This window comes from Furfurilactobacillus curtus, assembly GCF_054657915.1.
In genome coordinates this window covers 1,323,185-1,380,855 of the sequence record NZ_BAAHXU010000001.1, presented here as the reverse complement: position 1 = coordinate 1,380,855, position 57,671 = coordinate 1,323,185, and the positions used below count along the sequence as shown (strand labels likewise).

The 57,671-nt window shown below is 44.3% G+C and carries 40 protein-coding genes and 1 riboswitch (2 of these 41 running past the window's edge); of the genes, 24 read left to right on the top strand and 16 right to left on the bottom strand.

The genetic code is table 11. From position 1 onward, the window contains the following. The 4 genes from ACYQ0Y_RS06505 to ACYQ0Y_RS06490 all read right to left on the bottom strand — a co-directional run. Positions 1–760, bottom strand: partial view of an ABC transporter permease subunit gene (locus ACYQ0Y_RS06505; RefSeq protein WP_407882632.1) — the 5' end (the start) only. It extends 983 nt beyond the left edge of the window; only the first 760 of its 1,743 coding nucleotides appear in the window; the start codon lies at positions 758–760; its stop codon lies beyond the left edge, outside the window. 225 nt (positions 761–985) lie between these two features. Further along, positions 986–1,148: riboswitch (M-box (ykoK) riboswitch) on the bottom strand. Between the two features lie 148 nt (positions 1,149–1,296). Next, a complete protein-coding gene (locus ACYQ0Y_RS06500) occupies positions 1,297–2,448 on the bottom strand; it encodes an FtsW/RodA/SpoVE family cell cycle protein (RefSeq protein WP_407882631.1) in 1,152 nt (383 codons plus the stop codon). Positions 2,449–2,468: 20 nt separating this feature from the next. Continuing rightward, on the bottom strand, positions 2,469–3,677 hold the full coding sequence (locus ACYQ0Y_RS06495; protein WP_407882630.1) for an FtsW/RodA/SpoVE family cell cycle protein: 1,209 nt from the start codon (positions 3,675–3,677) through the stop codon (positions 2,469–2,471). 279 nt (positions 3,678–3,956) lie between these two features. Further along, on the bottom strand, positions 3,957–6,653 hold the full coding sequence (locus ACYQ0Y_RS06490; protein ID WP_459935466.1) for a YhgE/Pip family protein: 2,697 nt from the start codon (positions 6,651–6,653) through the stop codon (positions 3,957–3,959). Between the two features lie 169 nt (positions 6,654–6,822). Between ACYQ0Y_RS06490 and ACYQ0Y_RS06485 the strand changes: the two genes are divergently transcribed. Beyond that, on the top strand, positions 6,823–7,284 hold the full coding sequence (locus tag ACYQ0Y_RS06485; RefSeq protein WP_407882628.1) for a MarR family winged helix-turn-helix transcriptional regulator: 462 nt from the start codon (positions 6,823–6,825) through the stop codon (positions 7,282–7,284). A 148-nt stretch (positions 7,285–7,432) separates the two neighbouring features. On the opposite strand, the gene ACYQ0Y_RS06480 is transcribed toward ACYQ0Y_RS06485, so the two are convergent. The 6 genes from ACYQ0Y_RS06480 to coaBC form a co-directional block, all read right to left on the bottom strand. Then, a complete protein-coding gene (locus ACYQ0Y_RS06480) occupies positions 7,433–9,073 on the bottom strand; it encodes a peptide ABC transporter substrate-binding protein (RefSeq protein WP_407882627.1) in 1,641 nt (546 codons plus the stop codon). Between the two features lie 569 nt (positions 9,074–9,642). Continuing rightward, positions 9,643–10,791 carry a serine hydrolase domain-containing protein gene (locus ACYQ0Y_RS06475; protein ID WP_407882626.1) on the bottom strand — a complete coding sequence of 383 codons (1,149 nt, stop codon included), beginning with the start codon at positions 10,789–10,791 and terminating at the stop codon, positions 9,643–9,645. A gap of 261 nt (positions 10,792–11,052) precedes the next feature. Then, positions 11,053–12,969 carry a tRNA uridine-5-carboxymethylaminomethyl(34) synthesis enzyme MnmG gene (mnmG, locus tag ACYQ0Y_RS06470; protein ID WP_407882625.1) on the bottom strand — a complete coding sequence of 639 codons (1,917 nt, stop codon included), beginning with the start codon at positions 12,967–12,969 and terminating at the stop codon, positions 11,053–11,055. 59 nt (positions 12,970–13,028) lie between these two features. Continuing rightward, complete coding sequence (mnmE, locus tag ACYQ0Y_RS06465) at positions 13,029–14,420, bottom strand: tRNA uridine-5-carboxymethylaminomethyl(34) synthesis GTPase MnmE (protein ID WP_407882624.1); 1,392 nt, start codon at positions 14,418–14,420, stop codon at positions 13,029–13,031. A 448-nt stretch (positions 14,421–14,868) separates the two neighbouring features. Then, the gene (gene jag, locus ACYQ0Y_RS06460; RefSeq protein ID WP_407882623.1) at positions 14,869–15,765 is read right to left on the bottom strand and encodes an RNA-binding cell elongation regulator Jag/EloR; all 897 of its coding nucleotides are present in this window, start codon (positions 15,763–15,765) and stop codon (positions 14,869–14,871) included. An 80-nt stretch (positions 15,766–15,845) separates the two neighbouring features. After that, a complete protein-coding gene (coaBC, locus tag ACYQ0Y_RS06455; RefSeq protein ID WP_407882622.1) occupies positions 15,846–17,048 on the bottom strand; it encodes a bifunctional phosphopantothenoylcysteine decarboxylase/phosphopantothenate--cysteine ligase CoaBC in 1,203 nt (400 codons plus the stop codon). 662 nt (positions 17,049–17,710) lie between these two features. Here coaBC and ACYQ0Y_RS06450 point away from each other — a divergent pair. Then, positions 17,711–18,184: a MarR family winged helix-turn-helix transcriptional regulator gene (locus ACYQ0Y_RS06450; protein ID WP_407882621.1), complete on the top strand. Its 474-nt coding sequence runs from the start codon at positions 17,711–17,713 to the stop codon at positions 18,182–18,184. A 100-nt stretch (positions 18,185–18,284) separates the two neighbouring features. Here the strand turns inward: ACYQ0Y_RS06450 and ACYQ0Y_RS06445 are convergent, their stop codons facing one another. The 3 genes from ACYQ0Y_RS06445 to rpmH all read right to left on the bottom strand — a co-directional run bounded on the left by ACYQ0Y_RS06445 (position 18,285) and on the right by rpmH (position 19,736). Next, positions 18,285–19,136, bottom strand: a complete 852-nt coding sequence (locus ACYQ0Y_RS06445) for a YidC/Oxa1 family membrane protein insertase (RefSeq protein WP_407882620.1) — start codon at positions 19,134–19,136, stop codon at positions 18,285–18,287. A 42-nt stretch (positions 19,137–19,178) separates the two neighbouring features. Further along, positions 19,179–19,523 (bottom strand): ribonuclease P protein component, encoded by a 345-nt coding sequence (gene rnpA / locus ACYQ0Y_RS06440; RefSeq protein ID WP_407882619.1) that lies wholly within the window; start codon positions 19,521–19,523, stop codon positions 19,179–19,181. A gap of 78 nt (positions 19,524–19,601) precedes the next feature. After that, positions 19,602–19,736, bottom strand: coding sequence for a 50S ribosomal protein L34 (gene rpmH, locus ACYQ0Y_RS06435; protein ID WP_002828338.1), 135 nt, complete (start codon positions 19,734–19,736; stop codon positions 19,602–19,604). A gap of 629 nt (positions 19,737–20,365) precedes the next feature. Between rpmH and dnaA the strand changes: the two genes are divergently transcribed. The 14 genes from dnaA to ACYQ0Y_RS06365 all read left to right on the top strand — a co-directional run bounded on the left by dnaA (position 20,366) and on the right by ACYQ0Y_RS06365 (position 36,846). Further along, positions 20,366–21,706: a chromosomal replication initiator protein DnaA gene (dnaA, locus tag ACYQ0Y_RS06430; protein WP_407882618.1), complete on the top strand. Its 1,341-nt coding sequence runs from the start codon at positions 20,366–20,368 to the stop codon at positions 21,704–21,706. A gap of 223 nt (positions 21,707–21,929) precedes the next feature. Then, the gene (gene dnaN / locus ACYQ0Y_RS06425; RefSeq protein ID WP_407882617.1) at positions 21,930–23,069 is read left to right on the top strand and encodes a DNA polymerase III subunit beta; all 1,140 of its coding nucleotides are present in this window, start codon (positions 21,930–21,932) and stop codon (positions 23,067–23,069) included. A gap of 262 nt (positions 23,070–23,331) precedes the next feature. Next, positions 23,332–23,580 carry a S4 domain-containing protein YaaA gene (yaaA, locus tag ACYQ0Y_RS06420; RefSeq protein WP_407882616.1) on the top strand — a complete coding sequence of 83 codons (249 nt, stop codon included), beginning with the start codon at positions 23,332–23,334 and terminating at the stop codon, positions 23,578–23,580. Beyond that, positions 23,580–24,707: a DNA replication/repair protein RecF gene (recF, locus tag ACYQ0Y_RS06415; protein WP_407882615.1), complete on the top strand. Its 1,128-nt coding sequence runs from the start codon at positions 23,580–23,582 to the stop codon at positions 24,705–24,707. Before yaaA ends, recF begins: the two co-directional genes overlap by 1 nt. 34 nt (positions 24,708–24,741) lie before the next feature. Continuing rightward, positions 24,742–26,769, top strand: coding sequence for a DNA topoisomerase (ATP-hydrolyzing) subunit B (gyrB, locus tag ACYQ0Y_RS06410; protein WP_407882614.1), 2,028 nt, complete (start codon positions 24,742–24,744; stop codon positions 26,767–26,769). 183 nt (positions 26,770–26,952) lie between these two features. Next, complete coding sequence (gene gyrA, locus ACYQ0Y_RS06405; RefSeq protein ID WP_407882613.1) at positions 26,953–29,538, top strand: DNA gyrase subunit A; 2,586 nt, start codon at positions 26,953–26,955, stop codon at positions 29,536–29,538. Positions 29,539–29,693: 155 nt separating this feature from the next. Further along, positions 29,694–30,023: a heavy metal-binding domain-containing protein gene (locus tag ACYQ0Y_RS06400; RefSeq protein ID WP_407882612.1), complete on the top strand. Its 330-nt coding sequence runs from the start codon at positions 29,694–29,696 to the stop codon at positions 30,021–30,023. Positions 30,024–30,258: 235 nt separating this feature from the next. Then, positions 30,259–30,558 (top strand): 30S ribosomal protein S6, encoded by a 300-nt coding sequence (rpsF, locus tag ACYQ0Y_RS06395; protein WP_407882611.1) that lies wholly within the window; start codon positions 30,259–30,261, stop codon positions 30,556–30,558. A gap of 39 nt (positions 30,559–30,597) precedes the next feature. Beyond that, positions 30,598–31,134 carry a single-stranded DNA-binding protein gene (gene ssb / locus ACYQ0Y_RS06390; RefSeq protein WP_407882610.1) on the top strand — a complete coding sequence of 179 codons (537 nt, stop codon included), beginning with the start codon at positions 30,598–30,600 and terminating at the stop codon, positions 31,132–31,134. A gap of 25 nt (positions 31,135–31,159) precedes the next feature. Continuing rightward, positions 31,160–31,402: a 30S ribosomal protein S18 gene (gene rpsR / locus ACYQ0Y_RS06385; RefSeq protein ID WP_017262420.1), complete on the top strand. Its 243-nt coding sequence runs from the start codon at positions 31,160–31,162 to the stop codon at positions 31,400–31,402. Between the two features lie 225 nt (positions 31,403–31,627). Then, entirely contained in the window at positions 31,628–33,655 is a 2,028-nt protein-coding gene (locus tag ACYQ0Y_RS06380) for a DHH family phosphoesterase (protein WP_407882609.1), read from the top strand. Between the two features lie 4 nt (positions 33,656–33,659). Next, positions 33,660–34,112, top strand: coding sequence for a 50S ribosomal protein L9 (rplI, locus tag ACYQ0Y_RS06375; protein WP_407882608.1), 453 nt, complete (start codon positions 33,660–33,662; stop codon positions 34,110–34,112). Between the two features lie 80 nt (positions 34,113–34,192). Continuing rightward, positions 34,193–35,575: a replicative DNA helicase gene (dnaB, locus tag ACYQ0Y_RS06370; RefSeq protein ID WP_407882607.1), complete on the top strand. Its 1,383-nt coding sequence runs from the start codon at positions 34,193–34,195 to the stop codon at positions 35,573–35,575. Positions 35,576–35,652: 77 nt separating this feature from the next. Then, on the top strand, positions 35,653–36,846 hold the full coding sequence (locus ACYQ0Y_RS06365) for an MDR family MFS transporter (protein WP_407882606.1): 1,194 nt from the start codon (positions 35,653–35,655) through the stop codon (positions 36,844–36,846). A 132-nt stretch (positions 36,847–36,978) separates the two neighbouring features. Here the strand turns inward: ACYQ0Y_RS06365 and ACYQ0Y_RS06360 are convergent, their stop codons facing one another. Continuing rightward, a complete protein-coding gene (locus ACYQ0Y_RS06360) occupies positions 36,979–37,356 on the bottom strand; it encodes a hypothetical protein (protein ID WP_459935465.1) in 378 nt (125 codons plus the stop codon). Positions 37,357–37,664: 308 nt separating this feature from the next. Here ACYQ0Y_RS06360 and ACYQ0Y_RS06355 point away from each other — a divergent pair, with 308 nt between their 5' ends. From ACYQ0Y_RS06355 to ACYQ0Y_RS06325, 7 genes are all read left to right on the top strand, one after another. Next, the gene (locus tag ACYQ0Y_RS06355) at positions 37,665–37,883 is read left to right on the top strand and encodes a hypothetical protein (protein WP_407882605.1); all 219 of its coding nucleotides are present in this window, start codon (positions 37,665–37,667) and stop codon (positions 37,881–37,883) included. Between the two features lie 73 nt (positions 37,884–37,956). Next, the gene (locus ACYQ0Y_RS06350) at positions 37,957–38,292 is read left to right on the top strand and encodes a hypothetical protein (protein WP_407882604.1); all 336 of its coding nucleotides are present in this window, start codon (positions 37,957–37,959) and stop codon (positions 38,290–38,292) included. 167 nt (positions 38,293–38,459) lie between these two features. Next, positions 38,460–39,113, top strand: a complete 654-nt coding sequence (locus tag ACYQ0Y_RS06345) for an MIP/aquaporin family protein (protein WP_407882603.1) — start codon at positions 38,460–38,462, stop codon at positions 39,111–39,113. 405 nt (positions 39,114–39,518) lie between these two features. Then, entirely contained in the window at positions 39,519–43,298 is a 3,780-nt protein-coding gene (locus ACYQ0Y_RS06340; protein WP_407882602.1) for a lectin-like domain-containing protein, read from the top strand. Positions 43,299–43,385: 87 nt separating this feature from the next. Further along, positions 43,386–51,263: a hypothetical protein gene (locus ACYQ0Y_RS06335; protein ID WP_407882601.1), complete on the top strand. Its 7,878-nt coding sequence runs from the start codon at positions 43,386–43,388 to the stop codon at positions 51,261–51,263. 102 nt (positions 51,264–51,365) lie between these two features. After that, positions 51,366–52,925, top strand: a complete 1,560-nt coding sequence (locus ACYQ0Y_RS06330) for a glycosyltransferase (RefSeq protein WP_407882600.1) — start codon at positions 51,366–51,368, stop codon at positions 52,923–52,925. Next, positions 52,922–54,454 carry a glycosyltransferase gene (locus ACYQ0Y_RS06325; RefSeq protein WP_407882599.1) on the top strand — a complete coding sequence of 511 codons (1,533 nt, stop codon included), beginning with the start codon at positions 52,922–52,924 and terminating at the stop codon, positions 54,452–54,454. Before ACYQ0Y_RS06330 ends, ACYQ0Y_RS06325 begins: the two co-directional genes overlap by 4 nt. Before the next feature lie 50 nt (positions 54,455–54,504). Here ACYQ0Y_RS06325 and ACYQ0Y_RS06320 read toward each other — a convergent pair whose 3' ends face one another. Then, positions 54,505–55,449, bottom strand: coding sequence for a linear amide C-N hydrolase (locus ACYQ0Y_RS06320; protein WP_407882598.1), 945 nt, complete (start codon positions 55,447–55,449; stop codon positions 54,505–54,507). Between the two features lie 229 nt (positions 55,450–55,678). Here ACYQ0Y_RS06320 and ACYQ0Y_RS06315 point away from each other — a divergent pair, with 229 nt between their 5' ends. After that, positions 55,679–55,861 (top strand): hypothetical protein, encoded by a 183-nt coding sequence (locus ACYQ0Y_RS06315; protein WP_407882597.1) that lies wholly within the window; start codon positions 55,679–55,681, stop codon positions 55,859–55,861. A gap of 126 nt (positions 55,862–55,987) precedes the next feature. Here ACYQ0Y_RS06315 and ACYQ0Y_RS06310 read toward each other — a convergent pair whose 3' ends face one another. After that, a protein-coding gene (locus tag ACYQ0Y_RS06310) for a YfhO family protein (RefSeq protein ID WP_407882596.1) crosses the window boundary here: on the bottom strand, positions 55,988–57,671 show its 3' portion. 908 nt of this gene lie beyond the right edge of the window; the window shows 1,684 of its 2,592 coding nt (coding positions 909–2,592); the start codon falls outside the window, past its right edge; it ends in the stop codon at positions 55,988–55,990.

Sequence of the window (57,671 nt, the reverse complement as noted above, 5' to 3'; positions counted from 1 at the left end):
TCGCTGCAACTGCACTTAGAACCGCGCCAAAATTAGATCGATCTAAAGCAATCTGTAAATAAGAACCAATCCCCGGTAAAATGAATGTTTCTGTTCGCGGCACCGCAACCGATGCTTGTTCGCAGGCAACAAGAGCAAACCAAGCGGCCGATTGAGAAATGACGACATTCCATAAAATTCCCGGTGTCGCATAAGGTAACTCCAATCGCCAAAAACGTTGCCACTGATTACAACCAAATTGATCAGTTACCTCCAGAAGCTCATGTGGAGTCACCCGTAGCGATTGATAAAGCGATAGCATGATGTTCCATGCCTGAGCGGTAAAAACACCAAAGGTCGCGACAGCTTCCACACCGAGGACATTATTGGGAAACAATCCCATGAACCACGCTGTGGTGAATGTTAAAAAACCTAACAGCGGAACGGATTCCAATAAATTAACTAATGGCAAAATGACGTGCCGAGCCGGCTTGCATCGCGCTGCCAGAACACCAAAGATAATTGAGAATAATAGTGACCAAATTAGGCCGATAAACAATCGTGTCGTCGTTCTCAACGAGGCTTCTGCTAAATTGGCTAAGGTAAAGTAGCTGCCCTGCCGCACCGTATCTAAATAATGTTGTGTAGGTAACTGACCTAATGGAACGTCCATTCGAGCCACACACCAGCCCACCATGACTAGCAGCCCCATACTAATCCCAAGCAAAACAAATGTACCCGCAGCGGAGTGCCTTTTTTTGGTTTCTTGTAATCTCATCATGATAATTCCCTTCTTTCGCTAAGCTCCGCTTGGGTGAGACAAAAACTCACGGAAAAACAGGCCAGGTGTTGTTCAAGTACTAGTAGAGACTCAGCCATTCATGGACTGTGACACTGGCCAAGTCTCAGCTAGGCACAAGCAACCGACCCGTCTAGCCAAACAAAAACGACCCATCAGCAACAACTAGCTGATGAGTCGTAAAACAAAAATGGACCGCGATATCTAAACCAGCGCATTCATTGAGTTTTAGCACTTTAAGACGTAAGACATGTCTAGTTATCTTGAAAAAGCCTTAATTCGGCAATTTCTGCTTTACTCATTACTGTCTCTCGACATTTCTGGGCGATAACCTATGTTCTTAAAGTAACCTCACCTAATTGCAACCTAATAATTATTGATTCCGGAATCAACAGCCCCATCCTAATGCCGTAAAAATTGACCGTCAACGGCAAACGCCAAAATCGTGCCCAAATTTACCAATTATTTACTTTTTCTTTATAATTACTATAATTAAATAATTATGAAAATTTAGCTGCTCACCATTTAGTATTGCCCGATTTAAGCCGATAATGCCGGGATATATTGAGGGCAATGCCAATGCCACCAGCTAACGCAAGTGTTGAAGAGCCGCCGTAACTAATGAATGGCAATGTAACACCGGTTATTGGCAGGGCACCGATAACCCCGCCGGCATTAAATAACGTTTGGACTGTGATCCAAGTGCCAAAACCAAAACAAAAGCATCGTTCAAATATCGTCGATGATCGATTCCCCAACCGAATCAGATGACCGACAAGTACCCCCAAAATAATTAATATGATCAAGACTGTAACGGCGCCCAACTCCTCGCTAATCACAGCAAGAATAAAATCTGTATTAGGCTCAGGTAAATAGCCTTGCTTTTGAATACCTGCACCTAATCCGCAGCCAAACAAGCCGCCATTACTAACTGCCAAGTAGGAATTAACTAACTGATTACCGATCGTGCGTCGCGTACCAAATGGATCAACAAAGGCGGCAAACCGTTGTAATTGGTAATGATGTAACCAAAAAGCACTGTGTACGTTCACATGATCTAAAACCACGATCATGACGATATACATCGCGAATAAACCACTGATAATCACGGTTGGTGCATGTCGCCATTGTCCACTCGCCAGAACCATAATTAAAATACAACTCATGTTAATGGCAAAACCGCCTGTTTCCGGTTGAGCCAATACAAGCAATCCTTGAATAAAAAGTAGTATCAAGGCTGGTTTTACATGATGCCAATAATGTTGTTGATTTGAAGCAAGATGGCTACTCAAATAATTCGCAAAAAAAATAATAATAAAGAGTTTTAAAAACTCCTCAGGTTGTACATTGATGGGACCAATCATCAGCCAACTTTTAGCCCCGTTGACAGTCCCACCGACAAGCAACACTAAAATAAGCGTCCCCGTCACCACCGCCGCAAAACCTAACAGTACGTGCCAAGATCGAAGTACTTGTAATTTAATCGCGTAACCACCACTTGCCACGCCAAATCCTAACAACACATAAAAGACTTGTTTATGTAGGGCCGCCGTTGCTAGATTTAAGCCACCAATATTGACGCTGGCCGAATAAACCATCACAATACCAATCAGGCTCAATACCACGTAAGGGATCGCAATCCATAAATCAAGCTGTGCCTTTTTACCCATTTTCCAACCTCCTCAACCGTTTAACGAAACTTCCCTGGCGTGGCGAAAATGGAGCGAACATCTGGGTATTGAGTAGATAAAACAAGGCCAATCCCAATGAAGTTCCCAATCAATGCTGATCCTCCTTGACTGATAAAGGGGAGCGGAATCCCAGTTAAGGGCAACAAACCAATGGTCATGCCGATGTTTTCAAAAGTATGAAATAACAGCATTGACACCACTCCAGTAGCAACATAGACATAAAAGAGGCGCTTACTAACTAGTGCGGAGCGAATAATCAGATAAAACAAATACATAAAAATCATTAACAAACCGAGCCCGCCAATAAAGCCTGTTACTTCACCAACAACCGAAAAAATCATGTCAGATTCTCTAACAGGCACATAGACGAGATGGTGAACACCGCTACCCCATACACCACCAGAACCGATCGCTTTAATACTTTGCCATAACTGATAGCTCTGATTAGCCTGATCACCACTGGGGTTTAGCCAAGCATTTATTCGGGCAAATTGATATGGCTGAAAACCCACATAACTTAACAGTTGTTGCCCACGATTAGACGTGGCCGCCCATAGCAACAATGCTCCGATAGTGCCGCCAATTAGTCCCAGTCGCCATAAAAATTTAGGTCGACATTGAGATATGATGAGAAAACCAACGAACATCGCCATAAAGACCATCGTAGTGCCAAAGTCGTTAATCAGCTTTAGCATTACAATAACCGGTAATGTATATAAAACCATGACACCTAGGAGGTGCCAGTCATCTGCTGAACTAAGATGAGGCCCGTTATGATGATCCTTAACTAATAGGCGTGCCATCATCAAAATGAAGACTGGTTTCATGACTTCTGCTGGTTGAAAGGTCACCGGACCAAAGGCAAACCAACTTTTAGCGCCGGTTTGCACAAAATAGGCGCGACTATAAAAAAATAAAACCAATACTAGTAAGGCCAAACCACAAAAATAACCAAGCGGCGCCCACCGAGTTAATTGTGTCTCACTCAACCGCATGACAATCGCTGCAACGCTGGCTCCTAAGACGTACCACACTCCTTGCATAAGCAATGTTTTGCTGACGCTAATTGGTCTAAGGTCGTGCAGACAAGCAACATAAAGCGTCGCCATACTTACCACAAAAAGCAGTAACAAACACAAGACAATTCCCCATCCATAGTTACCTACCTGTTCATTACTGACCGAGTGAATCATATACTTCGGCTTCATCTCATCACTCCTTATAAAGATTTATCTAATAATTAAAATAACGTAATTATTATGTATAAGAAAGCAAACAAATTCAGCACTTGTGGCAATTTATTTAACGTTTATTAAACCGCGTAACCAGATCATAACTTCTGTTCCAGATTTGTTTTTTCATTCATTACTTAAAACTAATCAAATAACACCTTGAATCAGAAAAAAAACTGGCTGCTTCCCGAAGTGGGAAACAGCCAGTTTTCAGCAAATTTCACTGATAAAAACTCATATTATATTTATCCGTCACTAGTCTTGCACTGCTTCAGGTTCAGTCACTCGATCGTGATTAAACGTTAATAGGAGACCTAAACCAAAGATGATGATAAAGCCAACTAACATCAAAATACTGGATGAAATATTAACTGCCAAACCATTGATGCTGTATGCTAGGCCTTGCAACAAGTATGTCCCCGGTAAACCTTTAGCCAAGAGCTGATACATCGTCGACAACATTGCGTTAGGCAGTAAACCACCAGAAATAATCAGTTGCAGGAATAACAGTAACCCAGTTAGTAACAATCCCCAAACATGTAACCAGCGGAATAATAACTCATTAATTACGGTAAAAGCTAAGCCACTAAGGATTAGTAGGACAATGGTTACCATGATATTAGCTAAAGTAGCCCCCATCAATTTTAAAACCAAGACCGTACCTACCGCTTGTAAAACAATTAAACCAGTAATTTTCAACCAGCGCATGCCCAAAGCTTGATCGGACGTTGCTGATCGTCGACGATCAACAACGACGATAATCAACGCCCCGATAAATGAAATAAACAACGCCAGCATTGGTGCGAACACGGAAACTAACGGACCATTCAATGCATCGTGCTGCATTTGATTACTGATTGGCGTCACCATTTGTTTGACATTACCAGAACCACCATTAATCGTTTGTAGTTGGCGACTACCATCTGCCAATTTAAGATTTAATTGTCCTAAGCCACCATTTAGTTGACCCAAGCCATTGCCAAGCTGACCAGCACCATCATTCAATTGATTTGTACCTTGTCCTAACTGACCAGCGCCTGAGGTCAGTTTTGCTGCCCCATCATTTAGCTTGTCACTATTGGCCGTTAACTGCTGACCACCAGCAGCTGCTTGCTGAGCACCCACGGCTAGTTGATTTACCCCAGCAGTCAAAGTTGGCACCTGGTCATTCAATTGGGCCAAACCACCACTAACTGCTTGTGCACCATTCGTGAGCTTGCCATTCTGGGTAGCTAATTGATTAGACCCATCCGCTACCTGCTTGAGCCCATCACGTAGTTGACTCATCGCTTGGACAGCACCCATCGTATCTAATGAATTACCTTGGCGTGTAAGCGCGGTTTCAACCGTCACTAATCCATTTTGCAAGGTTGTAATCGCGGTCTGTGCGCCATTTAACACTGCAGGGGCACCTTGTTGCTCATCAGCAAGTTGGTTAATCCCTTGTTTAAGTCGGGCAATTTGTGGCGCGAGTCCACTGAGACCCTCCAATTGATTTTGAACGTCTTTCATTGGTTCCGAAATGCCTGACAGCGAGTTACCCGCTGCACCTAAACTCGCTTTCATTTGGAGTGCCGCGTTACCTCCCTCACTTAAACTTTGACCACTATTAGCCACAGAGGTCCCCACAGCCGTCAATTTACTGGATAGACTCAACAACTGGCCCATCAGCTGCGGGTCTTGCTTCATTGCAGCGAGTAAAGCCGGATTCTTCATGAGGGCTGGTATCATCGCTTTAATATCCGTTAAATTACGGCCAGCTACCGTCAATTGACTGGCAACAGAGGCCGAATTTCCGGTCGAAAACACCTTATCGTTAAGAACGCCTAAATTGGTACCAGCAGTTTGTAATTGCATACCAGCACCAGTTGCCGCGTCACGGACACTAAGTAAGTCTTGTTTCAACGCGCCTTCATCAAGATTAACTGTCGACCCATTGACACCTTGATTAAGCTCAGTAATTCCCTGTTTGACTTGAATAATACCATCGTTTATCCGGTTAAGATTCGGTTGTCCAGCGGCCAATTCTTGATTAATTTCACCGGCAGCACCTGCCAATGCGTCGCGAAGTTTAGCCGATCCGGCTAGCAACTGACCGTTTCCATTGTTGATCGCACTTACTCCATTGGTGTACGCGTTAATACCATTGGCCAGTTGTCCGCTACCTGCTGCTAATTGACTTACGCCAACACCTAAGGGTCCTGTCGCCTGATTAAGCGCACCTAGACCAGCCGCTAATTGATTATTACCTACTGCTAATTGACTCACACCAGCCGTATAAGTACCGATACCGCTAGCTAATTGTTCACTCCCTGCTTTAAATGTCACCATGTTATCCGCCAGCAAACGTAATCCTTGACTAAGCTTTTGGCCGCCGGCGTCTAACTGATTGGCGCCATCACTGAGCTGTTGTGTGCCATGGTGAGCTTGTTTAATGCCCGATCCCATTTGTTTAACAACCCCTAGCAATGCTTGATCATAAGAAACTTGCACATTTTGAATCACATTGCCGCGAATGGTATCGGCGACTTGTTTGGTAATCATGTGTGAAGCGAAGTTATTATGATCTGACAACGCCACTTGAATTTCACTTTGGCGTGGATGACGGTTTAAAACCGACGTCACATTTTTGGAAAAATTTTTAGGTAACGTCAATTTCATTAAATAGTGTCCTTGACGCAATTCCCGATTCGCCTTGGCTTCAGTAACAAAATGCCAATGCACCGTATGATTTTTTACCAATTGTTTTTGGACGGCACTCCCAATCGCAACTTGTTTTCCTTTAAAGTCGGCCGCCTTATCGTGGTCAACTAAGGCCACGTCGATATGTTGTAACTCATGGACTTGTTCATACTTTACTAAGCTAAGTGATACAGCTAGCAGGCCTAATGGCAAGCCAATTGTTAGAAGGCCTAATTTGACCCAATGTGACATTGATTTCATTTTTGACATCTCAAACGCCCCTTGTTAATGTATGGTGTATACGGTATATGGCATATACTATTTGAATGAGTATCACTATCTACTTTTCCAATAGCTATGTCAAGTACCGTTTGCTGATGTTAGAATGGCAATATCATAAACGACAATAAATTAAAAAATAACGAGGCTTGTTAACGACATGGATAAACAGGCAATGTTAGAGCAATATATCTCGCTCTACATGACGACTTTTAAATATATTGGTGATCTCGTTTCCGAACCGATGAAAGAATATGGCATCTCTTTTGAGCAATTTTTAATGATGCGTGATCTTGCCAACGGTCAACAATTGGCTGTTTCAGAATTGGCCAAAAAACGTGGGGTAACCAAGGGGGCCATTTCCAGACAACTCAAAATATTAATGAATCAAAATTATGTTCTTCAAGCCAGAAGCGAAGTGGATCGTCGCATTTTTTATTTACATCTCACATCGACTGGTGAAGCACTCACCGTGAAAATTAACGCCGTTATTTTACAACGTTTCTCCAACTGGTTAGACATTATCGGTGAACACGATGCCAATGAATTACGCCGGATTATGGACCGGGTCGGTCATGACATCATTGAGCAAGAGCAAGACGATCCAACACCAAAAAACTAAGCCAAATTAACTCAGAGTGCAGTCAGCCGCTTCGATTCCGAGCACTAGCAAGGATCAGGCTGACGCAGCTCACCAAAAATGACGTCATTTCCTGAATTTCTTTGGAAATGGCGTCATCTTTAATTATACTTCGATACAATTTTGCTCGCTATTTTTTAAAGTAAGCGTTCGTAAAATCTAGTATTTGTCCGAATGAATGGGTCTGAATGCCTTTCACCTGTGGATTTATGAGATAACTATTGGCAGAATGATACAGCGGAATTACAACAGCATCATTGAGCAAAATTTGTTGCGCCTGCTTAAGGTCTTGATAACGTTTGGACGCGTTCGCCGCGTCCTTGCCTTCAGCATCTTTGATGAGCCGATCATATGTTGGATTGCTGTAGCCACCATGATCGTGCGCGTAGCCAGTTGTAAATTGTTCCAACACGACTGCTGGATCGGCCTCTGCTTCCCAACCGCCTGTCGTAAGTTGGAAGTTATAAGACATCAACGAAGCAAACAAATTCTTAGCTGGAATGTTTTGCGTCTCGATTTTGACGCCAGGAAGATTTTTCGACAATGTTGATTGCAAATACTCAGTCACCCGTTTGCCAGTATCAGTATCTGCACTCTGCAGCTTTAACGTAAATGTCTTTTGGTGCAACTGATCTTGCGCTAATTTCAAATAGTGACGGGCCTTGGTCCGATTGTAATAGGTTTCCTTACCTAACTCATCATTAATATCCTTCCCTGTTTTCGGATTAACCGTGTTTCCTCGGGCTAGGTAGCCTGTATTAGGTGTTGAACCATCTTGTAAAATGTCTTGAGTAAACTGTTGACGATTAACCGCATAGAAGAGTGCTTTTCGGAAATTACGATTAGCCAATTCAGGATGTTGCTCATTAGTTAAATCAATTTCGATATTCGACACCCCATACGTCGAAACCTTTTTATAACCAGGTTTATTTTGATACTGTTTAACAAAATCACCAGATAATGGGATCACATCGGCCGCTTTGCTGTTGTATAAATCGGTCGCGCTTGAGGTGCTCTTAACCACGGACTCATTAATCCGCGCCAAGTGGACCTTTTTTGCACCATAGTAATCTGGATTTTTTACATAATGCCATTTTAGACTCGTACTCGTCCAATCTTTCAATTCAAACGGTCCATTAGCAAGCATATACTTAGCCGAACTGCCGTATTTCTTACCTGCCTTTTCAACGAAGGCCTTATTCTGTGGGAAGAAATTTGTTTCCGTCAAACTATTGAGGAAGTATGGGTTCGCTGTCGCCAATTTAACCGTTAACTCATACTTGCCATGCGCCGCCACCCCTAACTCACGAACTGGTTTCTTTCCCAGCGAAATGTCTTTGGCATTCGCAATATCAAAAAATTTGGAGGCACTCTGCGAAGCCGTCTTAGGATTAACCACCCGCTGCCATGCGTAGACAAAATCGGCCGCAGTTACTGGCGTTCCATTACTCCATTTAGCATTATGGCGCAGGTGAATCGTGTAGGTGAGCCCGTCATGGCTGATTGTAGGTAACTTAGTCGCAATCGCTGGGATAATCTTATTCTTGTTACCAAGTTGATAAAGTCCTTGTTGGAAATTATAAATTTGATCATCACTAACCACATCGTAACTCTTGGCCGAGTCAATGGTCGGAACTTCAGCCGCCACGACTACTTTCAATATTTGATGCTTAGTAGCTTGCGCTGCTGGCTGTTTATTTCCACAAGCTGCTGTCACCGTTAATAAGACAGCCGAAGCGGAAATTAAAGCCAATAATTTTGTTTGTTTCATCTTAAAAATTCCCCCGTTTTGATTAACTCATGTGCCAATTACCTCGCCTGACACATATAAGTCACCCCACCGGCCGTTGTTCGCAAATCATGTGATTGTTGCATGAATCTGACCTCCCTCTAATTAACAGTCATCACCAAGCAAAAAATCAGGGCGAAACACGTTTGCACCTTATCAAGCTCGACATAAAAACAGAACAGCGCAGAACAAAAAAAGCACTTCTCCAATCAGAGAAGTGCTTTCACACGGTACCATTCTACAATTCGCTCCTATTTTCACAGAAACGCTCGCCAACCATCAACAATTAAGTAATGGTGTGCATTGATAATGGTTGCCGCCCCATGTAGTTACTCATGCAACTACAAACGATCATAAAGCCATTGGTACTAGCGCGCTTCTGGCATCACTTTCACCAAGTGTGATGCTCGCTGCACGGAAGACTTGCACGTTCCCGCCCTAATCATTTCGCCTGCTGATAAACTTGTTGACATTATTTCTACGCTAATTGTTTTATCATGTCAAGCTCATTTTAAATTAATGTTTTTTCTTCAGTCGCAATCAAGCGTTTCTTACCACTGGTGAAAAGCCTCCATCTGACTCAAATGATAGAAAAACATTTGGTCCTGCCCTTTAGGACGCCAAAGATTGCTAAGCAGCACAAGTCCATTTTGACCATCATTTGAGATGACAAACATGTCGGAAAATCCGTAACCAATGCCATTAGCAATGGTATAACCTGTTGGCCTATTGTAAACACCACCGCCATAACTACTAGTGCTACCAGGCGTTCTTAATTGGTTAACATCTGCCGTTGATACAATTCGTCCTGTGCAAATAGCCGCTTCTGCGCGAAATAAATCTAAAGGAGACATGTACAAATTTCCAGAACCTAATTCACGTGTCTGTTTTCCTGCCGTAAAGTCTGTCGCTTTCGTCCGTCGATATTCAATGGCATTGGTTTTAGGATTCCCTGCATACCCAACTGCTAGTCTCGGTGACTTAGTGAGGCTCTGCTGGTAACTAAATGAAGTTTGCCTTAAAGCTAGTGGTTTAACAAATTCATGTTCATACCACCATTGATAATCATGTCCCGTTTTTTTTTGAATAATACCACAAAGTAAATTGTAATTAATTGACTGGTAGTCCCACTTGCCAGATTTAGCCGCATTAAATATTAAGTGTTGCGATAGATAAGTCGCCTCTTTAGCGGCAGGCAAAGCCTTTTTAGTTGTAGCAGTAGGCCCTTCTAGTCCAGTCGTCATATCCAGCATTTGTCGAATTGTGATATTTTTAGCGTTTGGCACTTTGGGATACCATTGGCTTAGCCGATCTGTCATATTTAGCTGACCATTAGCGATCACCTTCATTACAATCGCTGCCGTCATCGATTTTTGTGTCGAATTAATCAAATATTGTGTTCTAGTGGTATTTTTAATTTTTTTAGCCACATTGGCATACCCTGAAGCTTGATAGTAGACCACCTGGCCATGACGAACCATTAAAGCAGTTCCTACCCAGTTATTTTGCTGCAATAATTGTTTAAACTTAGCTACTTGCTGCGGCACCGTTAATTGTGGATTTGTTGGTTGTGGTGCCGTTGCTTGTGCTTGTTGTGTTTGGGTTGGACGATCAGCATGCACGACAACCACTCCAGCCTTGCCACTTGACAACATCCCTATACCTATCAGTCCGATGGCTAAGCTTTTTTTGATCGACATATGTAATCCCCGTTGTTTCACGTGAAACCAAAATGCTGGTTGCACTTAATTTTAACTAAATTATCCATGCTATAAACTTAAGCATCAAGTAATGCTTTGATTAATGTACAACAAAAAGTATATCATTTTTATTTTAACGATCATAATAAACTGATAGTGATTATGGCTAGCTAGGCCAAGGAAGCAAACACAAAAAGGCATCTCAATTTCCAAACGGAAACGAGACACCACTATAACAATGTTATTAATCTATGAATCTTGCTACTTCGCAACTTTAGCAATCCGTCCCTGTTCAATATAAACAGAGAGAATCGCAATGTCTGCGGGGTTGACCCCTGAAATCCGACTCGCTTGAGCCAGTGTTTCTGGCTGAATTTTCAGTAACTTCTGCCGACCTTCAGTGGCTAATCCCTCAATTGCTTCATAATCGATATTAGCAGGAATGGCTTTAGCTTCCATGCGCTTTAACTTGGCGATTTTTTCCTCGGCCTTTTTGATGTAACCAGCATACTTTAATTCGATCTCAACTTGCTCGATCACCCGATGATCCAATGGCTGATCTGGTTCAGGAATAAATTGTAACAAGTCTTGATAAGTGACTTCTGGTCGCCGTAAAAAGTCGGCCGCCAACACGCCATCTTTTAATGGTGCGTCATCATGTTCAGCCAACCAAGCATTCACCTGAGGCGTAGGCTTTACACGGACCTGTTGCAGGCGTGTCAGTTCCGCATCAATCGCCGCCTGTTTCGCTTCAAATTGAGCAAAACGATCTTCACTAATTAAACCCAATTCGTGCCCCATCGCCGTTAAACGTAAGTCTGCATTATCATGCCGCAAAATCAATCGATATTCGGCCCGACTCGTTAATAGTCGATAAGGTTCTTTCGTACCCTTAGTCACCAAGTCGTCAATCATGACACCAATATAAGCATCAGACCGCTTTAACGTAAAGTCAGCTTGACCTAAGGCACGGCGACCCGCATTAATGCCGGCAATCAATCCTTGTCCGGCAGCCTCTTCATAGCCTGAGGTGCCATTCATCTGACCCGCGGTGTATAAATTCTTAATGAGCTTTGTTTCTAACGTATTCCGCAGTTGATACGGCGCGACCACGTCGTATTCGATCGCATAACCTGGACGCATCATTTCTGCATCTTCAAGCCCCTTAATCGAGTGAACAATCTGTTGCTGGATTTCCTCTGGCATCGAGGTTGACAACCCTTGAACATACCATTCATCTGTACGACGGCCTTCGGGTTCCAAAAATAATTGATGACGACTTTTGTCCGCAAAACGAACAATTTTGTCTTCAATCGATGGGCAATAACGTGGTCCAACCCCTTCGATGACACCAGAGAACATCGGAGCCCGCGATAAATTCTCACGAATAATGTCATGCGTATGTTCGTTGGTATAAGTCAACCAACAGCTTAACTGGTTCGCAACGGTTAAATAATTTGCATCTGGTGTCTCAAAACTAAAATGATTTGGCTGTTCATCACCAGGTTGCTCTTCGGTTTCATCATAGTGGATCGTCCCACCATCTACCCGCGGTGGCGTTCCCGTCTTAAATCGTTCCAAATCAAACCCTAACGCTTCGAGATTCTCCGATAATTCAATAGATGGTTGAGAATTATTCGGGCCTGATGAGTACATCAACTCGCCAATAATGATCTTACCGCGTGAGGCAGTCCCAGCAGTCAAAACAACGGATTTGGCACGATATTGAGCACCCGTTGCCGTTTGGACACCTTGACAGATACCATCTTCGACTAACAGTGAAGTAACGACACCTTGCCGCAAGGTTAAATTAGGTTCCTTTTCCATTGTTAGCTTCATTTCTTCATGATAAGCATGTTTATCAGCTTGCGCACGTAAAGCACGTACTGCCGGGCCTTTACCCGTGTTTAACATCCGCATCTGGACATACGTTTTGTCAATGTTATGTGCCATTTCGCCGCCTAGCGCATCAATTTCACGAACGACGATTCCCTTAGCCGGGCCACCTACTGATGGATTACATGGCATAAAAGCAACCATTTCCAATGAAATTGTCATTAATAATGTTTTATTACCCATTCGGGCAGCAGCTAGTGCTGCTTCAGAACCAGCATGACCAGCGCCGACAACAATCACATCGTAGGCGCCCGCCTGATATGGCTTTCCTTTTGAAATCATCTAGTTTACCCTTTCGCTTCCACGCCAATATTTAATCGAATTGTTTCATGTGAAACAGACTATTTTCCTAAACAAAATTGGGAAAACAATTGCGTTAACAATTCATCCTGAACTGAATCTCCTGTAATCTCGCCGAGCAAATCCCAGGCCCGTGTCATGTCAATTTGGACTAAATCAACTGGCATCCCTGCCGCAATGCCACTCATCACATCGTCTAATGCAGCTGATGCCTGCTTCAACAACCCAATGTGCCGCGCGTTAGTTACCATCACCGTCGTTTGACTATTTTCAATACCACCAAAAAATAGCGTGGCAATTTGATCTTCAAGTTGTGACAAGCCGTCATTCGTCAAAACAGAGGTTCCGATTACACTATCATCGCCGACGAGCATTTGTAAATTAGCTAAATCGACCTGTTGAGGAAGGTCCGTTTTATTTAAAATGACGATTCGTTTTTGACCAGTCGTTTCCTCAATCAGCTCGCGATCTTCACTCGTTAACGATTCACTACCATTGATGACTAGTAACGTTAAATCTGCAGTGGCAAGCGCTTGTTTAGATCGTTCAACACCAATTTTTTCGACTTTGTCATCTGTCTCATGAATTCCCGCGGTATCTACCAGCTTCAAGGGCACGCCCTTCACGTTGACATATTCTTCAATGACATCTCGCGTCGTTCCGGCCACGTCAGTCACGATTGCTTTGTCTTCATGAAGTAGATGATTTAGAAGACTCGATTTACCAACATTGGGTCGGCCGACAATCGCCGTTGCCAACCCTTCACGAAGTACCTTACCTTGCTGGGCCGTTTCTAACAGCTCACCAATGCGGACTTTCACATCTTGTGCTTTTTCCAACAATAACTTAGTGGTCATCGTTTCAACGTCGTCATATTCGGGATAGTCAATATTAACTTCTACCTGTGCTAAAACATCCAAGATATCTTGGCGTAACTGCCGAATCAAAGTTGACAAATTACCATCCAATTGGTTTAATGCCACTTTCATTGAACGGTCGGTCTTGGCCCGGATTAAATCCATCACGGCTTCGGCTTGGGACAAATCAATTCGTCCGTTTAAAAAAGCTCGTTTCGTGAATTCACCTGGTTCGGCTAACCGAGCACCATGACTTAGCAACAGTTGCAAAATACGATTTGTCGCCACAATCCCACCATGACAGTTGATTTCAATGACATCTTCTCTAGTAAACGTCTTGGGTGCCCGCATGACTGACACCATCACTTCGTCGACTTCTTCGTCAGTGTCCGGGTCAATAATATGTCCATAATTAATAGTATGACTCGCAACCTGCGCCAAATCACGTCCTTTAAAAACCCGCTGCGCAGTTGATAAAGCCGCTTCACCACTTAAACGTACAATTGAAATTGCCCCTTCACCAGGCGGCGTGGAAATCGCTGCGATCGTATCAAACTCAGTAATTGTTTGTGACATATTTCCTCGACTTCCTTATGTGACCTATTTCACGGCATAAAAAAAGTGCCACCTCACGCGTCGTTACACGTGAGCAAAGCACTTTGACTACTTTAACTCTAATCGTTTGTTTTGAATGTGTTCATCTTAAAAGCGTCGTTGCCATTTGTCAACTACTTCTGTTTTAGAACAGAGCGTGAGCCAGGCAGTTTTGAGTCCGAGCAACAACTGGCAATCACGGACGGGTGGGTTTTACCCGTTAGTGATTGTTGGTTGTGCACAGGACTCAGGCCTGGCGAGCGCGTTTACGCCAGAATATGAGTCATCACGGGTGATCTCGAGCAACAATGAACAATCGTAATTGGGCGCATTTCACCCGGTAGTGATTGCTGGTTGTGCACAGGACTCGGGTCTGGCGAGCGCGTTTACATCAGTAAGCAGAAATTCATATCATTTACCTTAAATCCGGCTACCGTGGTGAAATAACCACGGCCCGTCGTGGCTCACGGCCTTGCGAACTTGTGACCACATAATCATGGTGTGCTAACTCAGTATGAATCACCTTACGCTCAAAGGCTGGCATTGGATCAAGCAAAGCCGGTTCGCCACTCGCGATAACCTCACGCGCTGTGTTATCTGCCAAACGTCTTAAAGTATTAGCGCGTCGGTCTCGATAACCAGCTACATCAAGCAACAAATCAAAATGTTGAAGGCCCAAACGAAGCATGAACGTGGTTCCTAAAACTTGCAGGGCGTTTATCGTTCGCCCATGACGCCCAATCAAGAGACCTTCTTGTTGCGTTGTAAACGTCAAAATAGCGCTTCGATGATCTGCTTCAGCATCTACCTCAGCCTCAATGCCCATTTGATCTAGTAATGTTAGCAAATAATTGGCTAACGCTTCCATACTCTGATCCACTTTCGCTTGATTTGTCTGTTGGCGTTCCCGTAATGCTGCTGGCGACAATGGTGTTTGCGTTGGATGTGGATGATCACCTTCACGCCGGCGAACATCCGCTTGAGCGTCAACGTCCCGTTCTAACTCTTCAGCCCGTTTAGTTACTGCGGGGCGGGGCGGTCGAAGAGCATCACTAACTGAATGTTTAGTCGTCGGTCGAACGGCACTGACTCCTGCTGACTGGCTTGATATATCACTTGCTTCTTGAATGTCGGCACTTTGACTTAAATTAGTCACTTGAATGGGTTTAATCGTCAAATCCACAATTGCCGGTTGTTTAAGCCGTCCAAACCAACCGTGAACAGGTTCACTAATTACCGTCACCGTAACTTGATCCCGACTAATTTGAATCTTTTTCAATCCATTTTGAATGGCTGCTTCGACTGTTGCTCCTTGATACTGCGTCACGGTAATCCCTCCAAGTCTCAACCAAAAACTTGAGTTTATTGTAGCATGGACAACGAATGAAACTTAAAAAAATCATTTTTTTAAGGTAATAAAGGTAAAATTCGTTCAATCAAGGCTTCCGCCAAAGCGGTTTTACTCATCATCGGTAACGCTTCCGGTGCTTGATGAGGACGTAAAATTGTTACTTCATTTGTGTCAGCATTAAATCCACGATCTTTTTTAGAAACATCATTTGCCACCAACATCGCTAACTGCTTCTCAGTTAACTTGTGCGTGGCATTTTCAATTAATTGCTGTGTTTCAGCTGCAAACCCAACCATCACTTGTTGCTCACGCTGTCTGGCTAATGTTTTCAAAATGTCCGGATTTTTAATTAATGACAAGCTCATTCGATCATTGTCCGTCGTTTTTTTGATCTTTTGTTCGGCAACGGTTGCTGGACGAAAATCAGCAACTGCCGCCGCCATAATAATCACATCCAGTGTCGCAAATCGTTGCTGAATGGCCGTTAACATTTCTTGCGCACTTTCTACCTGCACTAATGTCACGCCTGCCGGAATTGCTCGATCATGAATCGTACTGACTAGAATGACTTTTGCTCCTTGATCGGCAGCAGCGCTCGCTAACGCATAGCCCATTTTGCCAGATGAATCATTGCTGATAAAACGAACTGGATCCAATCGCTCTTTAGTTCCGCCAGCAGTCACCAACACTGTCCGCCCCTGCAACTGACCATTCATTAAAGCAACTTGATGGCGGATAAAGTCAACAATCGTTGCTACTTCAGGTAAACGTCCGCGGCCGACATATCCTTCTGCCAACATCCCTACAGTGGGTTCCAAAATGATCACGCCATCTTGCCGCAACTGCGCTAAGTTGCGCTGTGTTGCAGGTGCCTGCCACATATGTTCATTCATTGCTGGAATAACTAATTTCGGAGCGGTGGTCGCTAACAAAGCAGCCGTCACTGCATCATCAGCGAGGCCATTAGCTAATTTAGCCAAGACGTTGGCCGTGGCCGGAACGACAACAGCTAAATCTGACCAATCAGCTAATTCGATATGCGGCACCAATTGGTTGGTGGCCTGGTCAAATAAGTCAACCAATACACGCTGTTTGGTCAAAACGGCAAATGTCTGAGGCGTGACAAATTCAGTCGCACTTTTGGTCATTACGACTCTCACCTTAGCGCCTTGTTTAATTAAGCCCCGAACAACCTCCGCCGCTTTATAGACAGCAATTCCGCCAGTAATATAGACAGCAATCTGTTTATCCTTTAACATCTTGTTTCCTCCGTATAAGCCTAATGAATTACCTTGCATATCAGAATCGCGCTAAATTACCGAATACAAGTAAAACAGTATTAATTAATCCAGCTAATGGCAAAATAAATTCAGTTGTTAACCCGTTGAGATAAATTGATTACGTTATGCTGATTATACCAAGCCACCGAAATTAACCCAAAGTTAACCACACACCCCCCATAAGGCCTGTCTGAACTAATGTCGTTATGGTCTTTGTTTTAACTAGCGCATTCATTTCTAAGAATGACGTCAAAAAAAGTGCTGAAACGGACTTCCTTTGTAGCAAGCTGCCCCGTTCAACGTTAATTTCCTCATAAGTGTATGTATCGTTCATAAACAAAACTACTGAAGATCGTTCAGGTTTATAATCAATCACCCAAAATTAAATTGCCCCATAGACAAATCGTCAACGAAAACGTCAATGTTAATAATAAGTTGTTCCGTTTTAGGTTCAAAATAGAAAATTATTCCCATTGAACGGTCAAATGTGATAATATTTGTTCTTGTCACACGTTTGTAAGGCAAGTCGTCTTGAACTATTAATAATCAGCGGCTATTCTTTAACCAACGTGATACTAAAAATACTTTTATTTTTTATAATATCTAGAGAATTTTCGTAAAAAGTTAGGAGTGCAATTCTATTGGCAAAAACAGTTCAACCTTCACAAGCTGACATCGATCGGCTGACCACATTACTTATCCATGGCCATTTAACCGACATTTACGCCTTGCAAAAAGTGAATGTAGGTGCCGCGAATTTAACTAAACTCAGTCTTCGCGATATTTTACTAATTACTGAAATTGGTCTCGAACCCAATGTTACTTCCTCAAAATTAAGTCGTATGTTTAGGATCTCTAGTCCTCTGTTATCGACTCGTATTACTGCACTGATGCGGCTTGAATTGGTACAACAATCTGAAGATTTAACTGATCGGCGAGTGCATAATTTAACGCTTCTGCCTAAGGGAACTGAAATCTTCGACGCTTGGTATGCTCGGCTGCAAGAATTAGCCAAACAAATTCTAACCGTCTTTCCGCGAGAAAATGTTGATAACCTAGAATCAAACATCGACTTCTTGCTCAACACTATTAACGGATACCTCAAAGATATCTAATAAACAATTTTTTAACAATTCCAGTAATGACTTAAACAAGTAGCCCCAACCTCCTAAAAAAGGAGGTTGGGGCTACTTGTTCAAGACTTATAAACCTCTGTTACCGCCGCCGAGAACGACGGGCTTTTTTAATTGCACGTTGACGCGCCTGCTCCTGCGCTTTTTTAGCAGCTTGTTTCGCAGCTCGTTCACGATTAATTTGCCAAGGATTCTGAATTAATAACGTCTGACCCGCTTGGAAAGCATTTGAAATCACCCAATATAACGACAACGCGGTTGGAACCGACAACGCGGTGAAGAAGATAATCACCGGCATCCCCCAGACCATGACAGCGTTCATTGAGTTAGTCTCTGGCTGACTCTTAACGCTTAACCAAGAACTCACCCAGGTGAATAATGCAGCTAAAATCGGCAAAATGAAGTATGGGTCTCGATCACCTAAGTGCATCCACAAGAAGTTCCCGGTCTTTAACACTTCAGTCCGATAAATTGCTTGATACAACGCCCAGATAACTGGCAATTGCACTAACATCGGCAAACAGCCTGAAACAGGATTATAGCCAACTTCTGCATATAATTTTCGCGTTTCTTCTTGCAATTTCTGTTGTGTTGCCGCATCTCGAGAAGAATACTTCTTCTGTAATGCAGATATTTGCGGTTGAATCTCTTGCATTTTCCGCATGGAACGCGTTTGATAAATCATTAACGGTAAGATAATAATTCGGATGATTAAGGTGATCCAAATGATCCCCATCCCATAGCCACCGAACTTACTTAGCCAGATAATAAATTGACTCATATTGTATAGGATCGTATGATCCCAAAAACCAGTACTATGACTTGTAATCGCTTGTTTTCCACACGCAGCTAGAAACAAACTGGCCGTGGCAATTAACGTTAATGCTAGTCCGCGACGGCTCTTTTTACTGGCTCGATGTTCGCGTTGTTTCACGATGTTTTCCTCATCTTTTAATTTTAAAGTCTAAATGGTTTTTTACTCAGCAGCTAGTAATTTGGCCAACCGTAATGCATGAACTAAATTTCGCTTGGTATCTACCATTGATAACCCATCGGCAGATGGTCTAGCAATCACTAAGAAATCAACGTCTTGGCGCAGCATTGGTTTTAACTCTAATAATGATTGACGAATGCGCCGCTTAACCCAGTTACGATGAACCGCGTTACCAATTTTCTTCCCAACCGAAATTCCCACTCGAAAATGCGGTTGTTGTGGCTTAGCTAAAGTATAGATAACAAATTGCCGGTTAGCCACGGAATTTCTGGTTTCAAAGACCGTTTGAAATTCACTTTCCTTTTTGATCCGGTAAGACTTTCTCACGGGTCCTCATCTCCTCCATGCCTTAAATCCAGTCAGTTAGAAATAAAAAAGGTCACTGAATAACTCAGTGGCCTGTTTTTATGCAGATAATACTTTTCTGCCCTTTTGGCGCCGACGTGCTAACACCTTACGGCCGTTACTTGTGCTCATCCGTTTCCGGAAACCGTGAACACGCTCGCGGTGACGTTTCTTCGGTTGGTAAGTTCTTTTCATGTGATTTGCACCTCCTTTATGGGATCGTCATGCCACAGATACCTGCGGGACGACCCACTCGGATATCCAGCGTTCTTGCTGACTGACCTAATTCAAAAATTAGCGCACGAAATAACTCGTGCAATTCTTAAACATAATATCATAGTCGACCTCGCTTGAAAACAATGAATTTTTGTTTTAACGATCTTGATTTTTAAAATCAGTCGATTAACCCGTTAAAGTTATCCACACCCCATCCACAAGTTCAGGGAAAACTACGGCTGCATTTTAACCAAAACACCGGATATCGACAAGCGAATCCACGAAATAACAGGCTGTTATTAAAGTTATCCACATGGTCGATTTTATTTGTGGATAACTTTTGTAAGGCCTTTATTCTCAGTCCTTTTTAATCACAACGGCCGGTGGAAAACTTGTTTCACAGCGACAAAATTCGCTGAATTCCCGCTCCTGTGGAAAACTAATCCCCTAGCCTGTGGAACATTTTCGATTTACCTGCCTCCACCTGTGGAAAACTTGTTTTCTTCATGCTAAAGTTGATTCTGCAGATTTTGATTTAGGCGAATTAGTCAGATGGTTTTCTTAATTCAATTTTATTCCGTCTGACATTATCTTTAGGAGGCATCGCTGTGGTTGACAAAGATACACTATGGGCCGGTTTGAAAAAAAGCTTTCAAGCTGATCTTTCTTCCGTAACCTACAACACATGGGTTGCATCGGCTGAGCCGATCTCATTTCAGGCACCACATTTCCGCCTACAAGTTCCTTCACAATTACATAAAGACTACTGGGAGCGCACATTAACGCCAAAGCTCGTTGAATTTGCGTATTCTGACTTTCAGGCAGAATTGGAACCTGAATACGTCATTGCCGGCCAAGTACCGGCTACGCCCGATCCTGAAACCACAATGACGCCTAAATCAGTCCCTACCAGCACGGTAAGACGGCAAAATTCACTTAATGATAAGTACACTTTTGACGCCTTCATTATTGGTAAAGGAAACGAAATGGCTAATGCGGCTGCCCAAGCAGTCTCTGAAGAACCTGGAACCCTCTACAATCCATTGTTTTTATATGGTGGCGTTGGCTTAGGCAAAACTCATTTGATGCAAGCAATTGGTCATGCCATGATCGCTGCCAACCCTAATACCAACGTCATGTATGTCACTAGTGAAGAATTTACCAATGATATGGTGATGTCCATTCGTGACAAGACCCAGGAACAATTCCGCCAGAAATACAGGTATGTTGACCTTTTACTGGTAGACGATATTCAATTTTTTGCCGATAAAGAAGGAACCCAAGAAGAATTCTTCCATACATTTGAACAGTTGTATAACAACAGCAAACAAATCGTACTTACCTCTGATCGTTTGCCAAATGATATTCCTAAGTTGCAAGATCGCTTAGTCAGTCGCTTTAAATGGGGACTGTCTGTTGATATCACTGCTCCGGATTTAGAAACTCGGATTGCCATTTTGCGTAATAAAGCTGATCGTGAACAGATCCAAATTCCTGATGACGCTCTAAGTATCATTGCCAGTCAGGTAAATAGTAATGTGCGTGAATTAGAAGGCGCATTAGCACGCGTCCAAGCTTATTCTAAATTACAACATCATGAGATTGATGAAGACTTGGTCCATAAGGCGTTGAAGAGTTTGAACCTAGAAAACAAACCAACTTTGACGATTGAATTAATTCAACAAAAAGTTGCTGCCTATTTCGATGTTAATGTCGTCGACTTAAAAGGCAAAAAGCGGATGAAAGAGATTGTAGTCCCGCGTCAAATTGCGATGTATTTAGCTCGCGAGCTGACCAATTCATCCTTGCCAAAAATCGGTAAGGCCTTTGGTGGCAAGGATCATACGACAGTATTACACTCGTGTGATAAGATTGCGGACGCGTTAACATCTGATCCAAAGTTATCTGAAAATATCCAACAGCTTAAAATTGAGATACAACGGCGTTAATAACTAGCGTATGATTAAAGTTGAGCTTTGCTTTGGCTGTGGAAAAGTCAGCAAAAAGGTGGGTTGTTTTCCTCGAGTTATCCACATGGGGAAAACTTAGGCTCATCAATTACTTTTCAGTTATCCACAGCTTCCACATGCTCTACTACTACTACTGTCTTTATAATTAAATTAAGTAATGGGGCTTTGCCCCACATTTACATAACCATTTGGGGGCATTGAAATGAAATTTACAGTCAATCGACAACAGTTCATTAAAAAACTTAATGACGTTTCACGAGCCATTTCAACAAAGACGACAATTCCAATTCTTACCGGGTTAAAATTGGTCGTTACAGATCGTGAAATTATTTTTACCGGGTCAGATACTGACATTTCCATTGAAACCACGTTACGTGGTGATGACGATGCCACTGAATTGACCGTTGAAGAACCTGGCCAAATTGTATTATCAGCTCGCTTCTTTAGTGAAATTGTTAAACGGCTGCCCGAAGCAACGATGACCATCACTGTTAAAGAAGGGTTTCAGGCTAATATCACATCTGGCGCAGCGGCATTTACGATCAATGGTTTAGACGCCAATGGATATCCGCACTTACCAGAAATTGATGGTACAGATGAAGTTAACCTTGCCGGAGATGTCTTTCGAGATATCATTAATACCACGGTTATTGCCGTCTCTAATCAAGAAAGTCGTCCGATCTTAACCGGGGTTCACTTCACGCTTAACGGTGATCAGTTTATGGCAGTTGCCACTGATTCCCATCGGTTAAGTCAACGAAAAGTTACCTTACCAGAAGCTGCCGCTGAGACACATGACGTGATTATTCCTGGTAAATCGCTAGTTGAATTATCAAGAATGATTAACGAGGATAGCCAAGATGTTAAAATGCGTTTATCAGAGAACCAAGTGCTCTTTATGTTAGGTGACACGGCATTTTATTCTCGTTTGCTAGAGGGCAACTACCCTGATACCTCACGGTTGATTCCCAGTGAATCCGAGACGACAATGGAGATTCCCGCCCCTTCGCTACTATCAGCGATTGAGCGTGCCTCACTGCTGTCACATGAAAGTCGTAACAATGTCGTTAAGTTGACGTTGAAAGCGAATGAACATTTGGCCACAATTTTTGGTAATTCGCCTGACGTCGGGGCGGTTGAAGAAAACCTGTCAGTGGTCACGTTAGCCGGTAATGATTTGGAAATCTCATTTAACCCCGACTATTTAAAAGATGCGTTACGTTCATTTGGCCAATCACAAATTAAGCTGAGCTTTACGTCGGCTTTACGACCCTTTACATTGGTTCCAAGTGAAGACGGCGATAACTTCATCCAGCTCATCACACCTGTTCGTACGTTCTAACGTCAATCGAATAAGCTGATTGCTAAGCCTGCAAATCTTTGTGAGATTTGCAGGCTTTTTTTGTCACCGCTCTAATGGTGGTGATAAAGGATCATCGAGTTATTAACGCCAGAAATCGCTTCTGAGGGATTTTAGGGGATGAGTAGTATCGAGTATTTAAAAACCCTTAAAACGAACACTAGGCCGTTAAAAATGGTTTATCAATTGTTTTTCACTATTGAAACCGGTATAATAATGAGTATATGTAAGGATGGTGTTGATTGTGAAAAAAGAAGTGTTAATCAAGACAGCCTTCATTACTTTGGGACAATTATTGAAAGAGGAATCGGTTATTGATTCTGGCGGTCAGGCGAAGTGGTATCTCAAAGATCATGCGGTTGCTATTAACGGCGAACCAGATGATCGACGAGGACGAAAGTTATATCCTGGCGATTCAGTTGATGTCCCAGACGTAGGGCTATTTTTTATACGACAAAATCAAGCGAACGTAACTTCAGAAAAGGATGCGTAATGTACTTAGAAAGTTTGCATCTGAAGGATTTTCGTAATTATTCGACCCTCGATGTGGACTTTGATCAAGGAGTTAACATCTTGCTGGGTGAAAACGCACAAGGAAAGACGAACTTATTAGAGGCAATCTATGTCTTGGCATTGACGCGGTCTCATCGAACCGCTAACGATCGAGATTTAATTAGTTGGCAAGCTGACGAGGCATTGGTAGCTGGACGTGTCCGAAAAACCAATACGATCACGCCCTTAGAACTCACCTTTAGTAAAAAAGGGAAGAAAGCCAAGGTTAACCATCTTGAACAAGCACGATTATCGAGATACGTTGGTCAGCTTAATGTGATCTTATTTGCGCCAGAGGATCTAGAGTTAGTTAAGGGATCGCCTTCGGTTCGTCGGCATTTTATTGATCAAGAGTTTGGTCAGATGAGCCCCAAATATCTTTACAACGCGGGGCAATATCGAACCATCCTGCGTCAGCGAAACAATTATTTGCGGCAATTACAGCGTAAACAGGCAAAAGATTTGGTGTTTCTCGGCGTTTTAAGTGATCAGTTGGCAGCTTTTGGTGCCGAACTAGTCGTTGCGCGCTTGACGTTTCTCAAACAGTTGGAAAAGTGGGCGCAAGGCGTCCACGAGGTGATTTCTCAAGCACGTGAACAACTGACGTTTGACTACATTAACCAAATTAAGGCGGCACCTGGTGCCTCCGTTGAAAGTTTGTATCAGGCTTACCAAACGGCCTTTGAACGCCAGCAACAAAAGGAAATTGAACAGGGCACAACGCTGATCGGCCCCCATCGCGATGACTTACACTTTTTAGTGAATGGTAAAAATGTTCAAACATTTGGCTCCCAAGGACAGCAACGAACAACTGCGCTTTCTGTAAAGCTAGCTGAAATTGACTTGATGAAAGCGATCACTGGTGAGTATCCAGTTTTGTTATTAGACGATGTACTGAGCGAACTTGACGATGCCCGGCAAACGCATCTATTGCGGTCTATTCAAGACCGTGTGCAGACGTTTTTAACCACTACGTCACTTAGTGGGATTACGCGAAAACTAATTAATCCACCGACGGTCTTTAATGTCAGTGATGGGCGATTACAACAAGATTCAACAGAAGCTTGATTGAGTAGTTGGAAGAATGACAGGAGGAATGAACGTGGCTGAAGATAACGAACAGCAATTAACACAGGCGCAACGCGAGCAAGCTGAGCAGGCGGAAGCCGATCAGGCCTCAAAAGTTGCGTCAGGGGATGCTGCGACTCGAGAAGCAGAAGCTGGTCAGTATAATGCAGATCAGATTCAAGTTTTAGAAGGGCTCGAAGCCGTCCGTAAACGTCCTGGGATGTATATTGGGACAACCACGTCGCAAGGACTCCATCATTTGGTATGGGAAATTGTGGATAATGGTATCGATGAGGCATTAGCTGGTTTCGCAAATGAAATCAACGTGGTCGTGGAAAAAGATAATTCCATCACTGTCACAGACAATGGTCGGGGAATTCCAGTTGATATTCAAAAGAAGACTGGAAAGCCAGCCTTAGAGACTGTTTTCACGATCTTGCACGCCGGCGGTAAGTTCGGCGGTGGCGGTTATAAAGTTTCTGGTGGTTTGCACGGAGTTGGTGCCTCAGTGGTTAATGCACTGTCATCAGAACTTGATGTCCGGGTAATGCGGAACGGAAAAGTGTATTACATGGACTTTGCGACCGGCCGCGTCAAGACGCCAATGAAGGTGATCGGTGAGGCAGATCCCCATGCACATGGGACGATTGTGCACTTTAAACCAGATAACGATATTTTTCGAGAAACGACTACTTATGATATTAAAATTTTAACGACTCGTATTCGCGAACTGGCCTTTTTGAATAAAGGGTTGAAGATCACGATTGAAGACAAGCGGCCTGAAGAAGCTACGTTTGTAGCCTTTCACTATGAAGGTGGCATTAAACAGTATGTCGAGTATCTGGACAAAGGTAAAGACGTCTTATTTACTGACCCAGTCTATGTTGAAGGTACGCAGAAGGGCATTGTCGTCGAAGTCAGCTTGCAATATACCGATGATTTCCACAGCAACTTACTCACATTTACCAACAACATTCATACGTACGAAGGTGGTACTCACGAGACCGGATTTAAGTCGGCGTTGACTAGAGTAATTAACGACTACGGGCATAAGAGCGGGCAGCTAAAAGACAATGACGACCCCTTATCTGGTGATGATGTGCGTGAAGGATTAACCGCTGTTGTCTCAATTAAACATCCAGATCCACAATTTGAAGGGCAAACCAAGACCAAGCTTGGTAATTCAGATGCACGAACTGCGACGGATCATTTGTTTAGTGATACGTTTAGCCGATTTATGATGGAAAATCCTGATACGGCTAGGAAGATTGTCGACAAGGGAATTCTGGCTTCTAAGGCTCGGGTTGCGGCCAAACGTGCCCGTGAAGTAACACGGAAAAAATCGGGATTAGAGATCTCGAATTTACCTGGTAAATTAGCTGATAACACATCGAAGGATCCGGCAATCTCAGAATTGTTTATTGTCGAAGGGGATTCCGCCGGTGGTTCAGCTAAACAGGGGCGTTCACGGTTAACCCAGGCAATTTTGCCAATTCGTGGGAAAATCCTTAACGTTGAAAAAGCCAGTTTGGATCGGGTGTTGGCTAACGAGGAAATTCGGTCGCTGTTCACTGCATTAGGTACCGGATTTGGTGAAGATTTTGATATTTCTAAAGCGAACTATCATAAATTAATTATTATGACCGATGCCGATGTGGATGGCGCTCATATTCGTATTTTGTTATTAACTTTGTTCTATCGATTCATGCGACCAATGATTGATGCCGGCTACGTGTATATTGCTCAGCCACCGCTTTATCGAGTGGCACAGGGTAAAATGATGCGCTACATCGATTCAGACGAAGAATTGAACACGATTTTAGGCCAATTACCACCTTCGCCAAAGCCAACCATCCAACGGTACAAAGGGCTAGGTGAAATGGACGCTGAACAATTATGGGAAACGACAATGGATCCAGAAAAGCGTCGCTTACTGCGAGTTGATCCACAAGACGCCATTGAAGCCGACCAAATTTTCACGATGTTGATGGGTGACAAGGTCGCACCACGGCGCGAATTTATCGAAGCCAACGCGAAGTTTGTTGAAAATTTGGATGCTTAGATTCTGTTAGAGCTCAGCTTCAAGGCGCATTGTGTCACACTGAGATTGTTGTCGTGTTCCACAATGCTGAAGCCTGCGCCTAACCTAATCATCGCCATTGACCAAGAACGTCAATCCCGTTGATTTTGTTAGTGCTCGGCTTCAAAACGTATTGTGTCACACTGAGATTAAAGGAGTTGCAAAATGAGCGAAGATTTACCGAGTCGCATTACCGACGTCAATCTGTCGCAAACGATGCGGACATCGTTTCTAGATTACGCCATGTCCGTCATTGTGGCACGGGCGTTGCCAGATGTGCGTGATGGGATGAAGCCAGTTCATCGTCGAATTTTGTACGATATGCATGAACTGGGCAACACGCCAGATAAACCATACAAAAAATCTGCCAGAATTGTGGGAGACGTATTAGGTAAGTATCACCCTCATGGGGATAGTGCTGTGTATGAGTCAATGGTCCGCATGGCACAAGATTTCAGCTATCGCTACATGTTAGTTGATGGCCACGGAAACTTCGGGTCAGTTGATGGGGATAGCGCGGCGGCCATGCGTTATACCGAAGTTCGAATGAGCAAAATTGCGCTAGAAATGTTGCGGGACATTAATAAAGACACCATTGATTTTCAAGATAACTATGATGGCACAGAACGGGAACCAACTGTTTTGCCGGCTCGTTTTCCCAATTTGCTAGTGAATGGAACCTCCGGGATTGCCGTGGGGATGGCAACCAGTATTCCGCCGCATAACTTATCTGAAGTCATCAAGGGGATTCACATCCTGATGAATCATCCGGAAGCGACGACAGCTGACTTGATGGAAGCCATTCCGGGACCAGATTTTCCAACTGGCGCAATTGTCATGGGGAAAGCAGGCATTCGCAAGGCCTATGAAACAGGAAAAGGTTCCATCACTGTCCGTTCTAAAGTCGATATTGAAACAGCTAAGAACGGTAAAGAACGCATCATTGTGACGGAATTGCCGTATATGGTTAACAAGGCTCGTCTTATTGAACATATTGCTGAATTAGCCCGTGACAAACGAATTGAAGGAATCACCGATATCAATGACGAATCCGACCGTGAAGGATTACGAGTAGTGATCGATGTTCGCCGGGATATGTCGGCATCGGTGGTTTTAAATAACTTGTATAAGATGACGATGTTGCAAACGTCCTTTAGCTTTAATATGTTGGCGATTGAGGACGGAACGCCAAAAGTGTTGAGTTTAAAGCAAATTTTGGTTGATTATTTGCGTCATCAAGAAAGTGTGATCCGTCGGCGGACTGAATTTGATTTAAAACGTGCGCAAGCGCGGGCTCATATTTTGGAAGGCTTGCGGATTGCGTTAGATCACATTGATGCGATCATTTCGATCATTCGTAATTCTCAAACTGCCGATATTGCTAAAACGCAATTGATGGAGAACTACTCACTTTCCGATAAACAGGCACAAGCCATTTTGGATATGCGGTTGGTTCGGTTAACCGGTTTGGAACGGGGTAAAATTGAAGATGAATACAATGCCTTGATGAAAGACATTGCTGATTATCAGGATATTTTGGCTCATGAATCGCGGATTAATGAAATTATTTATCAGGAGTTATTAGAGGTTCAAAATAAATTTGGTGATGCACGACGGACTGAACTACAAGTTGGTGACATTTCGAGCATCGAAGATGAAGATCTTATTGAACAAGAAGACGTCATTGTCACTTTGACGCACAAAGGCTACATTAAGCGATTACCAACGACTGAATTTAAATCGCAGCATCGTGGTGGACGTGGCATTCAAGGCATGAATGTGCATGATGATGACTTTATTGAGCATTTAATTTCTACTTCAACCCATGACCGTTTATTGTTGTTTACCAACACGGGTAAAGTTTATACGATGAAGGGCTACGAAATTCCTGAATATGGTCGGACTGCCAAAGGAATTCCCGTGATCAATCTGTTAGGGATTGACGGTGGTGAACGCATTCAGGCAGTGATCAATGTCACTGGGGACCCGAGTGAAAGCAAGAATTATTTGTTCTTTACGACGGTTCACGGGGTGGTCAAACGGACAGCCGTAACAGAATTCAGCAATATTCGCAGTAACGGATTGAAGGCAATTACGTTACATGATGATGATGAAGTTATGAATGTGGCGATTACTGATGGTAGTCAGAACATAATTATTGGAACCCACGCAGGTTATGCGGTTTCATTTGCGGAAACAACAGTTCGTGATATGGGACGTTCGGCTGCCGGGGTGCGTGGGATTCGTCTACGTGATGATGACTATGTTGTTGGTGCTGATGTATTAAGCCCTGATAGTCACGTATTGGTTATCAGTGAAAAAGGTTATGGGAAACAAACCAAGGCCAGTGAGTACCCGATTAAGGGTCGCGGTGGTAAAGGGATTAAGACCGTTAATGTGACGGAAAAGAATGGTCCATTAGCTGGGCTAACGACCGTTGATGGCACTGAAGACATCATGCTTGTTACCGACAAGGGTGTCATGATTCGGTTTAACATTAATAGCGTGTCTGAAACTGGCCGGGCAACCTTAGGTGTTCATCTTATTCGGATTGACGAGGATGCCTCCGTTGCCACGATGGCAAAGGTAGAACCAGAGTTGGCTGAAGATGAAACTGATAAAGGTGCTACGGAAGATACGGAGAAGGAACCGTTAGCTGGCGATCAACCTGCCGGCGATGCTGATGCGCAGGTGAAGGAACTTTTGCAACGGGCAGAAAATGATGATTCCGATGATCCAGATGCTGAATAGCGTCTATTACTCATGTTTATCAAAAAAATGGTTTCAGTTTTAAACTGAGGCCGTTTTTTTATAGTTGAGATTAAAAATAGTATTAATTGCCTTTTATAAGTTGTTTGGGCGACAATGGGCTTACATTGAAATTTAGTTCAGATGGAGGTTAACAGATGAGTGAAGCGAAGGACCTATTGGTTGTGACCACAGAACACATTCCTGGACAAGAGTACGAAGTGATTGGAGAAGTCTTTGGCTTAACCAGTCAATCTAAAAACGTGGTTAAGAATATTGGTGCTGGATTAAAAAACATCGTTGGTGGTGAAATCAAAGCGTACACAGAACTGTTGACCGAAGCACGGGACACTGCAATTGGTCGATTGCGAGATAATGCTAAAGCGATGGGAGCCGATGCAGTCGTAATGATGCGCTTTGATTCGGATTCCATCAGTCAAGATATGGAAACCGTCGCCGCTTATGGAACGGCAGTCAAATTTAAATAGTGTTGAAAATTGCGCCTTGGTTGCAAGGCGTTTTTTTGTGACTTGGCATTTAAAAATAGAGAAGTCACGTATGTATAGTTGTGTGAACGAACTTCAGGTGCCTGGCAAAGGACCTTGTTATTAAAGCTTCATCATGCTATACTTTTAGCTTGTGAGCGTTCGTCTTAATTGATGAACGACGCCTTACCCACTGGAATACCAGCGGGTCAATAGACCATAAGGAGGTAGACAGTCGATGTTAGCAACTAAGTATGAAATTACTTACATCATTCGTCCGGATTTAGACAGCGAAGCTAAGCAAGCCTTAGTGGACCGTTTTGACAAAATCTTGACGGATAACGGTGCCCAAATTGCTGATTCAAAGGACTGGTCAACTCGGCGCTTTGCGTACGAAATCGGAGGCTTCAACGAAGGAACTTACCACGTTGTTAACCTGACCACTGACCAAGCCGAAGCTTTAAACGAATTTGATCGTTTGGCTAAGATCAACGATGGCATTTTACGTCACATGATTGTTAAACGTGACGCTGAATAATCAGTAAAACTCAACTTTTACAGAGAGGAGCACTTCACTATGATCAATCGCGCAGTTCTCACTGGTCGTTTGACTAGGGATCCTGAAGTTCGTTACACACAATCAGGTGCTGCTGTCGCTACCTTTACATTGGCTGTGGACCGTCAGTTCACTAACCAACAGGGGCAACGTGAAGCAGATTTCATTAACTGTGTTATTTGGCGAAAATCTGCAGAAAATTTTGCTAATTTTACGCATAAAGGATCTTTGGTGGGGATCGAAGGTCGGATTCAAACCCGGAATTACGAAAACCAACAAGGCCAGCGCGTGTACGTCACAGAAGTGGTCGTTGAAAACTTTGCGTTACTTGAATCGCGTTCACAAACTGAGCAGCGAACAAGCAACACGAATAACAATGACAACTTTGCCAACAACGCTCCTCAAGCGGGAAGTGCCAATCCGTTCGGGAATAATGGTGGGGATAATGGGAGCAGCGTTAGCAATGCGCCAACCAGCAATCAACCTGCCCAACCTGTCGATCCTTTTGCTAGTAATGGTGAAAGTATCGATATCTCGGACGATGACCTTCCATTCTAATTTTAATCGTTAGGAGGATTAGATAATGGCAGATCAACGTCGTCGTGGTGGTAATCGTCGTCGCCGTAAGGTAGACTTTATCGCTGCAAACCACATCGAATACATCGATTACAAAGACACTGAATTATTGCAACGCTTCATCTCAGAACGAGGCAAGATTTTACCTCGTCGAGTAACCGGAACGTCCGCTAAGAACCAACGTCGTTTGACGGTGGCAATTAAGCGTTCACGGATCATGGGCTTGCTTCCATTCGTGGCAGAAGACTAATTGAACGTATTGAAAAAGCAGTCCATGATGGGCTGCTTTTTTGGTGTGTTCTGTTTAACTGATTTTTGTACTATGGTGACACCGCTAGCTAGTTTCAATCAAAGGAAAAACGCGCGTCAGCAATAATCTCAGCTTTGCTGACGCGCTAGTTTTTGTGTTTCAAGTTATCACAGGCTAGGTGTGATAAACTACTATCAGTAGGCTATACAGAAAGGACCAGACGTTATGCGGCAATTATTTGCAAAACTTCATCTACCTGTCTTTATGCAAAATACACGGTTACGCTGGGTAGCTGGATATGGTTTCGCATTAGGCCTGTTAAGTGTGATTATCGCGTTCATGCTTAATTGGATTTTTGGCTTGGTCATGCTGCTAATCGTGCTCGTCTTGCTAGTCCTAGTTTTTAATACGCTTCAGGAAATCAGTATTGATACTCAAGAATTCATCGCAGATTTGTCTTATCGCATCAAACGTGGTGAGCAAGAAGCGTTAATCGAGATGCCAATGGGAATCTTGATTTTTAATGAGCATCAGCGAATTTCTTGGATTAATCCTTATTTACAAACTTATTTTGGTGAAATTGACGTATTAGGCAAGACAATTGCGGAAGTGAGTGGTCAGTTAGCAGAGGCCATTGAGGCACATGAAAAAGATGGTGAATACACAACCATCACGTGGGCTGATAAACAATTTTATCTGCTCGTTCAACCAGAACTAAATGTCGTTTATCTAATGGATGTTAGCCATTATGCCCAGATTGAACGAGATTACCATGATGAACAATTAGTTTTAGGTATGATTTCGCTAGACAATTACGATGAAGTTACTCAAAGTATGAATGACTCAGATGTGTCCACGCTTAGAAACTATGTGACCAGCACGCTAACGGATTGGACGTTAGCGTTCAATATGTATTTACGTCGATTGAGTTCAGATCGTTATTTAATTTTGGGGCACTTAAGTGATTTAGAGCAATTAGAGACGGATAAATTTAAAATACTTGATACGATTCGTGAAACGACCTCTAAACAAAATTACCCGCTAACATTATCATTGGGAATTGCTTATGGTCAAAAGGACTTGAATCGTTTGGCCACCCTATCGCAAAGCAACCTGGATTTGGCGCTTGGTCGTGGTGGTGATCAAGTAGTCGTTAAAGCGGAAGATGCCGAGGCGCGCTTTTATGGCGGTAAAACCAACCCAATGGAAAAACGGACCCGGGTACGTGCTCGAATGATCTCACAGGCCTTACAAGAACTTTTCAGTCAGTCTGATCAGATCTTTGTCGCTGGTCACCAGTCACCCGATATGGACTCATTAGGCGCTTGTTTAGGTATTCGAAGAATTGCGCAAATGAATGGGAAAAAATGTTGGATTATTCTTGATGAAGCGCAACAAACGCATTCTGATATTCAGCGACTGTTAACCGTTATTGAAAAGGATTCAGAAATTCAAGATGCCATTATTACACCGGTCGACGCTGCCAACCGCGCAACGGACCAAAGTTTGCTGATTATGGTCGATCACTCAAAGCCATCCCTTTCAATGGGAAGTAGCATTTATGAGCCCCTCCAGAATCGGACCGTGATTATTGACCATCATCGACGGGGCGAAGAATTTCCGGAGAATCCATTGCTAGTTTATATTGAACCCTATGCAAGTTCTACTTGTGAACTGATTACTGAAATGTTAGAGTATCAGCCACAAGAAGCTAATTCTATCAATCGGATTGAAGCAACGGCAATGCTTTCTGGGATCGAAATCGACACCAAGCACTTCACAGACCATACAGGGACACGGACATTTGACGCAGCTAGCTATTTACGGTCTGCAGGCGCTGATGCGGAATTGATTGCTCAATTCAATAAAGAAAATCCCGACAGTTACATGGAACGGAATCACTTAATCAGTCGGGTTGAGTTGATCAACGATAACATGGCGCTGATTGCTGGTGAAGATAGCCGCCCGTACGACTCGGTGACCGCCGCGCAGGCAGCGGATTCGTTATTGAGTATGTCGGGAATTGATGCGTCTTTTGTCATTACACAACGAAGTGATGGTCGGGTTGGTGTGTCCGCTCGATCAACGGGCGAAGTGAACGTGCAAGTCATTATGGAACAAATGGGTGGTGGCGGACATTTGCAAAATGCTGCGACTCAAATTGAAAAGCAAAGTGTTAGTGACGTTCGGCAGACACTGGTTGACTTGTTAATTAATCAAACGGACGACAATCCTACTGAAGCAAAGGAGTAAGACAATGAAAGTTATTTTTACTGAAGATGTACGTGGACGAGGCAAGCGTGGCGAAGTGAAAGATGTTCCGGATGGCTATGCTCAGAACTTTTTGATTAAATCTGGTAAAGCCAAAGCTGCAACAGCGGCTGCTTTAAGTCAGCTAAAAGGACAACAACGAGCAGAAGCGCGGGAAGAGGCGACTGAACTGGCTAACGCACAGGCACTGAAATCGCAGTTGGAAGCAGATGAAACGGTTGTGGAAATCAAGGCTAAGGCTGGTGCTGACAGTCGGCTGTTTGGTTCCATTCCATCTAAACAGATTGCGCAAGAGTTGAACCAACAATTTCAGATAAAATTGGATAAACATAAGATTGAACTACCAGAACCAATTCGAGTCCTTGGGTACACAAATGTCCCAGTTAAGTTGCACAGCCAAGTAACGGCTAAGATTCGAGTTCACGTCGTATCTCAATAATGGCGCAATCTTGACCGTACTATTTCCTAGGAAATAGTACGGTCATTGTCTTAAAATCGTGTTATTAAACCGGAGAAAGCATGGATAATGTAGATTTGCGGGAACAAACCCCGCCACAAAATATTGAAGCTGAACAGGCTGTTTTAGGAGCGGTATTTTTAAGCAATGATGCCTATTCAGAAGCAGCCGAGTATTTACAACCGGAAGATTTTTATCGACGCGCCCATCAGATTATTTTCCAAACCATGGTGGATTTAAATAATAGCAACACTGTCGTGGATGCCGTTACTGTCAACGAGGCCTTGACTGCTAATGGACAGTTGGATGATGTCGGGGGCGTTGCGTATATTGCGGAATTGGCCCAGGCAGTACCTACCGCGGCTAATGTGGGATATTATGCGCAAATTGTTCGCGAAAAGGCAGTATTACGACGTCTAATCAAAACCGCCACGGATATCGTGACGCATTCCTATAACGAAGACGACGATGTTGCCACATTATTAGAAAATGCTGAATCTGAGATCATGAAAGTGTCAGATGATCGCACGAGTGGTGGCTTTAAACCGATTGCCGAAGTTTTGAATCAAGCTATGAACACTGTCAATGAATTAGCGAAACACGGTGATGAAATTACCGGTTTAGCTACCGGTTTTCATGAGTTAGATAAAATGACAACGGGATTCCATGACGATGAATTAATTATTTTGGCGGCTAGGCCGGGGGTTGGTAAGACGGCCTTTGTGTTGAATATTGCTGAAAACGTCGCGACAAAAACTAATAAAACCGTCGCGTTGTTTAGCCTAGAAATGGGTGCCGAGTCCCTAGTGAACCGAATGTTGTGTTCGGAAGGCAGTATTGACGCTAATCATTTGCGAACTGGTCAATTGACTGATGATGAGTGGCAAAATTTGGTGGTTGCCATGGGGGCATTATCCAAGACGAGTGTGTTTATTGATGATACGCCAGGGAACCGGATGGCCGAAATTAGTGCTAAATGTCGACGATTAGCAAAGGAGCATGATCTTGGGCTAATTGTCATTGATTATTTACAACTAATTGAAGGGGGAAATAAAGAAAACCGGCAACAAGAAGTTTCTGAAATTTCCCGACAGTTGAAAAAATTAGCTAAAGAACTTAGTGTCCCTGTCATCGCATTATCACAATTATCACGTGGCTTGGAACAACGTCAAGATAAACGCCCCGTTTTATCTGATATTCGTGAGTCAGGCTCAATCGAACAAGATGCCGATATTGTCGCCTTTTTATACCGGGATGACTATTATCAGCGTGACAATGATGACGAAGATAGTAATAGCGATCCTCGGGATGATGAAGACCAGAATGTTGGTGAGGTTGAAGTTATCATTGAAAAGAACCGTTCTGGCGCGCGGGGAACGGTTAAGCTATTGTTTGTGAAGTCATATAATAAATTTTCTAATATTGCCTATAATGCACCTGGTTAATATCGCCACAAAGTGATTTTAGCCAGTGAGCTGTAAGTTGCATATTTCCAGGGAAATAATCGGGGAGGAGGGGACCTATGCAAACAAAGACAAACGGTAAAGAAATTAAACTACCGTGGTTACTAGTTGCCGGTTTATTGAATAATATGGGGCAGAGTTTCATCTGGCCCTTAACGACGATTTATATTCACGATGCACTCCATGAGTCATTGACAATGGTCGGAATTGTCTTATTACTGAATTCAACGGCTAGTATCATCGGCGCCTATTTAGGTGGTTGGCTTTTTGATCGAGTAAATGCCTATCGATTAACCTTGGTTGTCACCGTATATGAATTTTTAGCTACTCTCTTTTTAATTTTTTGGCACGGGTGGCCGGCCTTTCCAATCGGGTTAGTCTTTATGGGATTTGGTAGCGGTCTCTTAATTACCCTGATTAATTCTTTAGGCACCACGATTAAAAGTCGTGATGGCCGCTATGTCTTTAACATGATTTACTTCATGCAGAATCTAGGAACGGTTTTTGGTACGATGATGGTGGGCTTTGTTTACCAGCATGGTGTACAGTACCTTTTCATGATCACGGCAGCAATGTATTTTTTATATTTCTTCATTGTGCTACTTCAATTCAATGTACCGACAATCAGTCATCATGCGCAACACCGTGATCAGCCACAGTCGTCAGTTAAGCTGCCTAGACCGAATCTAATTGTGATCTGGACATTGTTTATCTCGTTAATCGTGATTTGGATCATGTATGAACAATGGGTATCTAATATGGCCGTTTACATGACCGATCAAGGGATCCCTTTGACGAAGTATAGTTTTCTATGGACGATCAACGCTGCGCTCATTTTAGTTTTCCAGATGGGGGTAAATATCCTTGGGGACCGAATTCGCAATCCATACTATCAAATCATTCCAGGGATTGCGGCAGTAGTTGTTTCATTTATTATTTTGCTTTTTGTTAAACAGTATGGTGGTTTTATCTTGGCAATGGCGGTATTAACTTTGGGTGAAGCAACGGCATTCCCAGCTATTCCAGCTTTAGTAAATCAGTTAACGCCTTTGGCAGTAAAAGGGAAGTATCAAGGATCAGTCAATGCAGCTGCATCCGCAGGGCGAGCGTTAGGTCCATTATTAGGTGGTATTTTAATCGATGCGACGTCTTATAAATTCATGTTTGGATTTGCGGCAGTTGCAGTGGTAGTGATTTTAGGCCTAGTAATTATTGTTCGGCGGACGTTTTATGCCAAAACGGTTAGGTATTAATGTTTCACATGAAACAATACGTCAGGTTGAAATTAGCATCCCCAACCATGAGTGATAGCCCAGTAAAACGACATTTAAATTAAAGACCCTTATTTCCAAGATATGATGACTTGTTTGGAAATAAGGGTCTTGTTATTTTCGGTTAAATTTCACACGAGGCAGCCAAGTTATATCATCGATTTGTTCATAAGACATCACTTCAAAAATAACTATGTTGTTGATGAGAATGTCTATCGAAGGAAAAGTAGTGGTTAGTCCTTTTTGACCAGCGGTTGAGCTGAGATCAAATGGAAGCAGTAGAAGCTTTGCGTCAGGAACGGTTGCTGAAATTGATCCACTGGCCGTTACTACATTAGCTTCATTACGATCATTGATTAGGTACTTTTTAGCAACCGTCTTAGTCTGAATAAAAATTCCTTGGCGACTGTGAGCCAAAGAACGAGACCAAAAAGCGAAATGTAACCACAAAAAAACTGACCTAGGATCGGGGAATCCTAGGTCAGTCATCATTCTAGAGAGAGTCTTAACATATCTGGGGGGAGATACATTATGCGAAGGAGCGAGGGGTATCAACTCCTTCGATGCTTATAATATACCGATGTAACCTAAAGTGAAGCTTAAAAAGAAGTTACAAAAAATTTGCGTTGGTGAATCATGAGGAGCTAGTTCATTGATATGACTTGGATTTAGCGCAGAAAAGGGCCGTTAAAAACAATAAAAAATTTTTTAAAACAATCTGGGAGCACTGAGAACACCCTTTTTTACATTAGTCAGTTATAATAACAATCGTTAACAATGAATGACAGGAGGAAATAACAATGAATTTATCAGCAACAGATTACGATATTTTATCCGCCATTGCCGATGGGCGTGTTGAACCAGGGACACCGGTTACTCATTTCGTCGATTACTGTGATAACGCGATTGGGGGTAATCCGCGGCCATTGATTGCGGATGGTTACATTGACGCATCCGATAATGCTGTAACGGGATTGACCGATAAAGGTAAACAAGCGCTAGCTGAGCATCAAGCCTAGTTTTTGAATGAGGTCGTGTGATCCGTGGAATTGTGTCATAATGGATGACATTAATTAAAAAGGACGGGATTCCATGAATCAGCAATGGCGTGATGAAGCAACCACAGCGGTTAGAGGCCTTCTCCTATGGGCCAGTCTCATTAATATCTTTGTCGGCGTGGTTTTAGCTTGGACAATGTTAAATAATGGCGCACCGTTTTGGCTTTATATGTTATTTTTAATACCAGCTGTGGTGGGGGTCTGGCAATACACTCAAGTGGGCCGGTTGAGCGATCATTGGCTAATTAATGCGCGGATGTTTTATAGTCAGGCAATTATCAGTTTTGTACTTGCCTCATGGCTTTCCAGCATTTTCTTATGGCTCGCTGGTCGCCGAGTGACTTTGATTGCCAACAACCATCAATCATAAATTTAAAACTAAGGGTCTCCGGAAATCTGGAGGCTTGTTTTTGTTGGCTTAATCGTCGCCATGATGAATTGCTTCAATTAAAATTGAAAATTGTTGAGAGCGGGTAAAGTAGTGTATGATAAAGGACGATTAAAATTTTATTGAGCAATTTTTTGGAGGACACACGGATGAGAAAGTATTTCGCCGAATTTATCGGAACTTTTATGCTCGTCTTTATTGGGACTGGTGCGGTGACAATCGCAAAGGGTGGTACATTAACCATTGGACTGGCTTTTGGCTTAGCTATTACAATGATGGCTTACGCAGTCGGTGGCGTTTCTGGTGGTCACTTTAATCCTGCGGTTTCAATCGCCATGTTCATTAACGGGCGGTTATCCGGCACAGATACCTTGTTTTACATTGTTTCACAATTTTTAGGAGCAACTGTGGCTTCCAGTGTGATTGCTTTTATGGAACACGCACTAAAATTATCTAAAGCGGTTGGCTTTGGGCAAACAGATTTCCCCAATATTTCAGCTGGGGCAGCATTTTTGACGGAAGCTATCATTACATTCTTATTCGTCTTTGTTATTTTGATGGTGACGAGTGACGAATATGGTAATGGCCAAATGGCACCATTAGCGATTGGGTTAACTCTCGGATTCTTAATCATCGTCGTGTTGAACTTAACGGGTGGCTCATTAAACCCAGCGCGGAGTTTTGGACCAGCTATTTTTGCTGGTGGTTCTGCTTTGGCTCATTACTGGGTCTACTTAACCGCCCCGGTTGTTGGAGCTGTGATTGCCGCCTTTGTTGGTCGTTTGATGGGTAGTGAAGATTAATTAGTGTTTTTGAATCAACAAATAGCCAGTTTGGGATTAACCCAGACTGGTTTTTTTGTTCAAATTGTTTGTCGATATTCGATAGAGAATTTGAAGATGAACTAACTATTGAGTATCAGGCATGTATAAATGAATAGGGTCATTTTAACCGCAATGTTAATGGCGTGATTTATTGATCTATCAAGTACTGTCCCAATAATGAATAATTTATTTAACGCCTTATTGGGCGATATTATGTGCGAACCAAATTTTTATGAAAAATTGGTTCGTTTTTTTCTTGAAAAGTTGACTAGCTTAGCATTATCAGTAGGTTTACAAACAATTATATGAGTTATACTATTATACTAAATGTTTAATTTGGAAAAATGTTGACACAAGCGTTGCTTTTTGGGAGCCGAGGGAGTTATGAAAGAAAGTCAATTGGGGCGTGTAAACACCGCACAAAAAACCCACTATAAAATGTATAAAGCCGGCAAACAATGGCTGTTTGCGGGCTTAACTTTGCTATTCTTTGGTGTCGCTGAGGGCTTCACTACACAGACTGCAGCCGCTGATACTGGTACAGATCAGATAACACTGACTGACGATTCAATGGCGGCAACCAGTTCAGTTGCCAGTCAAGGCAGTGTCGTGCTGTCGAGCACGAGTGCTGCTAGTGAACCGGCAACAGATAATAAGCAAGCTGATTCGCTGGTTGCAGCCAGTGAAGCACAGGTTGATGACACCTCAGCCTTGCAATCACCTCAGCTAACATCACGGGCTAGTCTGACTGATTTAGCAGACGTACCGACTGATACACCTGCACCACAACCAGTTGATTTTCAAGCAGCGATTATTAATCCGGCCACGCTAACATCACGGGCAACGTTAGCTGTTGATTCGCAGACGACACCTATTAGTCCCACACTGGTTTTGCCAACTGGAGCGACTTCCAGTACCGCTGTTGATGGTGTGTTAACGGTCAATTTACCAACTGATACACCTAGTTCAGCTGTGCAAACGGTTAAGGCTGAATTAGCTGCTTTAAATCAACCGGTTGCAATTACGCAAACAGCAGCAGCTTCGACGATCGCAACTTTAAGCAACGGGATGGAAATCGGCACGACAGTCGGTAACGTGACGGCCGCAAACGCGTCAACCCAGTTTACTGGCAATGGGACCAGTGTGCAGTTCGATGGCAGCGGGACAGTTCAACTAACGGCGGATACAGGTAACCAAGTTGGGCATGCTAATTTAAATAATGTGGTGGATTTGACCAAAAATTTCACCTTAACTGGGGCCATTGAAGTTGGTAAAAGTGGTGGTGCTGACGGAATTTCGTTAGTTCTTGTTCAAGCACCAGAAAATCCTAGTGATACCCATGATGCGCAAGCTGGGGGAGGGTTAGGGATCGCTGGTTTGCCGAACGCGCTAGGTTTTACCTTTGATCCGTGGGGGAATTCAGGTGTACCAACGTTGACCAATGGGCTGTATGGTGATCCAACAACGCCATATGTCGGGTGGCGGACAACTGACAGTACTGGGTTAATTAATAACTACTCAGCAATTCCAGGTAGCTGGTTTACCCCAAATACACCGATGGTTTCAGCTAGTTCAAACACTTGGGAACCAATGGATGCGAAAATTCTGGATACTGGTTTTCATAACTTCACTTTAACTTATTCCTATGATGCTTCAACTGGAATGGGAACCTTTGCTATGTCCATTCCTGACAATGGTGAAAATACACAATTAAGTAAAACAATTAAAATCGATCCAGCATTAGCCGACTATACGATGTCCTTCGCGGCTTCAACTGGAGGTTCCTCAAATCAACAAGGTGCACGTGTGACGTCGTTTGAATACACTAAAGGAACTTCACAAGTAACCCTTAACATTCAAACGCCAAATGGAACGTCAGCACCATTGACTGTGACAGCTAACATCGGGGATACGATTCATATTTACCCCGATCAAAAATCAGCTCAAGCAGCGATTGATATGGGGATGGATCCCGCCACAGTGGTGGTGTGGGATAACAGTGTTGGGTATGGTTTGAAGGCGCCATTTAATTATGTAGTTAAGAACAATCTGACTCAGACAACGAACGTAATTGAGACTGCATCAGTTGTATCGACACTCATTCAATATGTCGATGCTGATGGACAAGTTATTTTACCGAGTCGAACGATTTCTGGGGTAGCAGGAGCAGCCATTGATCTATCAGCAGTTGAGCCCAGTGCTGAGGTGACGAGTACCATAAATGGCGGCCAATATTTATTAACAACCTCGCCAGCATTGAATGAGAAATTTTCGAATAATCAAACACTGACCTACACCTTTACATCTGATCCAACGCCAACTGTGACGGCAGCGGAATCGGAAGTTAATTCGTACCAAGGGTTAACTAGCACGGCGTTATCCAATGCAGAATCGGCTCTATCGGCAGCTAGTTATGCGGCATCAGTCTCGCCCGATGATTCGGCAGTCGCAGCTCAATATTCGGCTACCCAATCGTATTACATGGCCGTGACGAACCAAGGATCGGCAGCGGTTAGTGCACAAGTTATATTGGATTCAGTTAATGCGCAAGTTGCAAATGTGATTACTACAGCGAATTCGGCTAATAACTTAGCGACCAGTTTAGAACAAACCTATCTGGAGGAATTGGCAGATGCCGCAGCCGCCACAGCAGCCGCCAACTCGGCTAATTCACTCTATGCTTTTGAAAGCAGTACCTTTAAATTAGATTCAAATGTCAATTATTACTCACAAATGGCCGCCAGTGATACGGCAAAAGCAGCAAGTGCAACAACTGCCGCCACCTCAGCAACGCAGGTTTACAATAGTGCTTTATTAGCAGCACAAACTGCAATTAATAATGCGGCTAGTGTGGCTAACAGCGCCGCCGCTGCTGCTCAAGAGCTTACTTTAGCTACCAGCCAAACTGCTTTTCAGACGACTTCAACGGCCTCACAAGCGATCGTTGTTGCGGACAAAGCCACTTCGATTGCGGCCTCAAATGTAGCGTCGACGGCGAAAAAGGTGGTTGATTCTGTTCAATCAATGGCACTTTCAGCTGCTATGACCGCAATTGAAGCTAATTTAACTGCCAGTCAGGCAATGTCATTGGCTAGTGCTGACCAAGCCAATAACGATGTGCAGACAGGTGCAACTGCGACCTCGACAACCGCTAATGCCGGAAATGTGGCCGCCCAATCCGCGACCAATGATGCGAATCAAGCTTTGCAGTATGCGTCCTTAGCTGCGAGTGCCGCTTCAGCCAATGATGTTAGTGGCGCATACTCTTATGCCATGCAAGCTTCCAGTTTGGCGGCACAGGCAACTTCTGAAGCAGCGGTGACGCACAGTGCGGCGTCAATCGTTACTTCTTCAACAAAACAAGTGGCCAGTCAGGTTACAGTTGACAGTCAGGTTTCTTCACAACTAGCCAGTCAAGCGCAAAGCGTGGCTTCAACAGCGGTAACTAATGCGGCTACCGCTAGTGGCGCGGCTGACTCAGCAGTAACCAACGCCAATGAGGCCTCAGCTACTGGGCGGACTGATTTGGCGAACAGTGGTGTTGTTAGTGCGGCCAGTTTAGCCCAGTCGGCTGCCAGTGGTGCGATATCTGCCTCTTCATTGGCCAGTTATGAAGCCAAGCAAGCGACCTCCTTTGCTAGTGCATCGAGTAACTATGCAAGTACAGCCAGCGACTTTGCTAGTCGAGCTTCGCTAGCAGCGGCGTCAAACAATGCTAGTTTGGCTAGCGAATTCGCATTATCGGCTGCCAGTGCCCAAACGGCTGCTTTTTCGGCAGCGATGGTAGCGACAAGTTTATTCGGTGTGGCGCAAAGTGCTAATAATTACGTTCAAAGTGCGGTGGCATCTGATAGTGCGGCAGCCAGTTCAGCAGCGACGGCTACCAGCCTGGCCGCTAAACAAGCTAGTCAGGATGTCATCACGATTCAAAGTTATGGTGATCACAATACATCTTTAAGTAATAAAGCCGCGTCTTTAGCTAAATTAGATCCAAATAATGTGAAAATTCAAACGCAGGCAGCGTCAGCAACAGTCGTTATTTCTGAAAATGCCTCCTTGCAAGCTGTTGCTAGCGCCCAAACATTGAGTGCTAATCAGCTGTATGTTGCAGCTGCCTCAGCTGCGGGTTTAAATCAAGCAGAATCGGCTCAAGGAATATATTAAAGTGCAGCAAATGCTCAAAGCATTGCTGATTCTGCTGCTGCTCGTGCACAGCGGCTCTATTTGGACTTTTTAGCTGTTGACGACAGTATGGAACAACAAGTCAATGATGATTCAACGGTGGCGTCTACGAATGCCTCGGTGGCGGCTTCCGCAGATTCTGCCGCGACTCTGATAACAACCAATGCTGCTACTAACGGCAGTGTGGCGATGTCTTTGGCAAACAAAGCGTTATCAATTGCCGCGACTGATTCGCAAAACGTTTCGGTGCAAGGTTCGGCCGCCACGGTTAGTACGGCTGCTTCACAAATTACTAGTACTGTTCAACAGCTGCAAGATAATCAGGCGATGATTAACCAGTTAACCGCCAGTGCTGCTAGTGTGGCCTTGAGTTATGACGCCAGCCAAGCGGCTACGATGGCTTCACAAGTCAATTACTTGGTCGTCGAGGATAACGACTTAATTGCATCAATGAATTCGGCTGCGACGGTGATTAGCCAACAGTCGCCAATTCTAAGCCAGGCGGTGCACGTAGATAGCGTGACCGCCAGTGAAAAGGCCTCAGACGCGGCGGCAGCGGCTTCAACGGCGTCAGGTCAAGTTAAAACGGTTAGTGAACAAACAAATACAATTTCACAAGCGACCAGTGAAGTGATGAGCGCGGCCAGTGCTGCAGCCACGGATGTCAAGTTACAGTCCGCAGCACTTTCCGCGGCTTCGATGGCTGATCTTGCAAATAAACTTGCGACAATCGCTCAGGAAGATGAAAACTCTGCGGCAGCGGCCAATACATCCGCGCAAAGTGCGGCGCAGGCGAATGATGTTGCTTCAGCGACCTTCTTCGCTTCAACCGCGGCTAGTTATGCGGCGTTAGTCCCGAGTTTACAGAGTTCGCTAACTTTGTTAATTAGTGCGGCTAATTCATTAGCGAGTGCCGCTGGGCAAAAAGTAATCGATGACCAGACAGCCGCTCAAATACAAGCTTCCGCTGCATCAACGATAGCGAGCGCGGCGACCAAGGCAGCCAGTGCTGGCTCAACAGAAGGTACGAACGTCAATCATATTTTGAGTTCTGCTCAAGCGATTGCGGCGACAGCACCTAAAGATGCCGCGGTAATCAATTTGCTTTCTGAAGCCAATAGCTTAACAGCTCAGGTAAACGCTGATAACGTTTCGGCTTCTGCAGCAGTTAGTGATGCTGATCGGTATGCTTCATTAGCTGTGTCAGCGGCGGCTAATAATGATGTTTCAGGTGCGACAAATTATGCGTTAGCTGCATCTACAGCGGGTTCAACTGTGAGTTCCTTGGAATATCAAGTGGATCATTTGGCTACCACGGCCAACGAGGTTTACAGTCAAATGACAACCCGAGTTGCCGGGGATGCGTCGGCTGCTAACCAAGCTTTAAGTGAAGCTAATCGTTATGCGAGCCAAGCGACTAGCGCTAATGTGGCAACAATACAGGCTTCAGCAACGATGAGTACGGCTGCCAGTCAGATTGCCCAGTTGGTGACAACTGATTCGGCTAATGGCGATTTAACGGGATTGTTAATTTCAGCCAATCAATTGAATCAGCAGGTCAGTGCGCTAACCAGCAGTGCTTCAGTCGCGCAGAGTATGGCTGATTCTGCGGCAAGTGACGCGCAATCAGCTACTGGCTTAAATGACAATCAAACGGCCAGTGCGGCGGCATCAGTCGCCTCTGCTCAAGCCAGTGTAGCCGCGGCTACTTTGGCCAGTGCAACAGCGTTAGCGACTAGCGTTGACGATTTGGCTAACCAAGTTAGTCAAGCTGTTAGCGCCGACGCCAGTGTGGCTGCCAGTGCCGCTAGTGGTGCCAGTGCTGCTGCTTCTTCAACTAGTAGCGATGCAGCACTTGCTAGTCAGCAAGTGATTGATTTGAATAGCATGGTTGATCAAGTAAATTCTATTGCTGAAGCTGATCAGAAAAATTTGGCAGTTAAGGCTGATGCCTCATTAGTCAAAAGTTTGGCTGACCAAGCTGTTAATGCGGCTAGTACCGCAGCTGCTTTTACTGACTCAGCAAATGAATTATCACGTCAAGCCAGCTTAGCTGCTGCAGATAATAACGCCATCGCAGCGCAAACATTAGCCAGCCAGGTGGCAAGTCTTGAAGTTCAGGCGGCTAGCGCGGCTAATCAAGCAGTCGCTGCGGCTAAATCTGCTAAAAATGCACTAGCGGATGCGACCAACAACTTAATTAACGATACAATTGGCGCCAATGACGCTGCTGATCAAGTTACAAGTTCAGAAAATGTGACAAGTATCGCCGCGTCGCTAGTGGCCTCTAACGCTTCTGCCGCTTCACCAGCGGTGGATTCAATCGTTAAAACAACGCAAAGTGATGCAGCTAATTCGACGCTATCAGGAAACATTGAAGCGGCTAAACAGCTAGTGAGTGGGTATGAGGAATTAACCAGTGCGGCTATTAGCGCGGAACAACAGGCGCAATCCTTAGTCAGTGCTGCTAGTGTCGCTGCTGCTAGTCACGATCTGAATACAGCTAGTCAGTTGGCTGATCAGGCGAAAACTGTGCAGACCTTAGCAAATAGTTTGGAAACGAGTGCGGAAAACTTAGCTAGTCAGATGGCCAGTGTGGCAACAACGGTCGATCACACTGTTTCATCTGATTTAGCGTCGACAGCCGCAGTGGCAGTGGTCCCTGCTGCAAGTAACGTCACCTCAGCGAATACGCTGTCAGCAGCGGTTCTTAGTGATGTTGCCAGTTTGCGAGCCGATGTTACGCAGACACCAAATGATTCGCGATTGGCAAGCGCACTTACGACGGGTCAATCTTTGAGTAGTGGTTACGATTCGGCCGCTAGTCTGGCTAATTCAATGGCGACAATTGCCGCGAGTGCTGTCAGTGCGGCAAGTAGTTTAGCTGAATTTAATAATCCATTATTGACCAGTCAGGCGGCGTCAACGGCCGCTAGTGCGGCTAGTGTCGCAACAAGTGCGGCAGCGACAGCCGCTACGATCCAACAATCATTAGCGGTATTAGTGGCTAGTGCGGCAGCGATCAATTCAGCTGACCAAAATGCCGCTGCGCAAGATCATGTGGCAGCCGATACGTTGAATACGAGTGCAAATAATGAAGCAACGTCGCTGGCGGATACGTTTGCTAACCTGACCAGTGCCGACAAGACCAGTCAGTTAACAGCCAAGACTGATTTACAGAATGCTGCAGTTACCAGTTTGGCTAGTGATGCTAGTAGCACGCAGGCAGCGGCTAGCTTAGCTAATTCGCAAGCCGTACTTGCCATTTCCTTGATTAACAGTGCGCAACAGGCGGCCTCCACCGCAGCCTTAAGCAATGATTCTAATGCCACAAGTCTTGCTTTATCAGCTGCACAAGTGGCGACCAAAGCCTTGTCAACCGCTGCTGCACAATTAGATTCATTAGCGACGGTTGCCAAAGACACCGTGACAAAAGTTCAAAGTTCAGTCACGGCAGACTCGACGGCGGCAGCGGATGACGCAACAACAGCCTGTGTTGCAGCAAATAGTGCCAATCAGGCAGCCACAAGTGTTGATCAGTTTAACCAGCAAATAAGTGCATTGGCTGATAGTGCCGCGACCTTGGCCAAAACTGATTTACAAAATTCGGCTGTTCAAAATGCGGCCAGTACGGCGGTTTCAGCGGATAGCACCGCCGATTCGCTCGTAAGTGTGGCGCAATCAGCCGCTGACGTGGCCAGCGTCGCGGCGGCTAAAGCCACCAGTGCTGCTAGTGCTAATGATGTCAGTGCTGCTAGCCAATTTGCTAGTGTCGCAATAGTCGCACAAAGCACGGCTACTTCAGCAGTAGCCGCCGCTAGTACCGCCGCAGTAACTGCGCATCAAGCGCAATCAACCGTTAGTGACACGGTAACGGTTGATTCACAAGCTGCATCTGGGTATGCGGATAATGCCAGTGACCAAGCTGACTCAGCCAGTGTGGCAACAGCGAGCGCCCAAACTGATTACACTAAGACGAGCAGTTTGACAACCGTCGGCCAACATCTGGCAACGGCTGACTTACAAGATTCTGCTGTTCAAAGTGCTGCAAACGCCTTATCAGCTACCGATATCCTGGTTCAGTCGTTGGCATCTGTCGCCGCTAGTGCCAATGAGGTCGCTAGTTTGGATGCTCAAAAAGCTGCAAATGCAGCTCAATTAAATGATGTGACTGCCGCTAGTCAGTTTGCTAGTGAAGCGATTAGTGCAGATCGTGTGGCTAGTTCTGCCGCTAGTAAAGCGGCCAGTGCTGAACAATTTGCCAGTCAGACGATGACTGATTTAAGTACAGCCGTGGCAACGGATTCTACAGCAGCTTCAGATGAAGCAACAATGGCAGGCTTGGCGGCAAGCAGTGCTGACAAAACGGTCACTGGTGCCGATCAACTTAACCAGCAGACGAGTGATTGGGCGGCCAGTGCAACCTCCCAAGCTAAGCGCGATTTACAAGATTCGGCCGTTCAAAATGCTGCTAGTACCGCGGCTTCAGCGGCCAATACTGTTGATTCATTGGCAAAATTAGTGCAATCTGCGGCCACCGTTGCTAAGCAAGCAAGTTCTTTAGCAGCTAGTGCAGCAGAGAACAATGATGTTAACTTGGCTAGTCAATTTGCTAGTGAAGCGGCAAGTGCGCAAAGTGCCACTACTTCAGCCGTGACAGCAGAAAGTAATGTTGCCAAACTTGTTAGTCAAGCGCAGTCAGCCGTCGATTCATTGGTAACGTTTGATTCTGCCACGGCTGCAAGTGATGCAACGAAAGCTAGTACTGCGGCCAATCATACGAGTGACTTGGCTGATAGCGCTAATCAGGCAAGTAAAGAGCTAAGTTCGTTAGCAGCCAGTGCAACTTCTTTAAGCGAGACTGATGATCAGAACTCAACGGTTCAAAGTTTAACTAATGAAGTCAGTTCGATCACTAATACCGCCGATTCATTAGCTAGTGTGGCTCAGTCAGCGGCTTCAGCGGCCAGTGTGGCGGCCATAGCTGCCTCAAATGCTGCTAGTGTTAACGATATCAGTGCCGCTAGTCAATTCGCTAGTGAAGCGGCTAGCGCGCAAAGTGTCGCCATTTCCGCTAATCAAGCAGTGACTGATGAACAACAGGCCGCTACGGAAACGCTATCGGCAGCTAATTCATTGGTATTTGCTGATTCACTAGCTGCGTCAAAAGATGCCATCAACGCCATTGAAGCGGCCAGTGCTACCAGCGATGTCGTGACAAGTGCGGACCAACGCAACCAACAAACGCATTCATTGGCCACTGATGCAGCTTCTTTAGCCAAGACTGACTTACAGAATTCAACGGTTCAGAGTTTGGCGAGTGTAGCAGAGGTGGCGGCCAGCGCTGTTGATTCGTTAGTCAGCCAAGCCCAATCTGCCACGGACGTTGTTAATATCGCTGCGTCGTTAGCAGCCAGTGCTGCTAGCGTTAACGATGCCAGTGCTGCCAGTCAATTTGCTAGTGAAGCAGCGAGTGCCCTAAGCCTAGCTACTTCGGCAAATCGAGCGGCCAGCGCTGAACAGATGACTGCCAGTCAAGCTCAATCGAAGACTAATTCGCTGGTGACAGGTGACTCAAATGCGGCATCAACCGCAGAAAAGGCAGTTAGTGAAGCAACCCTTTCAATGAGTGGGGCCACTGACAGTACCGATCAAAGTAGGCAACAAACAGATTCACTTGCTGCAAATGCCGCTTCTCTAGCTAAGACGGATTTGCAGAATTCCGCTGTGCAAAGTTTAGCGGGCGTTGTGAGCGCGACGGCCAGTGGTGCTGATTCATTAGTGGTTGTTACCCAATCAGCGACGGCCGTGGCTAGTGCAGCGCTTGAGTCAGCAAAACGTGCTGCTAGTGCCAACGATGCCAGTGCCGCCAGTCAATTTGCTAGTGAGGCAATGAGTGCCCAACTTGTGGCGCAGTCAGCCGCTAGTCAAGCAACGAGTGTCGAAACCTTGGCCAGTCAGATGGTCAATGAATTAAGTATAGCGGTCCTTGATGATGCCAGTGCGGCCTTGAATGAGGCAGCGAAGGCCAGCCAAGCCGCAGATGCTGCAGAGGCGACAGCAATTAGTGCTGATCAAGTTGATCAGCAAACGAGTGCATTGGCTTCAACAGCCGGTTCACTCGCAAAAACGGATTTACAGAATTCCGCCGTTCAAAGTCTGGCCAGTGCTACTGTTGCTGCAGCAAGTACTGTCGATTCTCTGACTAGTGAAGCCCGATCTGCGGCCTCCGTCGCCAGCGCAGCAAGTTTACTAGCTAAACATGCCGCTGATGCCAATGATACTAGCGCAGCGAGTCAATTTGCCAGTGAAGCAGCCAGTGCACAGAGCGTTGCTGCTTCTGCGAATCAGGTCGCCAGCGCTGAACAAATTCGCGTCAGTCAAACCCAATCCATGGTTGGCTCATTGGTGACTGTTGATTCGACGTCCGCTTTGACGGACGCCCAAAAGGCCAGTCAAGATGCAGTTTCTGCTAGCTCAATTACAAATAGTACTGCTAAGTTGACTCGACCAACCAGCGAACTAGCTGCCCAAGCCGCGTCACTTGCCGAGCACGATTTACAAAATGCCGCCGTGCAAAGTCTGGTTACCCAGGCTGATTCAGCTAATCAGGTAGCTGAATTGTTAACTAGTGCGGCCCAGTCAGCTGCGTCGGTTGCTAGTATTGCCGCCTCATTAGCTGCAAGCGCTGCTGATATCAATGATGCTAGCGCGGCCAGTCAATTTGCTAGTGAAGCAGCCAGTGCACAAAGCGTCGCTACTTCTGTGAACCGATCTGCGGCTCAAGCATTTCGCTCAGCCAATGACGCCTTATCTGCAGTTGAGCAATTAATTGGAACTGATCAGTCAACCGCGCAAAGTGCGGCGAAAGTTGCTCAACAGCAAGCTTCAGTTGCTGATTCGCTAGCAAGTACCGCGGCTGAGAACAAGCGCCAGATAGACTTAGCAACGGCTGATGTAGCAGCTTTGGCGGCCACTGATTCCAGTAACGAAGTGGTGCAAAGTTTAGTCAATGCAGCTAATGTTGCCGATAAAGCAGCCGATTCATTGAATGGTGCTGTTGAATCAGTTGCTTTGCTTGCTAGTGCAGCGGCTTCGTTAGCAAGTAGCGCTGCCACAAGCAATGATGCTTCACTAGCTAAGTGGTGGGCGACGCAAGCGCAACGAGATGCTACCTACTTATCTAGCCTGACAAGTGCAGTTAAACAGCGGCGACAAGTCGCAGCGCAAGCTCAATCGCAGGCTCAACAATTAATTAAGGTTGATTCAATGGCCGCCGCGCAACTGGCAAGTCAAATTGCTGAAGCAACCGCTAAGTTAGCTAATGCCACGACGGCGTTATCAGCAGCTAAGTTGGTGGAGGAAACAGACGTTGCAGCGCAATCTGCGAAGAACCAAGTGTCTCAATCACTGGCGAGTCAGGCTCAACGATTGGCCGGCCAAGCTGCAAGTATGCAAGTCGATGTTAATCGATTGGTGGGAAAAGCAACGAAGCAGCTTCAACCCCACATGACTAATGAGCAAGATCGACAGATACTAACCAATTTGGCAAACACACAGCAACAAGTGCAATCTATGGCGGCGACCATCTCGTCATTGGCAGATCAAATTGCAAAGTTATTGCTAGAGGCAGCGCAAACGAATGGTGGCGCGAAATCAGTTGAACCATTAAAATCAATGTCTTCGAATCAGCCAATGGTTTCAACAAAGCCCGGAGCTTTCGCAGATCAACATTTTGGCAAAGCGCAAGTCGAGGCGATTAAAGTTAGTGCTAAAACAATTGCATCAGCGCCGAAAGCAAGCAATATTTCAACAACTAAGCATTCGACAAAAGTGCAACTACCAGCAACGAATACGTCGGTAAGCCCATCACGATGGGGATTGATTGGCCTAACCTTACTCGGCTTGACGGGTCTTGGTACCACACGCCGAAAAAAAGATAATTAAGAGGGGTTAAAAGTTCGTTCAGTCGTAACGAGGTACGGTAGAATAGGATTTAGCAATGTGCTAGATCCTATTTTTTTGAAAGGCACTCAGTGAGGTCAAAAAATGTATTATTTTATTAATGCGAGTTTCAATGAAAAAAAATCAGGGATTGAGCACGCTGAAATGAAGCGACTCAATTTATTTAAAGATCACCATGTGCCAGCTAAAATTGTGACGCGCTCGTTTTCACTGAGCTTACATGATACGCTAGCCAACGCTGGTTTAGCTGATGACGATATGGTCAATTTATTTGATTTTTTTGAAGGGACCGAGACATTTCCTAAGCAGTCCTTTAAGCTAGCTGATTTGCACGTCAAACCGAATTTGCAAGTCTTAGTAAATGATCAAGACGAGCATGGTTTTATGGTGCGCAATTCAGAACGAATTATTCAGCGAATTAAAATGCGTGCTCCTGAGTATCAGGAAGTCGAAAATGTCCTGACATTTGATCGTTACGCCAAATTAGTGAAGAGTGAGTACTGGGATACTCGAGGATTCAAGGCCCTGGAACAGTGGCATGATGCTAATGGGGCAGTCACGGCTGAACAAGTCTTTAACCCGCAAGGCGACGTGGTCTATCAAACATTTCATATGAAAAATCAACAAGGGAAAGTGGACAATTCGCTTTATCGGATTTTGAACTGGCACGGCAGCGATTACTCGTTTAACGGTGAGCAAGCGATGATGCGCTTTTTCCTTGATGAATTAAACCGGCGTGATGGTGAGAATAACGTCATGGTCGTTGATCGGACGTTTGAATTAGCCTGGTCCGTATTAAATATGAAGACGCGCGCCTTCAAAATGATGCATTTACATTCCAATCACTTAAATGATCCGGAACAAGTGATGACGGCGACGCTTAATTATAACTATGAATATGCGATTAAGAACTTACATCAGTGGCAAGGCGTGATTGCGCCGACGCCGCAACAACGCCTCGATTTTATGCATCGGTGGGGTGATGTACCAGCGGTTTTCGAATTGCCGGTGGGAATTGTGGATGACCAGGTTCTAAATGCCCCGCACGTGGATTGGCGTAAACGGACGCCCGGGAAAATTATAATGGTGGCGCGTCTCTCGCCTGAAAAGCAACAGGATAAGGTGATTGAGGCGTTTGAGCAGGTTTACAAACAGGTTCCAACCGCGCGCTTAGAATTTTGGGGTTACGCAAACGGTAAGGAAGGTGAACGGTTGCATAAGATCGTCGCTGACAAGCAACTGGGTGAACTCGTTACCTTCCACGATTACACGTTAGATATTGGCAAAGTTTATGACGGTGCGCAGATCAATGTCTTAGCTTCTCGAGCTGAAGGTTTCTCATTAGCGCTGTTAGAAGCGCAGTCACACGGGGTACCAACCGTTTCTTACGATGCTAAATATGGTCCACAAGGGATTATCCAAAATGATCGAGACGGCTATTTAGTCAAACTTGATGATGTGGACGCCTTAGCTAGCGCAATTAGCAAGTTATTGAGCGATGATGCGCTAATGCAGACTTTTAGTGAGCATGCTTATGAAGACGCAAAACGCTTTTCTGAAGCGGCTGTTTGGGAAAAATGGCAGGCGGTTTTTGAGGCAGTGGCAGTATTTAATCAAGGCCATGAACAGGAGGTTCAAGCGTGATTTATTTTGTAAATGAATACTTGATGGCATTGAACTCTGGGATTGAACACGCCGAAATTAAACGACTCCAATTATTTAAACATCAAGGTAAACCAGCGAAGTTAGTGACCCGAAATTTTGATCAAATGTTGTACGCGAACAAGCAACGGTTTGGCCTCGAAGATGATCAAATTGTTAATATGTATGACTTTTTTCAAGGGATTGAAACACGGGTTCCGGTTGGGAAAAATGAGCCAAAAATTGAAGCACTTCACTTAGCGCCCGAATATAATGTTGATCCAGGGGCAGATGTGAGTCACGTCTATGATGGTGATCAACTCATTATGGATGTCCATTTTGCACCCGGGACAATCGGCCAGTTGTACAGCGTCGATGTGTATGATAAGACCGGAAAAAAAGTTCAAATGAGTTTGTGGGATTTCCGTGGTTTCAAGACGCGGGATCAATTCTTTAGTAACGAGGGTGACCTGATTAGTCAGGTGACCTATGCCCCAAGTGGTCAACGAGTGATTGAAGAGTACTTTGGGCATGATGCAGATGGCCGCACTGTGTTGACGTTGTTACAGCTGTTGGACTATCAGAATCAAGATTTGTTTTTTAATAGTTATGACGAATTATTTACGTTCTTCTTGGATGAGCTTAATCGGCGTGACGGTGAGAAATCGACTTTTGTGGCAGATCGACCTGGGGCTTCCTACGATGCAGTTTTGAGTATGACGACTAAGGCGCGGCGTTACATAACGCTACCGACAACACATACGGTGGACGCTAAAGACCAAGTTTATGCCAACCTGTCAGGATTGTATGCCAACGCGTTGGTTAATCATATCGATCAGCTCGACGGCGTGATTGTAGCGACTGAAGCTCAAAAAGCTGATTTAACGCGGTGGATGGGCGGCGAAGACCGCGTGAAAACACCGATTTTTGCTGTTCCAGCCGGCGTTGTCGATCCAAAACAAGAGCATGCTAAGCACATTGCGTTGGCCCAACGTCACCGGCACGAGTTAGTCGTCGTCGGTCGGTTAACCAAAGAACGGCATACTGAAGATGTCGTGACCGCCTTTGCTAAGGTCAAGCAACAGATTCCTGATGCGACATTAGCGATTTATGGTTATGGAGATCAAGAAAAGCCATTAAATGAGCAAATTAAAAAACAAGCATTGACGGACAGTGTGAAGTTACATGGCTATCATGCCAATCTGGACGATGTATATGATCAAGCACAAGTCTACGTGAATGCCACAGAGGGCGACAATGAGCCACTAGCATTAACAGAAGCGTTGTCACATGGCCTACCAGCGGTTACGTATAACGTTTTCTATGGGCCAGCTGATCTGATTATGGATGGCCGTAACGGTTATTTAGTCAGTCGTGGAGATGTGGATGGGTTAGCAGGCGCGATGATCCGGCTTCTTAAAGATGACAAACTATGGCAACAGATGAGCCAACACGCCTACCAGAGTATGACAACGCGCATTGAATCTGTTGTATACGCAAAATGGAAGCGGGCTTTACACATTACGCATTAGAATGAGTAACGAAAAAAGATCAGCAAAGTTGCTGATCTTTTTTCGTTAGATTAAGTAAATGGTAGGGCAATGGTCTGTTGGGGAAAGCGGTCTTGTAAATTATTTAGTGAAACTTGATGAATTTGTTGGGTCCTAGTGGATTTAAAGGTCATTTTCAGACTAGTTAAATCCAAAACGTCCTCATAATGAGTGTAATCTAGATTATGATGGGTTAAGCGATCTAGGGTGCGCGGAATGACCACATCATCTAACAAAGCGATTAATTGGTTAACCGCGGTCTTGGCGTCCTGCGGTTGTGCTTGTTGCCACAGGTGAACCGCAGTTCGTTGGAACCGATCTGTGGGTAAATTTGTATGTGGCAGAGCCCCATTAAAAGCTTCTATCTGTGAAAGTAAGTTTGGCCAAGAGGTCGCTTCCGGGTGACCTAATCGTTGCCGCAGCCGTTTGACATGTGCCGGATAATTCGGCGTGTTCGTCAGGACGTGTAATGGGGCCGGTGTTAAGGTAAGCGTCTCATCACGTGGTTCAAGAATGGCAGTTTGTCCTGTCCGATCGGTTAATACCCAGTGAAACGGTCGCCAGTTGTCTTCTTGATGCCAAGCTTCTGCAACGATGCGTAGGGTTGGCAAATCGGCCGCAACACTAGCAATCGAGTCGTGTAAGAGCGCCCAGTAAATAAAATCTTGGGGTGTGATGTTTAAATGGTGTGCCGATGGCGTCGATGCATAGTGTGCTTCAATGGGGAAAAAGAGCTCCGCGCAGGCTAAACCGGCCGTATTCATCGCATCCCCCATTAGGTAATGATTGCCGGGCGTCCAGCGACCGCCACCTAATAAGGCAAACGGCAGCGATTGTCCAGCATCGTCAGTGGATGGTTGCCACCAGCTATCCGCGGGTAAATAAACTGGCCGCCATGGCGTCGTTGTCGGTAAATCCATCGTGCGCGCAAAAAAATGGTGTTGGTCTAAACTAGACGTTGTGATTGCTGTACACATGATATGCCTCCATGTGGCTCAATATACCACACTTGGACTGCAAAATAATTGTGTAAATAGATGGTGCTGGTCGACTGGATTGCTAATGGTATCCATCTGCAAATCGCATCTAGGTCAAACGGTGGTGATTTTTTACCAATCCTTACGATTCCCCACCTTGAAAGCTAGGTAAAAAAGACTAAACTTTGGTGACATTAGTAAATCGAACAAGAAAAACGGAGGCCCGCAAATGGGTTTATTAATCGGCTTAGCCTTGTTACTTTTATTCGGACGTTTTATTGGTAAACTAGTTTTTTGGATTTTGGGCGTGCTATTAGTCGTGGGTGCGTTTATGTTCTTTGCCCATTTAGCGATCTGGTTAGTCGTGATTTTTCTAGCAATCGGCGGGTTGTCTTATTTGGGGAGTAATTAAATTAAAACTGCGGCGCTTTATGAATTTGTGATAGTAGCCGAATTAATCATCATCAAATGGTTCGGAACGAAATAAAACTCCGAATTTGATCATGTGATCAAATTCGGAGTTTTTTATTACAGATTTTTATGATTTTTGTCGACGCTTTTGAAGAGTGAAGAGTATAGCCAAAATGATTAAAGAAGCGATACTAATAATCAGGCCTGCCTTAAGACCGCGTGGCACGAAAGAGAGCTTAATTAAGTTTTTACCAGTGCGTGGAAGTTTAAAGGTAATTAAGGCGCCATAAGCCTTTGATATCGGATAAGGCTTGCCGTTAATGGTCAGATGCCAGCCAGCATCAATGGGCAAGGTTAATAGAATTGACTGATTTTGATTTCCATAAACAGTAGTTCTAATGTGATTTCCGCTAACTCGTTGGGTTTTTACCTTGTTTTTAATATCAAGTAATGCATTTTTCAGAGTTGATTCTTTAGGAGAACTGGCAATTATTGGTTGATTAATTTGTACATTTGGTATTGTTGGTTTAATGGTAATCATAAAGGGAATATTCTTAGTTCCTGAACCTAGGTCTAAGACGCTGTTCTCACCGAAATTATACGTGACTAATGATTTTTTGAAATCGTTTCGTTGAATGTTGATTGGCGCCCATTCAAGGAAATTAGGAAAGTTGGTTGCAGGTAGGGCAAGATAGACTTCCCCATCTTGAGTTGGTGTGACGCTATATTTGAGGTTAGAAACTGCCTGCACCTTTGCAGGAGACATAATCTTCCTAGCAAACAAGCCAGTTGCTAAGATATTTTGATTTTGAAAAACGTTTTCTACCGAGGCGTTTAGTTTATCACTAGTGTTGTTTTTCTGCAGCGGAAATAACAGTGGTAGCGCCTCTGTGTGATGAGTGACAGCAAGTCCTTTTCTATTATTTTGCTTAATTTTTGTATCAGCATATGATACAGGTTGAGAATGGCCCATGTAGTCGTCATTATCAATCGCACTTGATAAACTTTGATGAGGATCACTGACAATGTTACTGATGCCAAAATAATCGTCAATAAAATTACTACTGCCAGCACTATAGTTGGTCCAATTCATATCGCGTAAATAGCCAAGGTTACCCATAAATTGCTTAATGTTATTGGGTTCCGAACTGCTGTAATGACTAACACCTGGGAAATTAAGCAATAAAGGATCATTATTACTTCTTGAGAAATCCATTTCTATTCTGTTATTGGCTCTTGTTAAACGCGGCAATGAATTTAAAACCGGTGCAGTATAATTTACAAATTGATTAAAGGTGTTCGTAGTGGGTGGGTTGTAATTATTAGCTAGTACGTGATGATCATTGATAGTAACGTTAATTAGATTTAGTAGAAGAAGACTGGTTGTCACAGCAATTAATTTTTTAGCGTTTTGATGGGCGTTTGTTAACCACAGAACTAACATAAAATTAAGTAATAACAAGCTTATATTAACGATGCTAAATTTCAGAGTTAATAACTGCGGGAATTGTCGATGATAAACGACGATAATGATCAATGCATTGATCATTAAAAAAGCGGGTTGATTAATTCCAGCTTTAAGTGCATTTGCTCCTTGATAGGCCAAAATTGTTGTTAAAAAGACAATTGTGAAAGCAAAACGGCCGTCAAAACCAATGGGGGGTGTTCCCCCGTGCCAGAAAACAGCAAGGGGCGTAAACCAAGTGCTGAGACCCATAAAACATAAAAAGCCGAGGCTTATCAATCGATGCTGTATGGGGATACTATTCGCGCAGTAATATGCAATCAATAAAACTATTATAAATGTGGAT

Bases quoted from the DNA above. Each gene is read 5' to 3' on its own strand.
- ACYQ0Y_RS06500 (WP_407882631.1), bottom strand. From the start codon at position 2,448: ATGGGTAAAAAGGCACAGCTTGATTTATGGATTGCGATCCCTTACGTG.
- ACYQ0Y_RS06495 (WP_407882630.1), bottom strand. From the start codon at position 3,677: ATGAAGCCGAAGTATATGATTCACTCGGTCAGTAATGAACAGGTAGGT.
- ACYQ0Y_RS06490 (WP_459935466.1), bottom strand. From the start codon at position 6,653: ATGTCAAAAATGAAATCAATGTCACATTGGGTCAAATTAGGCCTTCTA.
- ACYQ0Y_RS06485 (WP_407882628.1), top strand. From the start codon at position 6,823: ATGGATAAACAGGCAATGTTAGAGCAATATATCTCGCTCTACATGACG.
- ACYQ0Y_RS06480 (WP_407882627.1), bottom strand. From the start codon at position 9,073: ATGAAACAAACAAAATTATTGGCTTTAATTTCCGCTTCGGCTGTCTTA.
- ACYQ0Y_RS06475 (WP_407882626.1), bottom strand. From the start codon at position 10,791: ATGTCGATCAAAAAAAGCTTAGCCATCGGACTGATAGGTATAGGGATG.
- mnmG (WP_407882625.1), bottom strand. From the start codon at position 12,969: ATGATTTCAAAAGGAAAGCCATATCAGGCGGGCGCCTACGATGTGATT.
- mnmE (WP_407882624.1), bottom strand. From the start codon at position 14,420: ATGTCACAAACAATTACTGAGTTTGATACGATCGCAGCGATTTCCACG.
- coaBC (WP_407882622.1), bottom strand. From the start codon at position 17,048: ATGTTAAAGGATAAACAGATTGCTGTCTATATTACTGGCGGAATTGCT.
- rpmH (WP_002828338.1), bottom strand. From the start codon at position 19,736: ATGAAAAGAACTTACCAACCGAAGAAACGTCACCGCGAGCGTGTTCAC.
- dnaN (WP_407882617.1), top strand. From the start codon at position 21,930: ATGAAATTTACAGTCAATCGACAACAGTTCATTAAAAAACTTAATGAC.
- recF (WP_407882615.1), top strand. From the start codon at position 23,580: ATGTACTTAGAAAGTTTGCATCTGAAGGATTTTCGTAATTATTCGACC.
- gyrA (WP_407882613.1), top strand. From the start codon at position 26,953: ATGAGCGAAGATTTACCGAGTCGCATTACCGACGTCAATCTGTCGCAA.
- ACYQ0Y_RS06400 (WP_407882612.1), top strand. From the start codon at position 29,694: ATGAGTGAAGCGAAGGACCTATTGGTTGTGACCACAGAACACATTCCT.
- rpsF (WP_407882611.1), top strand. From the start codon at position 30,259: ATGTTAGCAACTAAGTATGAAATTACTTACATCATTCGTCCGGATTTA.
- ssb (WP_407882610.1), top strand. From the start codon at position 30,598: ATGATCAATCGCGCAGTTCTCACTGGTCGTTTGACTAGGGATCCTGAA.
- rpsR (WP_017262420.1), top strand. From the start codon at position 31,160: ATGGCAGATCAACGTCGTCGTGGTGGTAATCGTCGTCGCCGTAAGGTA.
- ACYQ0Y_RS06380 (WP_407882609.1), top strand. From the start codon at position 31,628: ATGCGGCAATTATTTGCAAAACTTCATCTACCTGTCTTTATGCAAAAT.
- rplI (WP_407882608.1), top strand. From the start codon at position 33,660: ATGAAAGTTATTTTTACTGAAGATGTACGTGGACGAGGCAAGCGTGGC.
- dnaB (WP_407882607.1), top strand. From the start codon at position 34,193: ATGGATAATGTAGATTTGCGGGAACAAACCCCGCCACAAAATATTGAA.
- ACYQ0Y_RS06365 (WP_407882606.1), top strand. From the start codon at position 35,653: ATGCAAACAAAGACAAACGGTAAAGAAATTAAACTACCGTGGTTACTA.
- ACYQ0Y_RS06360 (WP_459935465.1), bottom strand. From the start codon at position 37,356: ATGATGACTGACCTAGGATTCCCCGATCCTAGGTCAGTTTTTTTGTGG.
- ACYQ0Y_RS06355 (WP_407882605.1), top strand. From the start codon at position 37,665: ATGAATTTATCAGCAACAGATTACGATATTTTATCCGCCATTGCCGAT.
- ACYQ0Y_RS06350 (WP_407882604.1), top strand. From the start codon at position 37,957: ATGAATCAGCAATGGCGTGATGAAGCAACCACAGCGGTTAGAGGCCTT.
- ACYQ0Y_RS06345 (WP_407882603.1), top strand. From the start codon at position 38,460: ATGAGAAAGTATTTCGCCGAATTTATCGGAACTTTTATGCTCGTCTTT.
- ACYQ0Y_RS06340 (WP_407882602.1), top strand. From the start codon at position 39,519: ATGAAAGAAAGTCAATTGGGGCGTGTAAACACCGCACAAAAAACCCAC.
- ACYQ0Y_RS06335 (WP_407882601.1), top strand. From the start codon at position 43,386: ATGGAACAACAAGTCAATGATGATTCAACGGTGGCGTCTACGAATGCC.
- ACYQ0Y_RS06330 (WP_407882600.1), top strand. From the start codon at position 51,366: ATGTATTATTTTATTAATGCGAGTTTCAATGAAAAAAAATCAGGGATT.
- ACYQ0Y_RS06320 (WP_407882598.1), bottom strand. From the start codon at position 55,449: ATGTGTACAGCAATCACAACGTCTAGTTTAGACCAACACCATTTTTTT.
- ACYQ0Y_RS06315 (WP_407882597.1), top strand. From the start codon at position 55,679: ATGGGTTTATTAATCGGCTTAGCCTTGTTACTTTTATTCGGACGTTTT.